Origin of the sequence: Aeromonas sp. R4-3 (assembly GCF_040908275.1) — a bacterium.
Lineage (GTDB): Bacteria > Pseudomonadota > Gammaproteobacteria > Enterobacterales > Aeromonadaceae > Aeromonas > Aeromonas rivipollensis.
In genome coordinates, this window is record NZ_JBFODK010000010.1 from 1 (window position 1) to 56,095 (window position 56,095).

Consider the following 56,095-nt stretch of genomic DNA (forward strand, 5'->3'; position numbering starts at 1 on the left):
GGAACCACCTGATCCCATGCCGAACTCAGAAGTGAAACGCGGTAGCGCCGATGGTAGTGTGGCATTCGCCATGCGAGAGTAGGACACTGCCAGGCTTCAATTAAGCAATCACAGCGATGTGGTTGGTCGCGATACAACGTCAGGTTGTGTTGGACAGAAGATTTAGATAGCGCACACAGTGCGGTCTTTACCGGTTAGTGTGCTGATATGGCTCAGTTGGTAGAGCGCATCCTTGGTAAGGATGAGGTCCCCAGTTCGACTCTGGGTATCAGCACCATGAAAACGAAAGCCTCCCTGAAAAGGGAGGCTTTTTTGTTTTTACCATTCAGTTCATCGAGATCTGTCTGGCATCGAGATAGAAGCGGGCCTGCCCGGAAGCCTCTATCTGAATGGCTGCGACCAGCCGTTCGTTTCGCTTGTACTCCCACTGTTCGCCGAACGCTGTCAATGGGGGCTTGTTGATGCCCTGCGTCTGCAGATATTCGTGAAACAAGCCTGCACTGCCGATCTCGGTCAATCCTGCTTTCATCCCCATCCACTCTCTTTATTCTTGCTGTTCTTCAATGATGTCAGCCCCATATGCATTCTGTGTGAACGCTTTTCTATTCAATTGATCCGAGCTAAGTTGTGGATTGGCAAAGGCAACCAGGGTTTCGAAGGGGAAAGGAACATGTTGATAAAGAATGTGCATCTGAGTGGCAGGGAGGGATTGTGGCAGATCCTGTGTCAGGATGGCCTGATCAGAACCATAGCCCCTATGAGCCAGATCCTCCTCTCTACCCGGGAACTGGATGGGGAGGAGGGGATGGCGATGGCCCCCTTTATCGAGCCTCATATTCACCTCGATACCACCCAGACCGCCGGTGAGCCGAGCTGGAACCTCTCCGGTACCCTGTTCGAGGGGATAGAGCGCTGGGCCGAACGCAAGGCACTGCTGACCCATGAGGATGTGAAGCGCCGGGCCATACAGACGCTGAAGTGGCAGATCGCCAACGGCATCCAGTTCGTTCGTACCCATGTGGATGTCTCCGACCCCAATCTGGTTGCTCTGAGGGCGATGCTGGAGGTGCGGGAGGAGATGAAGGGGTGGGTCGAGCTGCAGATCGTCGCCTTCCCGCAGGAGGGGATCCTCTCCTATCCCAACGGCAAGGCCTTGCTGGAAGAGGCGCTCAGGCTGGGAGCCGACGTGATAGGCGCCATCCCCCATTTCGAGTTCACTCGGGAATATGGGGTCGAAAGTCTGCATTATGTCTTCGATCTTGCCGAGAAATATCAGGTTTTAGTGGATGTGCACTGTGACGAGATCGATGACGAGCAGTCCCGCTTCATCGAGACCCTGGCGACCCTGGCCTACGAGCGAGGTATCGGCCACCGGGTGACCGCCAGCCACACCACCGCCATGCACTCCTACAACGGGGCCTATGCCTCTCGCCTGTTCCGCCTGCTCAAGATGGCGGACATCAACTTCGTGGCCAATCCGCTGGTGAACATTCACCTGCAGGGGCGCTTCGATACCTACCCCAAGCGCCGTGGCATTACCCGGGTCAAGGAGATGCTGGAGGCGAACATCAACGTCTGCTTCGGCCACGACGATGTGTTCGATCCCTGGTATCCCATGGGGACGGCCAACATGTTGCAGGTGCTGCACATGGGGCTGCATGTCTGCCAGATCATGGGCTACGAGCAGATCAACGACGGCTTGAAGCTGATCAGCAGCCACAGCGCCCGCACCCTGAATGTGCAGGATCGCTATGGCATCGAGGTGGGCAAGCCGGCCAATCTGCTGATCCTGCCCGCCGAGAACGGCTTCGATGCGGTGCGTCGTCAGGTGCCGGTGCGCTACTCCATCCGCCATGGCCGCGTGATTGCCGAAACCCGGCCAGCGCAGACCTCCCTGCATCTGGATCAGATAGAGCCGGTGGATTTTCGCCGATGAGGCGGCTCATCCCCGTAGATTAATTGCCCCGCTATCCCCGCTTGCCGGCATTTTGCATAATGTCGGCCTGACACTTATGGAGCCTCCCCATGCAAACCTGGTTATTTGTCGCGGCCGGCGGTGCCATCGGCGCCTGCCTTCGTTTTGGTATCGCCGAGTTGATGGCGCTGCTGCTGGGGCGCCACTTCCCCTATGGCACCCTGGTGGTCAACGTGGTGGGCTCCTTCATCATGGGGGTGGCCTATGCCCTCATTCTGCACGGGCATGTTGCCGAGCACCCGCTCAAGCCACTCCTGATGGTGGGTATATTGGGTGCCCTGACCACCTTCTCTTCTTTTGCCCTGGATACTGTGGTGCTGGCTCAACACGGGGCCTATCTGAAGGCGCTGCTCAACATAGGCCTCAATCTCTTCCTCTGCCTGGCCATGGTCATGCTGGGGATGCAGTTGGTGGCCAGCCGGGTTTAAGGTGTCCGCAGGTCACCGGCTCTGGTAAACTGGCGGCCATTCTTGGCTCTATGGGTGTTTGAGGGATGTCGGAACAGACTAATACTACGCATTTTGGCTATAAAACCGTGGCGGCGACCGAGAAGGAAACTCTGGTGGCTGGCGTCTTTCATTCGGTGGCGGCCAAGTATGATCTGATGAACGATCTGATGTCGTTCGGCATTCATCGCCTGTGGAAGCGCTTCACCATCGATTGCTCCGGTGTGCGCAAGGGTCAGAAGGTACTGGATCTGGCCGGTGGCACCGGTGACTTGACCGCCAAGTTCTCCCGCATCGTCGGCGAGACAGGTCAGGTGGTGCTGGCGGACATCAACGACTCCATGTTGAAAGTGGGCCGCGACAAGCTGCGCAACCTGGGGGTGGCGAACAACGTCTCCTACGTGCAGGCCAATGCCGAGGCTCTGCCCTTCCCGGACAATCACTTCGACGTCATCACCATAGGCTTCGGCCTGCGCAACGTGACCGACAAGGACAAGGCGCTGGCCTCCATGTTCCGGGTGCTCAAGCCGGGTGGTCGCCTGCTGGTGCTGGAGTTCTCCAAACCCGCCAGCGAGGTGATCGCCAAGCTCTACGATCTCTACTCCTTCAAACTGCTGCCGAAAATGGGCGAAATCGTCGCGAACGACGGTGAAAGCTACAAATATCTGGCGGAATCCATTCGCATGCACCCGGATCAGCAGACCCTGGCTGGCATGATGGAGCAGGTCGGCTTCGAGCAGGTGGAGTTCTACAACCTGACTCAGGGTGTGGTCGCCCTGCACCGTGGTTACAAGTTTTAAGGTCGCCTATGCCGATGGATGCCATGGTCACAGCGGTGATCGAAACCAGCCTCAACCAGTTGCTGGCACTCGACAAGCAGAGCCCGGCGCGGCTGCGCAAGCTCGCGGGCAAGGTGCTCAAGCTGGAGCTGCGTGAGCTCAAGCCGCTCTGGTTTGTCTTCTCCGAGCGTCGGCTGGACGTGCTGGCCCGCTATGAGGGGGAACCCGACGCCGTGCTGAGCCTGTCGCTGACGGCGATCGGCCTGTTGAAGGACCCTTCCGCCCTGACTCGCTATATCCGCGAGGATAAGCTGGACTTGAGCGGCGATCCCCAACTGGTACAGGCCTTCAGCGCTTTGCTGGGGGAGCTGGATATCGACTGGGAAGAGGAGCTGTCGCGCTATACCGGCGACGTGCTGGCTCACACCCTGTGTGGCGGCGCCCGTCAGGCCCGTCGCGTGGTGGGCCGCGAGCTGTGCCGCTCCCAGCGCCAGCTGGCCGAGTACCTCACGGAGGAAGCCCGCCTCGCCCCAGGCCCCCTGGAAGTGGCCAGTTTCAACGACGATGTCGAGGTGCTGGCACAGCACATGAAAGCGGTCGAGTTGCGGCTGGCCCGCCTCGAGCAGCAGGTGAGCTGATGACCCCCAAGGAGTTCAAACGCCTCTATCGCATCGTCAGCATCCTGCTGGAGCAGGGCATCGACGAGCTGGTGCCCGCCCGCTATCAGCCCTGGCCCGGACGCCTGGTGCGCCGCAGCCTGTTCTGGCTCAAGAACAAGCAACCTGAGCTGTGCCGTGGTGCCCGCATTCGCCTCGCCTTCGAGGCCCTGGGCCCCATCTTCATCAAGTTCGGCCAGATGCTGTCGACCCGCCGGGATCTGCTGCCGCCAGACATCGCCGAAGAGCTGGCCCTGCTGCAGGACAGGGTGCCCCCCTTCTGCGGGCAGGAGGCCAGGCGCCAGATAGAGGCGAGCCTGGGCTGCCCCATCGAAACCCTGTTCGATGACTTCGACGAGACGCCGCTGGCGTCCGCCTCCATTGCCCAGGTCCATACCGCCCGCTTGAAGGAGAATGGCCGGGAGATCGTCATCAAGGTGATCCGTCCCGACATAGAGCCCGTCATCGAGGCCGATCTGCGCCTGATGCAGGCGCTGGCTCGTCTGGTGGCCCGTTTCGTGCCCCAGAGCGCGCGGCTGCGCCCCGTCGAGGTGGTGGAGGAGTACCGCAAGACCATACTCGACGAGCTCAACCTGATGCGAGAAGCGGCCAACGCCATCCAGCTGCGCCGCAACTTCACCGGCTCAGAGGCGCTCTATGTGCCCGAGGTCTACACGGATCATTGCCGCGAGCAGGTATTGGTGATGGAGCGCATCTACGGCATTCCTGTCTCCGACATAGCCGCGCTGGAGGCCAACGGCACCAACATGAAACTGCTGGCGGAGCGCGGGGTTGAGGTCTTCTTCACCCAAGTGTTCCGTGACAGCTTCTTCCATGCCGACATGCACCCCGGCAACATCTTCGTCTCCTATGAGCACCCGGAGAATCCACTCTGGATTGGCATCGACTGCGGCATAGTCGGCACCCTGAACCGGGAAGACAAACGCTACCTGGCGGAGAACTTCCTCGCCTTCTTCAACCGTGACTATCAACGGGTGGCGCAGCTGCACGTGGAGTCCGGCTGGGTACCGCCCGACACCAAGGTGGACGAGTTCGAGTTCGCCATCCGCACCGTGCTGGAGCCCATCTTCGAGAAGCCGCTATCCGAAATTTCGTTCGGTCACGTGCTGCTCAACCTGTTCAACACCGCCCGTCGCTTCAACATGCAGGTGCAGCCCCAGCTGGTGTTGCTGCAGAAGACACTGCTCTATGTGGAAGGGCTGGGGCGTCAGCTCTATCCCCAGCTGGACCTGTGGCAGACAGCCAAGCCCTACCTGGAAAGCTGGATGCACGAGCAGGTGGGCCCCAAGGCGGTGCTCAATGCGATCCGCGAGAAGGCCCCTTTCTGGGCTGAGAAGCTGCCGGAGCTGCCGGAGCTGGTCTACGAGACCCTGCGCCAGGCGCGGCATCAGCAGCACCACTTCGAGCAGATGTTCGCCGATTTTCGCCTGCACAGCCGTCGTCAGGGACAGGCCCGCTACCTCTTAGGGGTGGGAGCCAGCCTACTGTTGGTGGGTGTATTCTTGCTGACCCAGAAACAACATATTGAGTGGGGACAAATCAGTCTCGCCGGCGCCGGGTTATGCTGGCTGCTGGGCTGGTTGAAGACCCGCATTCATTAATTAAACTGCGCCATCAGGCGCCTATCCTGGAGAGAAAGTCATGGGTGGTATCAGTATTTGGCAATTGTTGATCATCGCAGTCATCGTCGTGCTGCTGTTCGGTACCAAGAAGCTGCGCGGCATAGGTGGCGATCTGGGTGCCGCTGTGAAGGGGTTCAAGAAGGCGCTGTCGGATGATCCGGCCGATGCCAAGCCTGAGCAGAAGGATGCGGAGTTTCCGGCCAAGCAGCTGAACGAGACGGCCAGCAGTGCCGAGACCGCCAAGCAGAAAGACAAAGATCAGGCCTAAGCCATGTTCGACATCGGTTTTTGGGAGCTGGTCGTCATCGGTGTCGTCGCTCTGGTGGTGCTGGGTCCCGAGCGGTTGCCGGTTGCCATCCGTACCGCCAGCCACTGGATCAAGCTGATCCGCAGTACCGCCAACTCGGTCAAGACAGAGCTGGAGCAGGAGCTCAAGTTGCAAGAGCTGCACAATGATCTGAAAAAGGCCGAGCAGTTGCAGATGAACAACCTTAGCCCCGAGCTGCAGGAGTCCATCGAGCAGTTGAAGGCGGCGGCCCAGTCGGTGAACCGTCCCTATCAGCCACAGCATGAGGCACAGAACGAGATCCGCCCGCCCGTCGCCCAGGTTGAACCTGCCACGCCGGTGGAACCTGTGGTGCAGCTGACCCGTGAAGTGCCGCCGGTCAACAGCCAGCGCGAGCCGGTCAGCGAGTCGGCCGGCAAAGGGGAGGTGAAGCCATGAGTCAGGCCGAGCAACCCCTTATCAGCCACCTGGTGGAGCTGAGAACCCGTCTGCTGCGCTCCATCTCTGCCATCCTGCTGGCGTTCGTCGCGCTCATCTATTTCTCCAACGACATCTACGATTTCGTGGCCCGGCCGCTGCTCAGCCAGCTGCCTGAAGGGACCAGCATGATAGCGACGGATGTGGCGACCCCCTTCATCACGCCCATCAAGCTGACCCTGGTGGTCTCCTTCTTCGTGGCCATCCCCTATCTGCTCTATCAGGCCTGGGCCTTCATCGCCCCCGGCCTGTACCAGCACGAGCGGCGTCTCGTCATGCCGTTGGTGGCCTCCAGTGCCGTGCTCTTCTATGCCGGCATGGCGTTCGCCTACTACGTGGTGTTCCCCCTGGTGTTCGGCTTCTTCACCAGCACGGCCCCCGCCGGAGTGACGGTGGCGACCGACATTGCCAGCTATCTGGACTTCGTGCTGACCCTGTTCTTCGCGTTCGGGGTGGCGTTCGAGATACCAGTGGCCACCATACTGCTCTGCTGGACCGGGGTCACCACCCCCAAGAGCCTGAGGGAGAAGCGCCCCTACGTCATCGTCGGGGTCTTCGTGGTCGGCATGCTGCTGACCCCGCCCGATGTCTTCTCCCAGACCCTGCTGGCGATCCCCATGTGGGCCCTGTGGGAGATAGGTCTCTTCTTCGCCCGCTTCTATGTGAAGAAAGAGGACGAGGAAGAGCAGGAACAACCGGAAGAGGGGAGCTGAGGCTCCCTTCCTCTTTTCATGCATCCGTTCGAGGCGTATGGTGATGCCCCATCGAGTAGATGGTTTTCAAATACCTGATATGTATTCCTTTTGTTCGGAACCTCTGATCCCATGATCGACATTGGTCTCAACCTCACCAGTCCCCAGTTTGCCGGCGAACAGCCAGCACTGGTGGCCCGCGCCCGCGCCGCCGGGGTGGAGGCGCTGATCCTGACCGGTACCGATCTGGCTGGCAGCCGCGAGAGTGCCAAGCTTGCCGCCGAGTGGCCCGGTTACTGCTTCTCCACCGCCGGGGTGCATCCCCACGACGCCAAGAGTGTGGATGAGCAGACCCTGCCCGCCTTGCGCGCGCTGGCGGCACTGCCCCAGGTGGTGGCCATCGGCGAGTGCGGTCTCGACTACAACCGCGACTTCTCCCCCCGTCCGGTGCAGGATGCGGTGTTCGACGCCCAGCTGGCGCTGGCCGCCGAGCTCGGGATGCCGGTGTTTCTGCACTGCCGCGATGCCCATGCCCGTTTCATCGAGATCCTCCGTCCCTGGTTGCCCAAGCTGCCGAGGGCCGTGCTGCACTGCTTCACCGGCTCCGACCAGGAGCTGGACCAGTGTCTGGCCCTGGGGTTGCACATAGGGGTGACCGGCTGGCTCTGTGACGAGCGGCGCGGTCAGCTGCTGCGCGAGCAGGTAGCGCGCATCCCCGCCGGTCGCCTAATGATCGAAACCGATGCCCCCTATCTGGTGCCGCGGGATCTGAAACCCAGACCCAAACGCAACGAACCCGCTTTTTTACCGCACATCGCCCAGGTGGTGGCGGCCTGCCGTGGTGAAGCGCCCGAGGCCTTGCTGGCCCATACCCGGGCCACCTCCGCCGCATTTTTCCAACTTCCTCTTTTGGAGTGATTCATGGCCATAACTCTTCCAGGCGCCTTTCCGGGTCGCCGCCTGCGCCGGGTGCGCAAACATGATTTCAGCCGTCGTCTGGTGCGCGAGAACCAGCTGACCGTCAACGATCTCATCTATCCGGTGTTCGTGCTGGAGGGGGAGGGTCAGCGTGAGGCCGTTGCCTCCATGCCGGGGGTGGACAGGCTCTCCATCGATCTGCTGCTGATCGAGGCCGCCGAGCTGGTTGAGCTGGGCGTGCCCGCCATCGCCCTGTTCCCGGTGACGCCGCTGGAGCAGAAGAGCCTGCTGGCGGAAGAGGCCTATAACCCGGACGGCCTGGCCCAGCGTGCCACCCGTGCTCTCAAGGCCCGCTTCCCTGAGCTGGGTGTCATCACAGACGTGGCGCTGGATCCCTTCACCACCCATGGTCAGGACGGCATCATAGATGACGAAGGCTATGTGCAAAACGACATCACCACCGAGATCCTGGTGAAGCAGGCGCTCTCCCACGCCGCCGCCGGGGCCGACATAGTGGCGCCGTCCGACATGATGGATGGCCGCATCGGTGCGATTCGCGCCGCGCTGGAAGAGAACGGCTTCGTCAACGTCCAGATCATGGCCTACTCCGCCAAGTACGCCTCCAGCTACTACGGCCCGTTCCGTGATGCGGTGGGCTCCGCCGCCAACCTCGGCAAGAGCAACAAGGCCACTTACCAGATGGATCCGGCCAACGGCAACGAGGCGCTGCACGAGGTGGCGCTGGACATCGCCGAAGGGGCTGACAGCGTCATGGTCAAGCCGGGCATGCCCTATCTGGATGTGATCCGTCAGGTGAAGGATCAGTTCGGGGTGCCGACCTTCGCCTATCAGGTGAGCGGCGAGTACGCCATGCACATGGCGGCGATCCAGAACGGCTGGCTGAAGGAGCGGGAGTGCGTCCTGGAGTCCCTGCTCTGCTTCAAGCGGGCCGGTGCCGACGGCATCCTCACCTACTTCGCCAAGCGTGTGGCGCAGTGGCTGAAGGAAGACGCCCGGCGCTGATGCGAGCGGCGTCATCCCCTTCACAATGCCGGCCCCAGGGCCGGCATTGTCGTCTCTGGATGCCGGATCGCTGCATTAATGAGCAGCTTTTGGCGAAATCTGGGCAGCGGGCCCGGCTCTGGGTGGCAAAGGCTTGATAAATGGGGTTTCTGCCTACATCTTAGATGGTCCAAGCAAGCTTCTGGACGGCAGGGGCTGCAGAGCATTTAGAGGTACCGCAGATGACTAACCCTTTGCTGACAATGGACTCGCTGCCCCCCTTCAGCCAGATCCAGCCCGATCAGGTGCAGCCTGCCGTGACGCAGGCCATCGCCGATTGCAAACAGAAGATTGAGGATGTGCTGGCGCAGCGGGACCCCCACACCTGGGACAGCCTGATAGCCCCGCTGGAGGAGGTCAATGACCGCCTGTCCCGAGTCTGGTCGCCGGTCAGTCACCTCAACGCCGTACTCAACAGCGAGGCGCTGCGCGCGGCTCACGACGCCTGCCTGCCGCTGCTCTCCGAATTCCAGACCTATGTGGGCCAGCATGAAGGGCTCTATCAGGCCTATCTGGCCCTCTCCGAGAGCGACGACTTCCTCCTGCTGAGCGGCGCCCAGCGCAAGGAGATCCAGAATACCCTGCGCGACTTCCGCCTCTCCGGCATAGGTCTGCCCGCCGAGGCGCAGCAGCGCTATGGGGAAATTCAGGCCCGCCTCTCCGAGCTGGCCTCCCGCTTCAGCAACAACGTGCTGGATGCGACCCAGGGCTGGAGCAAGCTGGTGACCGACGAGGCCGAACTGGCCGGTCTGCCTGCGAGCGCCCAGGCGGCCGCCCGCCAGATGGCTGAACTCAAAGGCAAAGAGGGCTGGCTGTTCACTCTGGATATTCCTTCTTACCTGCCGGTGATGATGTACTCGGATAACCGCGCACTGCGCGCCGAGCTGTATGAGGCCTTCACCACCCGCGCCTCCGACCAGGGCCCGAACGCCGGCAAGTGGGACAACTCCGCCATCATGAGCGAGCTGCTCACCCTGCGCCGCGAGCTGGCCCAGCTGCTGGGCTTTGCCAACTACGCCGAGCTGTCCCTTGCCACCAAGATGGCGGACAAGACTGAACAGGTGGTGAGCTTCCTCACCGATCTGGCGGCCAAATCCCTGCCGCAAGGCAAGGCCGAGCTGGAGGAGATCCGCGCCTTCGCCGCCGAGCAGCACGGTCAGAGCGAGCTGGCCGCCTGGGATCTCGCCTACTACGCCGAGAAACTCAAGCAGCACAAGTTCTCCATCTCCGACGAGCAGCTGCGTCCCTACTTCCCCGCCAGCCGGGTGGTGAAGGGGCTGTTCGAGGTGGTCAAGCGGGTGTTCGGCATGAAAGTACGCGAGCGCCTCGGCATCGACACCTGGCACCCCGACGTGCGCTTCTACGACATCTTCGATGCCGAGGACGAGCTGCGCGGCAGCTTCTACCTCGACCTCTACGCCCGGGAACACAAGCAGGGCGGAGCCTGGATGGATGTCTGCCTCGGCCGTCGCTACCGTCAGGATGGCTCGCTGCAAAAGCCGGTGGCCTACCTGACCTGCAACTTCAACGGCCCGGTGGATGGCAAGCCGGCCCTGTTCACCCACAACGAAGTGGTCACCCTGTTCCACGAGTTCGGCCACGGCATTCACCACATGCTGACCCAGATCGATGTGGCCGGTGTGGCCGGCATCAACGGCGTGGCCTGGGATGCGGTGGAGCTGCCGAGCCAGTTCCTCGAGAACTGGTGCTGGGAGTCCGAGGCACTGGCCTTCATCTCCGGTCATCATGAAACCGGCGAGCCGCTGCCCGCGGATCTGCTGGAGAAGATGCTGACCGCCCGCAACTTCCAGGCGGCGATGCAGATGCTGCGTCAGCTGGAGTTCGCCCTGTTCGATTTCCGCCTGCACCAGGAGTTTGACCCGGCCAAGGCGGATCAGATCCCGACCCTGCTGAGTGAGGTGCGCAGCCAGGTGGCGGTGATGACGCCACCGGCGTTCAATCGCTTCCAGCACAGCTTCTCCCACATCTTCGCGGGCGGCTATGCGGCGGGCTACTACAGCTACAAGTGGGCCGAGGTGCTCTCCGCCGATGCCTTCTCCCGCTTCGAGGAGGAGGGGATCTTCAACCCGGCCACCGGCCAATCCTTCCTGAAGAATATTCTGGAGAAGGGGGGCTCCAAGGAGCCGATGGAGCTGTTCCGTGCCTTCCGCGGTCGTGAGCCCAAGGTGGATGCGCTGCTACGTCATAGCGGGATTGCCGCATGATGTTCCGCACCTGCGGTGGTCGCGAGCCCAAGGTGGATGCCTTGCTCCGACACAGCGGGATTGCCGCATGAGGCCCAGCGCCCTTCACTGGCGTGAGCTTCAAGCAGGTACAGATTTGCGACATAGTGGGATCACAGCGTGATTTTTGAGATAAAAAGGGACCTTTTGGTCCCTTTTTTCAAGGGTTTTTAATATCTTGCGGAGTGCATGTTTGCACTGGCCCCGCCTCTTCAGTAGAGTCGGGTTCTACCTTCCAAGGAGAGAAAGAACCTTGCCATGAGGCGAGCACTCGAGTCTGTCTATCAAATCATCTCAAGCCTGTCTCATTCGAGTGGTCAGGGATATTTTGATACCTTTGTGAGTGAAATCGCCAACGCGGTCGGGGCTGACTTCGTCCTGGTTTCAGGTAAGGATCAGGCCGGGCTCTTCTTCACCGTGCATGCCGCCTATCCCGCCTCTCTCGACATCAATTCCTACAGCTTCCCCCTTGCGGATACCCCGGGGGAGATCGCCATGCAGCAGGGAGAAGCCTGGTTCAGCGATCGTACCCGGGAGCTGTTTCCCCATGCGGCCGTGCTGGAGCGCTGCCAGGTCCGGGGCTATGCCGGCGTCGCACTGAAGAGTGCCGAAGGCGAGACCATAGGGCTGTGCAGCGTCATGTTCAAGCGGGCCACCCCCAGAATGGACAAGATCATGGGGCTGCTGCGGCTGCTGGCGCCGCTCGCCGGCCGTGAACTGGCCCTGATGTATCAGCAGCAGCGTCAGTCGCTCCCCGCCCAGCCGGAATGCCCCGACTTCCTGGACACCATGATGTCCCATGCGCCGGTCGGCATCGGCAAACTCGATCTGAACGGCACCATCCTCTGGGTCAACCCGGCCATCGAGAAGATGCTGGGCTACAGCCAGCAGGAGCTGCTGCGACTCACCGTCGCCGAACTCAACCACCCCGACGACTGGCTGACCAGCATCCCTCTCTACGAGGCGCTCAAGCGGGGAGAGCGCCCCGCCTTCACCCAGGAGAAACGCTACCTGCACCGGGATGGCTCTGTGCTCTGGGGCCGGGTGACTGTGACCCTGATCCGCAACGAGCAGATGCATCCCGACTACCTTATGGTGGTGCTGGAGAACATAGACCCCATGAAGCGCCATGCGGAGCAGCTCAAGCTCTCCCACCGGGTCTATGACAACCTCTCCGAGGCCATACTGGTGTGCGATGCCGACAGCCGCATCATCTCGGTGAACCCGGCGTTCGAGAAGATCACCGGCTACAGCGAGGAGGAGGCCCGTGGTCAGCGCCCCAGCCTGCTCAAGTCCGGGCTGCACGATCAGACCTTCTACGCCGACATGTATCACGCCCTGGAGCGGGTGGGGATCTGGCGTGGCGAGGTGTGGAACAAGCGCAAGAACGGCAAGCTCTATCCCCAGCAGCTGATGATCAGCGCCCTGCGGGAAGGGGGCAGGATCAGCCAGTACATCGCCATCTTCAGCGATCTCTCCCAGACCAAGCTGGCGGAGCAGAAGATCGCCGCCCAGGCCAACTACGACAACCTCACCGGGCTGCCGAACCGCTGGTTGTTCGGCCGCTGCCTCGCCCGCTTCTGCGAGCGGGGGGAGCGCTTCGCGCTCATGGTGCTGGATCTCAACAACTTCAAGGCGGTCAACAACAGCATGGATCACCATGTCGGCGATGCCCTGCTGCGAGAGGTGTCGGATCGGCTGGTGAGCCGGGTGCGCACCGAGGATCTGGTGGCCCGCATCGGCGGCGACGAGTTCGCCTTCCTGGTGCCCGGCATAGTCAACCGCCGCCAGGCCGAGGTGTTCGCCAAGCAGGTGATCGGCGGCTTCGCCCGTCCCTTCATGCTGGCGAACCAGCACCTCTATGTGACCGCGACCCTCGGCATCACCCTCTGCCCCAACGACGGGGCCGACAGCGACGAGCTGCTGCGCAACGCCGAGCAGGCGCTGTTCGTCGCCAAGCGGCAGGGGCGCTCCCTCGGTACCTACAGCGCCTCCATGCGCGAAGAGGTGAGTCAGCGCCACCAGATGCAGCAGGATCTGGCGGAGGCCATCAAGCTGGGGCAGCTGACCATGGCCTATCAGCCCATCTGGGACAATCGCAGCGGCCGGGTCGCCAAGCTGGAGGCCCTGGTGCGCTGGTATCATCCCCACTGGGGTCAGGTCTCGCCGGCGGACTTCATCCCGCTGGCGGAAGAGGCGGGGCTCATCCAGGGGTTGGGGGCTCTGGTGCTCTGGCAGTCGTGCCGGGATCTGGCCCGCCTGCAGCAGTCCGGCTTCCCGGATCTGCAGATGTCCATCAACCGCTCCACCCTGGAGTTTCAGACCATAGATCCCGAGGCGAACGAGTGGCTGCGAGTGATCCGTCACTTCGACCTGGACCCGGCGGACATCATCATAGAGATCACCGAATCCCTGTTGATGGAGAGCAGCGATCAGCACAGGGTGCGGATCGATGCCCTGCGCGAGGCGGGCTGCAAGCTGGCCATCGATGACTTCGGCACCGGCTACTCGGCGCTGAACTACCTGCGTACCTTCCCGGTGGATCTGGTGAAAATTGACCGCTCCTTCGTGCGCCACATCCCCTTCAACGAGCAGGACAGGTTGCTGCTGGACGGCATCATCAACATAGTGCACAACCTCGGCATGCAGGTGGTGATCGAGGGGGTGGAGACCCGGGAACAGCTCAACTTCCTCTGCCAGAAGGGCTGTGCCTTCACCCAGGGCTATCTGCTCAGCCGCCCGCTGCCCTATGACGATCTGGTGGAATACCTGACCCTCAATCGCCAGGGTATGAACCTGGCCAATCTGACCACAGTGAGCTGATCCCCCGCTTCTGCTATCATGCCCGCTTCCGTGCCGCCATGAGTCTTCGTTATGCCCCATATCCAGGTTTTCAGTGAAGTGCCCGCCCGCGATGGCGAGCTGGACGCCCTGCGACTGCGTCTGGCCGAGGTGGAGTTTCCTGCCCCTTTTGCGCTGGTGCTGACTGACACCAGGCTGGAGCTGCGCAAGCTGGACGAACCCAAGCTGGGTGCCGTCTATGTGGACTTCGTGGATGGGGCCGTGGCCCACAGGCGCAAGTTCGGTGGCGGCCGCGGCCAATCCATCGCCAAGGCGGTGGGGTTGAAGTCCGGGGCCATGCCGACAGTGGTGGATGCCACTGCCGGGCTCGGCCGTGACGCCTTCGTGCTCGCGTCCCTTGGTTGCAAGGTGACCTTGATCGAACGCAGCCCCGTGGTGGCTGCCCTGTTGCAGGACGGGCTGGCGCGGGCGGCCCAAGATCCCGAGATTGGCCCCTGGGTCAGCGAGCGCATGCATTTACTGCAAGGGCCTGCGGTGGACAACCTGCTGGCGTTGCCGGAGCGGCCCGAGGTCATCTACCTGGACCCCATGTTCCCCCACAAGCAGAAGTCGGCGCTGGTCAAAAAAGAGATGCGGGTGTTCCAGTCCCTGGTGGGGCCGGATCTCGATGCGGATGCCCTGCTGCCTGCCGCGCTCAAGATGGCGAACAAGCGGGTGGTGGTAAAGCGCCCAGCCTATGCTGGCTGGCTCAATGAACATAAACCCAGCATGGCCATAGAGACCAAGGGTAACCGCTTCGACGTCTATGTGATGGCGGCGCTGGCGGGTTAACTGTCGGTGTGAGTCGCGGATGCAAAAAGGAGGGCCAACATATGTTGGCCCTCCTTTTTGCTTTGGGATCAGCGGGCGGGTGCGAAGCGGATATGCCGCGCCTCCCCCTGCCAGACGAGATCCAGGGTCGCGAGATCGGCGAGGCTGAGGCGCTCGCCGCTCTCCAGCAGCAGATACTCGACGCCGTCACTGGCCGCTATGGTGCGGACCCTGTCATCCCACCGACGACCGTCGTGGCCGACCAGGGTCACCGGCAGTTGCCAGCGGGCGGCTATCTCGAGCCAGTCGTAGAGGTCACAGCTGATGGGTTGGTAATCCGGCATGATCGACTCCCAGACTGGCAGGTGATGAGGTCAGGCTTCCTGTACGCGGGTGGGCCAGCCCATCTTCTGCTGGCGCTCCACCTCGAGCCGCAGCTCGCTGGCGCGCAGGTAGTGTTCGTCCATCCACCCCTTGGGCAGGGTCAGGGTCAGCGACTCCTCCTCGGCCTGCAGGGTGAAGCTGGGCACTGTGCCCTGGGTGCGGCGCATGCAGAGGATGAGCGCGATGCGCAGGATGCGGGCCAGCCGGATCGCCTGACGACCGGTGACGGCGCCCTGCTTCTCCAGGGTGTCCAGCTTGAATTCGTCCCGCTGGTTGAACAGCAGGGCCGACAACAGCTTCTTCTGCGCCGGGGTGAAGCCCGGCATGTCGATGTTGTCGATGATGTAGGCGGCGTGTTGCGGCGCCTTCTTGTACTCGATGCAGAGACCGATCTCGTGCAGCAGGGCCGCATAACGCAGGATGGGGCGGCCGTAACGCTTGGAGAGTCGCCAGGCCGGTTGCAGCTGGTTGAAGGCCTCGACGGCGGTGTCGCGCACCCGCTCGGCGTGCTCTTTATCCAGCTGATAGCGGCTGATCAGGCTGTCGGCGGTTCTGTCCCTGGCATCACAGTCGTGATTGTTGCCGAGCAGGCCGTAGATAAGGCCTTCCCGCAGGGCGCCACCCGCCAGCGTCATGCTCTCTATGTTCAGGGTCTCGAAGATGGCGATCAGGATGGCGAGGCCGGAGGGGAACACGGTCAGCCGCTCGGCGGCCAACCCTTCCAGCTGCAGCCGATCCAGCCTGCCGCAGGCGATGGCCTGACCCATCAGCTCCTGCAGCTTGGGCAGGGTGACCCGCTCGCTCTTCCCTTGCGCCAGCATGATCTCCTGCAGCGCCTGGACAGTGCCGGAGGCGCCGACGCAGGTGCGCCAGCCGAGAGCGCGGTAATCTTCCGCCACCTTCTCCAGTACCGTCTTGGCGGCGGCAATGGCCTGCTGGAAACGGGCCTCGGAGAGCTCGCCGTCACCGAAGTGATTGTTGAGCCAGGTGACGCAGCCCATGTGCAGGCTGTTGAGCAGTTTGGCTTCGCTGTGTTCGCCTATCACCAGCTCTGTGCTGGCGCCGCCTATGTCGATCACCAGGCGGTTGCCTTCCCCGGCGGAGGTCCAGGAGACCCCCTCGTAGATGGTCTTGGCCTCTTCCTCGCCCGAGATGATCTCGATGCTGTGGTTGAGCACCCGTTCCGCTTCGCTCAGGAACTCGTCAACGTTGGTGGCGAGGCGCAAGGTGGCGGTACCCACCACCCGGATGTTGTCGGACGGAATGTCCTGCAACTGCTCGGAGAACAGGCGCAGGCAGTCCCAGCCCCGCTCCATGGCGGCACGGCTGAGACGAAACTCCGGATCGAGACCGGCGGCGAGGCGAACCTTGCGCTTGACCTTGGTGACGGTGCGCAGGGCACCGGCGACCTCGCGCACCACCAGCATGTGAAAGCTGTTGGAGCCGAGGTCGATGGCGGCATAGAGCGGCGAGTTGTGCAACTGGGCCAGTCCCTTAGTTCTTGCGTGGCGGACGGCGGCGGTTGTTGCTGTTGCCACCACCCTGGCGATCCCGCATGTTGCGGTTCACCGGCTGACGGTTGCGGAACACCCGTTTCGGGGCGGTCACATCATCCAGCAGGGAGTCGCGATCGTACTTGCTGACCGGGATGGCGTGATGGATGTACTCCTCGATGGCCGGCAGGTTGAAGGCATAGTCTTCACAGGCCAGGCTGATGGAGTGACCGCTCTTGCCGGCACGACCGGTACGACCGATACGGTGTACATAGTCTTCGGCATCGTCGGGCAAGTCGTAGTTGAAGACGTGGGTCACGTCGGGGATGTGCAGACCACGGGCGGCCACGTCGGTGGCGACCAGGATGTCCAGGGTGCCCTTGGTGAAGTCTTCCAGGATCTTCATCCGCTTCTTCTGCGGCACGTCACCGGTCAGCAGGCCGACGCGGTGGCCGTCATTCTCCAGCCACGCATGCACGTCTTCGCAGACATGCTTGGTGTTGGCGAAGACGATGGCCTTTTCCGGCCACTCCTCTTCCATCAGGGAGAGCAACAGCAGCATCTTGTCTTCGTTGGAGGGGTAGAACAGCTCCTCCTTGATGCGCACGCCCGTCATCTGTTCCGGCTCTATCTGCACGTGTTCCGGGTGGTTCATGTGCTCGTAGGCCAGCTCCTGCACCCGCAGGGAGAGGGTGGCGGAGAACAGCATGCTCAGACGCTCGGTGGCGGGGGGCATGCGGCGGAACAGGAAGCGGATGTCCTTGATGAAGCCGAGATCGAACATGCGATCCGCTTCATCCAGCACCACGACCTGGATGTTGCCCAGATCGATCACCTTGGACTTGAAGTAGTCGATGATGCGGCCTGTGGTTCCGATCAGGATGTCGACACCCTGTTCCAGCACGGCCAGCTGCTTGTCATAGCCTTCGCCACCATAGGCGAGACCGAGCTTGAGCCCGGTGGAGGCAGACATGCCTTCTGCATCGTTGTAGATCTGGACCGCCAGCTCCCGGGTCGGGGCCATGATGATGGCGCGGGGCTGGTTGACGAGGCGCGGCCTGGTCAGGGGATGGGTCAATAAATAGTTGAAGGTCGCGGCCAGGAAGGCAAGGGTCTTGCCGGTCCCCGTCTGGGCCTGACCGGCGAGGTCATGGCCTTCTACCAGCAGGGGCAGAGACAGTGCCTGGATGGGCGTACAATAGTGAAATCCCTTTGATTCCAGACCAGCCAGAACTTCGGGTTCGAGGCCCATTTGGGCGAATTTTTCGGTCGTTAGATGTGTTTTGCTCATGGCGGTAGGTTATCAGGTTAGGCTTGCAATAATAAACAGGATCATTTCAAATAGGGCAACTATTGCCTTTGTTGAACCATCAATAAAGCCTTAATTACTGACTGGAGTTGGAGATGAGTGACAAGATTGTTCAGCTGAGCGATGCCAGCTTCGAGGCCGATGTAATCAAAGCCGACAGCCCCGTTCTGGTCGATTTCTGGGCTGAATGGTGCGGTCCGTGCAAGATGATTGCCCCGATCCTGAACGAAGTCGCCCAAGAATATGCCGGTCGCGTGACAGTGGCGAAATTGAACATCGATCATAACGCCGACACTCCGCCCAAGTATGGCATTCGCGGTATCCCGACCCTCTTGCTGTTCAAGAATGGCGAAGTGGCAGCGACCAAGGTCGGCGCCCTGTCCAAGACTCAGCTGAAAGAGTTCCTGGACGGTAACCTGTAATAATCAAGAAGGAGCGCATTGCAATAATGCGCTCCTTGTGTTTTATCACCTAGACGCTCATCCCGATTGGTGCTAGTTTATCGCTCGTTTGCTAACCTTTTTGCCTGACTCCTTGCTTAACAGCAGCCTGGCAAGTCAAATCCGATCAGCATCAATCCAGCAGACTGTCTCCTCATTTCAATCCTTGCTTACAGACTTTCACCACTATGAATCTGACTGAACTAAAGAACACTCCTGTGTCTGAGCTGGTACAGCTTGGCGAATCCATGGGGTTGGAAAATCTGGCTCGGGCGCACAAGAAAGACATCATCTTCGCGATCCTCAAGGCGCACGCCAAGGGTGGCGAGGATATCTTTGGCGACGGTGTGCTGGAAATCCTGACCGACGGCTTTGGCTTCCTGCGCAGCGCAGACGGCTCCTATCTGGCCGGTCCGGACGATATCTACGTCTCCCCGAGCCAGATCCGCCGTTTCAACCTGCGAACCGGCGATACAGTTTCCGGCAAGATCCGGCCACCGAAAGAGGGCGAACGTTATTTCGCGCTGCTCAAGGTCAACGAGGTCAACTACGACCGCCCGGAAAACGTCCGCAACAAGATCCTGTTCGAGAACCTGACTCCGCTGCACGCCAACGAGCGTCTGCGCATGGAGCGCGGCAACGGCTCGACCGAAGACATCACAGCCCGCGTGCTGGACCTGGCTGCCCCCATAGGTAAAGGCCAGCGTGGCCTGATCGTGGCGCCACCCAAGGCCGGTAAGACCATGCTGCTGCAGAACATCGCCCAGAGCATCGCCTACAACCACCCGGACTGTGAACTGATCGTGCTGCTCATCGACGAGCGTCCGGAAGAAGTGACCGAGATGCAGCGCATGGTGAAGGGTGAAGTGATCGCCTCCACCTTCGACGAACCTGCTTCGCGCCACGTTCAGGTTGCCGACATGGTGATCGAGAAGGCCAAGCGCCTGGTCGAACACAAGAAGGACGTGGTGATCCTGCTGGACTCCATCACCCGTCTGGCCCGTGCCTACAACACCGTCATCCCCTCATCCGGCAAGGTACTGACCGGTGGTGTGGACGCCAACGCCCTGCACAGGCCCAAGCGCTTCTTCGGTGCCGCCCGTAACGTTGAGGAAGGCGGCAGCCTGACCATCATCGCCACCGCACTGGTGGATACCGGCTCCAAGATGGATGAAGTCATCTACGAAGAGTTCAAGGGTACCGGCAACATGGAACTGCACCTCTCGCGCAAGATTGCCGAGAAGCGTGTCTACCCGGCCATCGACATCACCCGCTCCGGCACCCGCAAGGAAGAGCTGCTGACCGCGCCGGACGAGCTGCAGAAAATGTGGATACTGCGCAAGATCATTCACCCCATGGGCGAGATCGACAGCATCGAGTTCCTCATCGACAAGCTGGCAGCCACCAAGACCAATGACGAGTTCTTCGACTCCATGAAGCGTCAGCAGAAATAACTGCATCTTGGAATGACAGAACCGCGGCCCAGGTCGCGGTTTTTGTTTATCTATTTCACGGCTGGCTTAGTAGTATGTGAGCCTCGATGTCACAAGGACAGGGACGTCATGAAGCTGGTATTTCTCATAGGGCTCTGCTGGATGCTGGCCGCCCCGGTGCAGGCCGATTCGCTCCCGCCGCAGCGGGCGCCGCTGGTGGCTGACGAGGGGTTGCAAGGTCACAGTGAATATCTGAACGGCCGGCTGGCCCTCGGCCAGTTTGACGCCATGGATGCCCTGCTGGAGAGTCTGGCGGTGGGGCAGCGGGAGTATTTGCTGCATCAGCTGCTGAGCGGGCTCAAGTCATCGGATGCCCCCAGCCCCGCCCTGCTGGCCTGGGTGCGCAAGCAAGCCGCCAAGGCGCCGCAATGGCTGGTGGAGGGGGAGGTGGACGGTTTCCTGGTCCAGCTGCCCGCTTATGATTTTGCCGCCGAGGCCCGGCTGGTGCTCAACCACTGGCAGCAGCTGGCCTGGCAGGACAACTACCGCCAACTGCTCGAGCAGAACCGCTTCGACTACAAGCAGCTCTACTACAGCCGCAATCCTGAGCTGGCCCGGCAGCAGCAGGCGCTGCTGAGTGTGCTCGATGATCAGCCCACCCCGGTGCTGCGGCGCGAGGCCGACCGGCTCGCCTCCCTCAACCTCTTCCTGCCTGACAACCAGTTGCTGCTGCACCTCATCGAGCGGACCGGCGATACCGCGCTGTACCTGAAGCTGTGGCGCCAGCCTGTGGATCACGACAGCCTGGCGGCCCTGCACTCCATTCCCCGCTTCCATACCGGCCAGGAGGCGAGCGATCTGCTGATCGCCGCCAGCCGCAACGGGCGGCTGATGATCCCCGCCCTGCAGCAGCTCAGCCGGCTCTCGCCGCTGCCGGACGGTGCCCAGCAATATCTGCTGGCGGAGCTCGGCAAGCACCAGTATGGCGGCCTGGTGGCCGGTCTCTTGCTGCAAATGGACGAGCCCAGGCTGCTGGGTCAGCTGGCGGACAGGCTCACCCGGCAGGAGCGACGTCACGCCTCGTCCGTCATGCTGCCCGATACGGGTACACCGGATGCGCGGCCAGGGTTATAATGCGGAACCTCCTGACCCCGCTAGGGTACCTGCATGAAATACAAGGACTTGCGTGATTTCATCGCGCAGCTGGAACAAACCGGACAGCTCAAGCGCATCAGCCGCGAGATAGACCCCTATCTGGAGATGACCGAGATCAGCGACCGCACCCTGCGTGCGGGCGGCCCGGCCCTGCTGTTCGAGAATCCCAAAGGCTACTCCATGCCGGTGCTGACCAACCTGTTCGGCACCCCGGATCGGGTCGCCATGGGCATGGGCCAGCCCAACGTCGGTGCCCTTCGCCAGGTCGGGGTCTGGCTCTCCTACCTGAAAGAGCCCGAGCCGCCCCGTGGTCTCAAGGAGCTGATGGAGAAGCTGCCGATCTTCAAGCAGGTGCTCAACATGCCGACCAAGCGGCTCTCCTCCGCCCCCTGTCAGCAGGTGGTGCTGGAGGGGGACGCGGTGGATCTGGACCAGATCCCCATCCAGCACTGCTGGCCCGGCGATGTGGCGCCCCTGGTGACCTGGGGGCTGACCATTACCCGAGGCCCCTACAAGAAGCGCCAGAACCTCGGCATCTACCGTCAGCAGAAGATCGGCAAGAACAAGCTCATCATGCGCTGGCTGGATCACCGCGGCGGCGCCATCGATTTTCGCGAGTGGCAGGAGGCCCACCCGGGTGAACGTTTCCCGGTGGCGGTGGCGCTCGGCGCCGATCCTGCGACCATACTCGGCGCCGTGACGCCGGTGCCGGACAGCCTCTCCGAGTACGCCTTCGCCGGCCTGCTGCGGGGCAGCCGCACCGAGGTGGTGAAGGCCCTGAGCTGCGATCTCGAGGTGCCCGCCAGCGCCGAAATCGTGCTGGAAGGCTATCTGGAGCCGGGGGAGATGGCACCCGAGGGTCCCTACGGGGATCACACCGGCTACTACAACGAGGTGGACGAGTTCCCGGTGTTCACCATCACCCACATGACAATGCGCCGCGATGCCATCTATCACAGCACTTACACCGGCCGTCCGCCCGATGAGCCGGCTGTGCTCGGGGTGGCGCTGAACGAGGTGTTCGTGCCGCTGCTGCAGAAGCAGTTCCCCGAAATCGTGGACTTCTACCTGCCGCCGGAAGGCTGCTCCTACCGGATGGCGGTGGTGACCATCAAGAAGCGCTATCCCGGCCATGCCAAGCGGGTGATGCTGGGGGTCTGGTCCTTCCTGCGCCAGTTCATGTATACCAAGTTCGTGATCGTCTGCGACGACGACATTAACGCCCGGGACTGGAAGGACGTGATCTGGGCCATCACCACCCGGATGGACCCGGCGCGGGACACCACCTTGATCGAACACACGCCCATCGACTATCTCGACTTCGCCTCGCCGGTCTCGGGGCTCGGCTCCAAGATGGGGCTGGATGCCACCAACAAGTGGCCGGGGGAGAGCAACCGGGAGTGGGGTCAGCCCATAGTCCAGGACGAGGCGGTGAAGCAGAAGATCGACGGGATCTGGGACGAGTTGAAGATCCTCGACTGAGCGACCCGCCCGGGTTGGCGGCCATGTCGACGCAAAAGTGCGGTATTGCCGTGCCGAATTGGGTATGCTCGACTGACTTGACCACAAGCTGGTCGCCAGAAAACAGTGAAACCATGAGCGAAGCGGGCCGGGCAGGCCCCTCACAAGGACAAGAATGCAACGTATCAAGTGCCGCGTAGAGGAACTGCGCGAATATGTCGACACCATCTGGCACGTGGCCCTGACGCCGCAGCAAGCGGTGAGCTTCAAGCCTGGCCAGTATCTGCTGGTGGTGATGAGCGATTCGGACAAGCGCCCCTTCTCCATCGCCAACTCGCCGACCCGCTCCGGTGTGCTGGAGCTGCAGATCGGTGCCACCCCGGAGAACGCCTACGCCGGTCAGGTGCTGGCCCGCATGCGCGAGCAAGGGGAGATCGAGATCGAACTGGCGGCGGGCAAGGCCTTCCTGCGTGACGAATCGCCGCGCCCCCTGATCCTGATGGCAGGCGGCACCGGCTTCTCCTACGCCCGCGCCATCCTGGAGTATCTGATCGATACCGGCAGCAAGCGCCCGGTGTTCCTCTACTGGGGCGTGCGCCAGGCGCACTGGCTCTATGAGCAGGGGCTGATGCAGCAGTGGGAGCGCGACTATGCGCCGCTGACCTTCATCCCCGTGGTGCAGGAGCCACAAGCGGACTGGACCGGCAAGACCGGTCTGGTGCACAAGGCCATCATGGATGACTTCGTCAGCCTGCATGACTACGACATCTATGTGGCCGGTCGCTTCGAGATGGCGGGTGCCGCCCGCGAGGAGTTCAAGGTGCTGGGGGCCGAGCCCGAGCGCATCTTCGGCGACGCCTACGAGTTCATCTGATCACCGTCTAGCCGAGGAGCGCCGATCTGCTCCCTTCTCCCCTCGCGGGAGAAGGGGTGGGGATGAGGGGGTGAGCAACCTGGTTTGCCAGCCCGTATCGGCCCCCCTCGGGCATCAGAAACAACAAACCCCAGCCTGGCTGGGGTTTGTTTTATGTGCCGTCGAGGGGGGTGGTGCTGGCCCGACGTTCGGCGAGATTACTCGCCCTTGGCCCCGAGTTGCTGTTCCAGCTGGGCCAGCTTGGCCTCGAGGGCGGTCAGCTTCTCCCGGGTGCGCAGCAGCACCTTGGTCTGCACATCAAACTCCTCGCGGCTCACCAGATCCAGCTTGTTGAGCTGAGCCTGCAGCACCTGACGAGTCTTCTTCTCCACCTCTTCACCCATGCTGCGAATGCCGGGCGGCAGGGCGTTGTGTATCTGTTTGGCGATCTCTTCCAGTTTTTTCGGGTCGATCATGGGGTTCTCCTTAAGCAATGGCGCCATTCTACCGACAAATCCCCCCCTTTGCCGAGATCGGGGTGGCTTTTTGCGCCACTGGCGCTGAAAGGTTCTGGTCGGGTCTGGTGATAAGGGGAAGGCTGTTACCCTCTGGCGCCGGGGATCAATTCCAATTCCTTGATGTTGTACACAAAAAAATCAGATCAGATGACCGACCAGAGGCTTATTAATTGTTGCGTTGCTGTTAATATGACTCGGTCGGGTTTGGACCCTACCCCGTCAGGCTCATCATGGATAACAACATATAAAGAGATAAGGATATGAAAAAGAAGCTAATTTACGCGGCAGTCGTCAGTGCGCTGCTGAGCGGTTGTGGTGGCAGTGACGAAAACAAAGGCGATACCTCAAGCTATCTCGATTATCTGCTGAGCGGCACCAATGCGGCGCGCCCCAGCGCCCTGGCCGCCCGTGCCAGTGACGGCACCCTGAAGTTCTCGACCGAAACGGCCGATCTCTCCAATCCAGTCTCAGCCCTCTCCACCCTGGATGGCTGGTCCACTACCCAGGCGGTCCAGATAGTGCCAGTGACTGCCTCGGGCATCACAGTCAAGGCGCCGTCCGCCGCCGAATTTGGTGCCTCGGTGGCCCCGCTCTACCTGCTGGAGCTGGAGTTCGACAGCGCCGCCCTGCGCCCGAGTGGTGTGAAGAAGGTGCTGGCCTACGGGGTGGACTTCGTGGTCGCCGAGTCGGCGGGCAAGCTGAACCTGGTGCCGCTCAAGCCGCTCAATCCCTCTTCCTACTACATGATAGTGGCGACCGATTCGCTCAAGGACAGCAGCGGCAACCCCCTGCGGGCGGGCAGCGACTATAGCAACTACAAGAGCACCACCGGCAGCAATGCCCAGGAGCAGACCATCAGCGGCCTGATAGCGCTGCAGGAAGGGTTGTTCAAGGCGGCCACCGGCATCACCAGCGATCACGTGATCTTCTCCGACTGGTTCGGTACCCAGTCCGGTGCCGACGTGCTGGTGGCGGTGAAAGGCGCGGCCGCTTCCGTGCTCAAGAGCCCGACCTTGGACGCTGCCGCCCTGTGGAAGCAGGATGCCCTGGGCAACACCAGCCTGCCCGGCACCTATACCCTGGCCGTGACCGGCAGCAACACCTTCCTGACCCAGCTGGATGCGGAGCAGTTCCTGCCGCAAGAGCAGAAAGATGCCATTGCCGCCGCCGTTGAAGCTAACCCGCAATTGAAAGGTCTTGCCGGTATGACCCAGGTCTTTACCGGTACGGTCAAGCTGCCCTACTTCCTCTCCTCTCCGGCCACTGCCGGCTCCTGGGACAAGGCCAGGACCCAGTCCTGGCATGGTGCCATCCCCAGCCTCTATGCCATCGCCAATGCGCTGAAGGTACAGGATGCCGAGGTGATCGGCGGTCTGGTGGGCGCCGGTGTGGATCCGGCCCTGCTGGGCGAGCTCATCGCCGATCCCAGCCGTCAGGCCGAGCTGCTGGCGGAGGCGAGCAAGCTGATCGGGGTGACCCTCACCTCCGGTGGCAAGGCGCTGGATCCCGAGATGAACATAGGCCGCTTCAACCCGCTGCCCAAGCTGGAAGAGGTGCAGTCCGTGCCGATGCGGATCTTTGCCGCAACCAATGACCTGAAGACCATCACCGACGTGATCATCTATCAGCACGGCGTCACCTCGGTGAAGGAGAATGCCTACGCCCTGGCGCTGAGTCAGATCGGTGCTGGCGCCCAGGCAAAGAAGAACGTGGCCGTGGTGGTGATCGATCATCCGCTGCACGGGGAGCGTGGCTTCGCCCTGACCGGCAGTCCGGACTCTGTCACCACGGATAAGAACCCGACCCCTTACCTGAACCTGAGCTACCTGACGGTGGCGCGGGACAACCTGAAACAGAGCGTGGCGGATCTGCTGGGCCTGCGTCTGGCGGTGGGTCTGGCCAATGCCAAGGGTGCTATCGGTCAGAAGGGCCTCAAGGTGCACTTCCTGGGTCACTCCCTGGGTGCCATCGCGGGGGCCAACCTGCTGGCGGTGGCCAACCAGCACATCGGCAACGCCCAGGCGGATGCCCTGTTCAAATTCACCACCGGCGGCCTGGCCATGCCGGGTGGCGGCATAGCCCCGCTGCTGCTGAACTCACCGACCTTTGGCCCGACCATCCAGATGAGCGTGCTGACCGGTGGCAGTGCCGCCCTGAAGACGGCCTTCACCGCCTATGCGCCGAACTGCAAGACGGCGGCGCCGACCTGCTTCGTCAACGAGTTCCTGCCGAGCCTGGACGCCGCCACCCAGGCGAGCGCGGCCGGTACCCTGCAGAGCTACAGCTTCGCGGCCCAGTCGGTGCTGGATTCGGCTGATCCGATCAACCTGGGTCGCGGCATAGCGGCGGACTTCCCGCTGTTTGCCACCGAAGTCGTCGGCGACGGCGCCCTGAGCCTGTCGGATCGGGTTATCCCGAACAGCATTGCCACCGCCCCCCTGGGTGGCACCGAGCCGCTGTTCAAGGTGCTGGCCCTGCAACCCCTGACCGCCACCGGCGCCGCCAACCACCACGCGGCCCGCTTCGTGGCCGGGGGGCACAGCTCGCTGCTGGCACCGGACGAGAACTTCGATCCGACCAGCGCCGTCACCACAGAAATGCAGACCCAGTTCGGCAGCTTCTTCGCGAGCGACGGTGCTCTGGTCAAGGTGACCGACGCCAGCCTGCTCAAGCAGTAAGCCAGCCAGCCAATAACAACGCCGCCCCTTGGGGCGGCGTTTTCGTTTCTGGTGATGGTGCCAGCGGGGAAGTGCGTCAGGCGGGCCTGTGGTGCCTGTCCAGCCAGCCTTGCAGCAGGCCGACCAGCAGGCCCACCAGATGCGCCATGTTGGCGGTGCTGGTGCCGAGCATGTCGAAGAAGCCGAGCACCAGCCAGATCAGCATGAAGCCCATCAGGGCTGGCGGCATGGTGAGGCCGCAGGCGGGCTGCAGTCTGGCCCGCATCCAGCTGTAGCCGAGCAGGGCATAGACCACGCCGGAGAGGCCGCCAAAGCGCGGGCCGCTCACGAAGAACTCGGCGATATTGGGTAATGCTGCTCCAACGATGAGCAGGATAAACAGCTTGCCGCTGCCGAGCCGCTGCTCGATCTGGCCGCCGAGATACCACCACCACAGCAGGTTGAACACCAGGTGCAGCACCGAGAAGTGGATGAAGGCCGGGGTGACGTAGCGCCAGGCCTGCCAGTCGGTGAACTGGGCCAGGGTCGGGTGGAACGCCAGCTCGTCGAAGATGGGCAGGCCTATGGCGTCGAGGGCATAGATGGCCAGGCAGGCGATGATGACCACCAGGGTCAGGGGGCCCGCCTGGTGGAGGAAGTCGGTGACGGGATCCGTCATCCCCTTGCTGTAGTCGATGCGGGCATCCGCCCGGCCGGACTGCCAGGAGGCCTCCATGTAGCGGGGGTGATTGGGATCGCTCAGGAAGCGCTTCACCTCCAGCTGGGCCTGGGCGAGGCGCTGCTCGTCCGCCAGCCAGACCGAGACGCCGAGCTCGGACTGGGTCAGCTCGCACGAGATGCCCAGGGTGGCGAGGTAATCCACCAGCGCCTGGGCCATGCGGGCGTCACCCAGTACCAGCAGCTGGATCATGCCGGCCGGGGAGGAGTGGCCCGCCCCTGTCATGCGTCGCCAGCCTGGATCGGGAACTCCCTGCGCCAGGCCTCGAAGCCGCCGTCCAGGCTGTAGACGGCGTCATAGCCCTGTTGCAGCAGATACTGGGCCGCCCCCTGGCTGCTGTTGCCGTGATAGCACATCACTATGACGGGGGTGTCGAAGTCCACCTCGTTCATGAAGCGAACCAGGGAACCGTTGGTGAGGTGGAAGGCGCCGACCGCGTGGGCCGTCTCGAAGGATTGGGGATCGCGAATGTCCACGAGACGGGCCTCACCGGCCTCCAGCTTCTGGTGGGCATCCTGGGCGCTGATATGGGCAAACTGGTCCATTGAGATGTCCTGCAAATAGATGATTGAGGGCCAGTTTACCGCAAGCCGTGGCTAGCGCTAAGCCCGCAGTGTGCCTTGCCATGTGCCGCGGGATCGCAATTTCCTTCAATATCGGCCCGGACGGGCCGGATAGGCTGGTGGCTCAATCCTTTGCGTGAGCATCATCCATGGAAATCAGTCTGTTGTTGTCCATGTCCGGGTTTGCCCTGGCCATGTCCATCTCCCCGGGGCCAGTCAACCTGGTCGCCCTCGGCACCGGCGCCCGTTACGGCTTCCCGGCCAGCCTGCGCCACGTGGTGGGAGCGACCCTCGGTTTCATACTGCTGCTCCTGCTGATGGGGCTGGGCCTCGGCGGTGCCCTGTCCCGGTGGCCGGTGGCGGCGGGCGCCATCCACTGGGGCGGCGTGCTCTTTCTCTGTTACATGGCCTGGCAGCTGCTGGTGGACGGGGGGCAACTGGAGCGGGTCGAGGGGGCGCCACCCGCCTTCTGGTACGGGGCCCTGATGCAGTGGCTCAACCCCAAGGCCTGGCTGGCGGCCAGCATGGGGATGGGGGCCTATGGCGTCGCCGGCGGGCTGGGGCAGATAGCCCTGTTTACCTCTCTCTATCTGGTGATCTGCCTCGGCTCCATCGCCTGCTGGGCCTATGCCGGCAGTTGCATGCAGGGGCTGCTGCTGGTGCCTCGCCGACTGCGCTGGTTCAACCGGGCCATGGCGCTCTTGCTGCTGCTCAGCGCCGCCTATCTGGTGCGTTCAGCCTGACGGGCGAGCTGGGTCCTGTACTGGCCCGGGGTGGCGGCGACCCGGCGCTTGAACTGGCGCTGGAAGTGGGCCTGATCCGCAAAGCCGCTGGCCAGGGCGACCTCGGCCAGGGGCTGCCCCTGTTTGAGCAGGGTGCGGGCGTGGCGGATGCGCCTGTCCAGCAGATAGGCGTGGGGGGTCATGCCGTAATGCTGGCTGAAGGCGCGCACGAAGTGGGAGGGGGTGAGCCCGGCCACGGCGCTCAGCTGTGACAGGCTGAGGGGGCTGGCGCTGTCGTCCTGCATCAGCTCGGCGGCCCGTTGCAGGTGCTGGGGCGGGCGATCGTCCCAGCGTGCCGGGGTGAGCCTGGCCAGCAACTGGCGACTGAACAGGTGGCAGGCCACCTCGCGGGCCAGGGGATCCGGCGCCTGCACCAGCTGGTGATGGAGGTGCTGCAAGCCCTGGTAGAGCAGGGGATCCCGGCTCGCCGTCATGTCGAAGGGCCTAAACTCGCTGCCGAGGCCGGCCTCCTCCTGCTGACCGCGCAGCCAGTCGGTATCGAGGTAGAACATCAGATAGGACCAGGGCTGGTCGGCGATGGGGTTGCAGGCGTGCACCTCCTCCGGGTTCATCAGCACCAGGGAACCCGGGCCGACCTCCTGAAGGCTCCGCTGGTTGAGGTAGTGGCTGTGGCCGCCGGTGATGGCGCCGATGGAGAAGTGGGCGTGGCTGTGCTTGTCGTAGCAGACGTGGCGGCCATCCTGCACCGCCCGCGCCTCGAGGAAGGGCAGGGCAGGGTCGTGCCAGAAGCTGTGTCTGTCCGGCCCTGCCTCTGTCCTGCTCATGATCAGCCGCCGAGATAGGCCTGGCGCACTGCCGGGTTGGCGAGCAGGGCCGCCCCCGTGTCTTGCAGTACCACCCGGCCGTTTTCCAGCACATAGCCCCGATCCGCCAGCTTGAGCGCCTGGTTGGCGTTCTGCTCCACCAGGAAGATGGTCATCCCCTTCTGGCGCAGCTGCTCTATGGTGTCGAAGATCTGCTGGATGATGATGGGGGCCAGCCCCAGGGAGGGTTCGTCCAGCAGCAGCAGGCGCGGCTTGCTCATCAGGGCCCGGCCTATGGCCAGCATCTGCTGCTCGCCGCCGGACATGGTGCCCGCCCGCTGCTCCAGCCGCTCGTGCAGCCGGGGGAACATGGTGAACACCTGATCCAGCAGTGCAGGTTGCTCGGCCTTGTCGACGAAGAAGGCTCCCATCAGCAGGTTCTCCTGCACCGTCAGGCGGGCGAAGATGCGGCGCCCCTCAGGCACCACTGCGATGTCCTTGCGCATGATGCGGGCCGTGCTGAGGGAGTCTATCTGCTCCCCCTCGAACCAGATGCTGCCGCTGCTGGGCTTGGGTTCGCCACAGAGCGTCATCAGCAAGGTGGTCTTGCCGGCGCCGTTGGCGCCGATCAGGGTGACGATTTCCCCCTCTTTTATCTCGACGCTGACGTCGTGCAGCGCCTGGATCTTGCCGTAGTGGGTCGATACGTTGCGAAGTTCTAACATCTTGATTTCCTTACGACTCGCCCAGATAGGCCTTGATCACGGCCGGGTTGTTGCGGATCTCGTCCGGTTTGCCATGGGCCAGCGGGGTACCCTGGTTCACCACGAAGATGCGGTTGGAGATCTCCATCACCAGCTTCATATCGTGCTCTATCAACAATACTGACACGCCAAACTCGTCCCTCAGGTTGGAGATGAGGTCGTTGAGCTCGTCGGTCTCGTGCGGGTTGAGGCCGGCGGCCGGCTCATCCAGCATCAGCAGCTCGGGCCGGGTCGCCATGCAGCGGGCGATCTCGAGGCGACGTTGCTGGCCATAGGCCAGGTTGCCGGCGGGACGGTTGGCGAGATCCTTGAGACCCACCTTCTCCAGCCAGAAGGCGGACTGCTCCAGCCCCTCTTTCTCGGCGCGGCGGAAGGCCGGGGTCTTGAACAGCCCGGCGATGAAGCCGGTATTGAGATGCCTGTGCTGGGCCACCAGCAGGTTCTCCACCGCCGTCATCTCCTTGAACAGGCGCACGTGCTGGAAGGTACGCACTATGCCCTTGCGGGCGATGAGGTGGCCGGGCAGCCCCTGGATCTCCTCGCCACGGTAGCGGATGGTACCGCCGGTCGGGCGGTAGAAACCGGTCAGGCAGTTGAAGATGGTGGTCTTGCCCGCCCCATTGGGGCCTATGATGGAGATCACCTCGCCCTTGTCCACATCCAGCTTGACGCCGTTGACCGCCAGCAGGCCGCCGAAGCGCATCGACAGGTCAGAGACGTCGAGCAATTTGTTGTTGGTATTGTTCAGCTTGCTCATTTGCGCAGCTCCATATGGGGTCGGCTCATGGGCAGCAGTCCCTGCGGCCGCCAGATCATCATGAACACCATCAAGAGGCCGAACATCAGCATGCGGTACTCGTTGAACTCACGGGCCAGCTCCGGCAGTACCGTCATCACGATGGCTGCCAGCACCACCCCGATCTGGGAGCCCATGCCCCCCAGTACCACGATCGCGAGGACTATGGCCGACTCGATGAAGACAAAGGACTCCGGGCTGATGAAGCCCTGGCGCGAGGCGAAGAAGCTACCGGCGAAGCCCGCGAAGCAGGCGCCTATGGTGAAGGCGGTCAGCTTGATGATGGTGGGGTTGAGCCCCAGCGACTTGCAGGCGATCTCGTCTTCCCGCAGCGCTTCCCAGGCCCGGCCCAGCGGCATGCGCAGCAGGCGGTTGATGACGAACAGGGTCGCCACCACCAGCACCAGCGCCATCAGGTAGAGGAAGATCACCTTGTGGTTGGCGTTGTAGGCGATGCCGAAGAAGTCGTGGAAGGTGCCAAAGCCCCCATCCTTGACGGTGCGGTTGAACTCCAGGCCGCCCAGGGTCGGCTTGGGAATGCCGGAGATCCCGTTCGGGCCGCCGGTCAGAGTGGTCATGTTGTTGAGCAGGATACGGATGATCTCGCCAAAGCCCAGGGTGACTATGGCCAGATAGTCCCCCCGCAGCCGCAACACAGGGAAGCCGAGCAGGAAGCCGAAGGTGGCCGCCATCAGGCCGGCGATGGGCAGGCACTCCCAGAAGCTCAGGCCGAAGTAGGTGTTGAGCAGGGCGTAGCTGTAGGCACCGACCGCGTAGAAGCCGACGTAACCGAGATCCAGCAGGCCGGCGAGGCCCACCACCACGTTCAGCCCCAGCCCCAGCATGATGTAGATGAGGGCCAGGGTGGCGAGATCGATGGCACCGCGGGACGCCATGAAGGGCCAGCTGACTGCAAACAACAGCACCAGGATGGCGGTGAGGTTGTAGAGCTTTGGCGCCTCCTCCGGGCTCGGCAGCACCAGCTTGGTGAAGCCGACGGAGAAGCCGCTGATGGAGGCCTGGAACAGGCGACTGATCTGGCCGCGCAGCATCTGGAACCAGAAGACGATGGTGGCGCCCCCCAGCAGCCAGGCCAGGGAGACATCGAGCCGGCTCACCACCAACAGGCGGGAGCCATCGGTCTCCAGCTTGAAGCCGAGCAGCCAGAAGGAGAGCACCAGCAGCATCAGGCTGGCGATGCAGGCATGGATAAATTGACGTTTCATCAGACTTTCTCCACTTCCGGACGGCCGAGAATGCCGGTGGGCATGAAGAGCAACACGAAGATGAGCAGGGCGAAGGCCATCACATCCTTGTACTCGGTGCTGAGGTAACCGGCGGTGAGCGCCTCGACCACGCCGAGCAGCAGGCCACCGATCACGGCGCCAGGAATGCTGCCGATGCCGCCCAATACCGCTGCCGTAAACGCCTTGAGACCAGCCATAAAGCCGAGATAGGGGTTGATGACGCCGTAATACATGCCGAGCAGCACGCCCGCGACGGCGGCCAGGGCGGCCCCCAGCACGAAGGTGATGGAGATGACCACATGGGTGTCTATGCCCAGCAGGTTGGCCATCTTGATGTCTTCCGAACAGGCGCGACAGGCGCGGCCCATGCGGGAGCGGTTGATGAACTGGGTCAGCGCCAGCATGGTGATGAAGGTCACCACGAAGATGATGAGCTGCATGTAGGAGAGGCTGGCCTGGAAGCCGTCCTCACCGCCCAAGGTCCAACCCCCGGAGATCAGGGTGGGCATGGCGATATCGCGCGAGCCCTGGGCCATTCGCATCATGTTCTGCAAGAAGATCGACATGCCGATGGCGGAGATGAGGGGGATGAGGCGATTGCCGCCCCGCAGCGGGCGATAGGCGACCCGCTCTATGGTCCAACCATAGCTGCCTGTGATGAGGATACTGATCAGAAAGGCGCCGCCCAGCAGCAGCACTGTGCTGTCGATGCCCATCATCATGAGCCCGGCCATCACCATGAAGGCGACATAGGAGCCGATCATGTAGACCTCGCCGTGGGCGAAGTTGATCATGCCTATGATGCCGTAGACCATGGTGTAGCCGATGGCGATCAACGCATAGGTGCTACCTATGGTTAACCCGTTCAGCAGCTGCTGAACCAGATAAAGAAGGTGTTCGGACATACTGCGTTCCCTGTACTTGCCCGCAAAGAAAGGAGGGGGTGACGCTTGTCACCCCCGACCGGCAGATTATTTGAGTTGAGTGGAGGTACCGTCGGCGTGCCACTGGAAGACACCGAATTCGAAGCCCTTCAGGTCACCGTTCGGTGCCCAGGTCAGGGGACCCATGACGGTGTCGATCGGTGCGGCCTTCATGGCGGCAGCCACGGCAGCGGGATCATCTTCACCCGCCTTGGCGATACCGGCTGCCAGAGCTTGCATGGCCGCGTAGGTGGTCCAGACGAAGGGGCCCGAGGAGTCCTGACCCTTGGCCTTGAAGGCTTCTACTATGGAGGCGTTGGCAGGCAGCAGGTCGTACTTGTTCGGCAGGGTGACCAGCAGGCCTTCGGAGGCCGGGCCGCCGATGGCGGAGATGTCCTTGTTACCCACACCTTCCGGGCCCATGAACTTGGCTTTCAGACCCTTCTCGCCAGCCTGGCGCAGGATCAGGCCCAGCTCCGGGTGGTAGCCGCCGTAGTAGACGAAGTCCACGTTCTCTTTCTGCAGCTTGGCGATCAGGGCGGAGAAGTCCTTGTCCCCGGCGGTGATGCCTTCGAATGCCACTACCTTGACGCCAGCCTTGTCCAGCGCCGCCTTGACGCTGGAGGCGATGCCTTCACCGTACTGCTTCTTGTCGTGGATGACGGCCACGCGCTGGGGTTTGACCTGCTCGATGATGTACTTGGCGGCGGTCGGGCCCTGGTCGCTGTCCAGGCCAATGGTGCGCATGGTCAGCTGGTAGCCACGCTCGGTGATCTTGGGGTTGGTGGAGGCCGGGGTCACCATCAGCACACCTTCATCTTCATAGATGTCGGAGGCGGGCAGGGTGTTGTCTGAGCAGAGGTGGCCGACCACGAACTTGACGCCGTCGTTGATCACCTTGTTGGCGATGGCCACGGCCTGCTTGGGATCGCAGGCGTCGTCATAGATGACGGCTTCGATCTGTTTGCCCTTGATGCCGCCCGCCTTGTTGATCTGCTCGACCGCCATCTTGCCGCCGGTGAACTGCATGTCACCGTACTGGGCGACCGGGCCGGTCAGGGGGCCGGCGATGCCGATCTTGATGGTATCGGCCGCATTGGCCATGGAGACTGATCCAAACAGAGCCAAAGAAACCGCTGCCCTGACTGCCATTTTGCTCAAGTTATTCATTGATTCGTCCCTTAATCAGTGGATTGTTTCATTTTCCGTGTGTCATTCCGAGCCTGTGTCCCGCCAGCCCGGCAATAGATAAGGTTCTATCATTCCTCGCCGTGCAATAACAAGATGTTAAAGATACTAACCGGAACGGGTTGGGTAGGGCTTTTATGAAACAAATGCCCTGCTTATGTTTATATTTTGGAGTTTAATATCGCATATGTCGATTAACATACTGACAACAAATTGTCACGGTGACAATTTTCAGAGTAATAAACTGACGATATTTCATTCTGCGTCCGCTCTCATTTTGACCAAATTCCGTTTGCGCAAAAAGAAATGACCGCCTAGATTAGCCAAGATTGACAATTCGCTGGCAGCTCTCGTTAAAACCAAGCCTTTATTCGGGAAATCTGCTACTGTTCCGCCTTTGTTATTCAGGAGACAGAGATGGCCACTATCAAGGATGTCGCCTCCAGGGCAGGCGTATCCATCTCCACCGTCTCACATGTACTCAATCACACCCGTCGGGTCAGCGAAGATGCAACCCAGAAAGTGCTTGAGGCGGTGGCAGAACTCAACTACGCGCCCAATTCGGTAGCGCGCAGCCTCAAGATCAACTCGACCAAGACCATAGGCATGCTGGTCACCACCAGTGCCAACCCCTTCTTCGCGGAAGTGGTGCAAGGGGTGGAAGCCTACTGCTTCGAACAGGGTTACAGCCTGATCCTGTGCAACACCGAGAACCAGCCCCCCCGTCAGCAGCACTATCTGCGCATGTTGATGGAGAAGCGGGTCGACGGCTTGCTGGTGCTGGGGACCGACATCGACACCCCGCTGCGGGACATGCTGCGGATCCACAAGAACGTGCCCCAGGTGGTACTGGACTGGGGAACCGAGTGCGACTTTGCCAACGTGATCAACGACAACGCCCGCATTGGTGCGCGCCTGGCCGTGCGTCATCTGCTGGAGCAGGGTCACACCGAGATCGTCTGCATCACGGGCCAGATCGACAAGCCGACCACCCAGCAGCGCTTGGACGGGGTGCGTGACGCCCTGGGCGAGCATGGCCTGACCCTGAAGGACGAGCAGATCTTCGAAGGGGACTACGAGAGCCAGAGCGGCTACGATGCCATGCAGCGGATCCTGGCCCTCAAGCCGCGGCCGACGGCGGTGTTTGCCTTCGACGATCCCATGGCCATAGGTGCCATCTGCGCCGCCTGGGAAGCCGGGGTCAAGGTGCCGGACGACATCTCCATGATCGGCTACGACGATGTGGAGATGGCGCGCTTCTCCAGCCCGCCGCTCACCACCATTCGCCACCCCAAGGCCGAGCTGGGCCTGCTGGCGGTGCAGCATCTGGTGAGCCGGATCCGCAACAAGGCCCTGGAAGTCGAGTCCATGACGGTTCAGCCCGAGCTGATCGTTCGTCGCTCGGTCAAGTCCCTGCGCTGATCGCCACTTCGGTTGTCCCCAAACCCCCTCCCTCGCGAGGGGGTTTTTGTTTTTGGGGCCCGGCGTCGCCCCTCAGGGCTTGAGGCCGAGCCGCCTGGCGAGCCGGTGCAGGTTGCCGCCGTCCAGCGCCAGCACCCGGGCGGTGGCGGCCCAGTTGCCGTCCTGGGCCGCCAGGGTCTGCTCTATCAGCTGGAGCTGGAAGGCGTCGGTGGCGGCGCGCAGGCCGAGGCCGGTGGCGACGGACGGGGCCGGGGTGGCCGTGCTGGCGGCAGGCGGCGGCGAGACCGCCGCCCCCAGATTGAAGTGGTGGGCATCCAGGGCCGGGGACTGGCTGCCCTGTTCGGCCCTGGCCAGCACGGCGGCTCTGTGGATGGCGTGCTCGAGTTCGCGCACGTTGCCCGGCCAGTCGTGACCCTCGAGCAGTGCCAGCGCCCCGGGCAGGATGCGCAGCCGCTCCAGCCCCAGGCTGACCCGGCAGCGTTCGCAAAAATAACCGGCCAGCAGGGGAATGTCGCCGGGGCGTTCCCGCAGCGCCGGGGCCAGGATCGGGAAGACGCTCAGGCGGTGGTAGAGATCGCTTCGAAACTGCCCCTCGACCACAGCCTGCTTCAGATCCCGGTTGGTGGCCGCCAGGATGCGCACATTGACCTTGAGGGGGGTGTCGTCACCTATGCGCTGCAGATCCCCGTATTGCAGCACCCGCAGCAGCTTGGCCTGCAGCGCCAGCGACAGCTCGCCAATCTCGTCCAGAAACAGGGTGCCCTTGTCCGCCAGCTCGAACTTGCCAGCCCTGTTGTGGATGGCGCCGGTGAAGGCCCCCTTCACGTGACCGAACAGCTCGCTTTCGGCCACCGACTCCGGCAGGGCGGCGCAGTTGAGATAGACCAGGGGCGCGCCGGCGCGGGGTGAGCCCTGATGCACCGCCTTGGCGATCAGCTCCTTGCCCACCCCCGTCTCCCCCAAAATCAGCACGTTCAGCTCCGAGCTCGCCACCACGTCTATCTCGTGGCGCAGCCGGGCCATGGCGGGGGAGTGGCCTATCATCTCCGGCTGGCCCTCGGCATGGGGGGCTGAGGCGAGGGGCTCGCTGCTTTGGCGGGCGAGGCGTTCCAGCAGCAGGGCGTTGCTGAGGGCGGCGGCGGCCAGGGCCCCCACCAGCCGCAACTCCTCGTCGCTGATGCCGTCGAACTGGGTCGGGTTCATGCCGTCTATGGTCAGGGCACCGATGAGGGTCTGATCTGAGAAGAGTGGCAGGCCTACGCAGGCGTGTACCTTGAAGTCGTCGTGATCCGGGATCAGACCGTCGTAGGGGTCGGGCAGGGAGCTGTCGGCGGGAAAGCGCACCACGTCGCCAGCGCGGGCTATGGCCTCCATGCGCGGGTGATCCTTGAGGGCGAAGCGGCGGCCCAGCACGTCCTGCATCAGGCCGTCGATGGCGAGCGGGATGAACTGGCCCCCCTCATAGCGCAGCAGGGCAGAGGCATCGGAGTGCAGCAGGCTGCGCACGCTCTGGATCAGACGGTGGAACCTGTCCTGGTGGGAGATGCCGAGTTGCAGGTCGAGGGCGATGCGCGCCAGGCTGTCGGTCGAGATCACGATGATTGTCCAAATGACAGTTTATTTGTGATTTTGACTATAGAGAGGGGCTGTCTAAATAACAATGACAGATATTGTAATCTAGTAAAAACAATAAGTTATAAGTTGGCACGTCCGCTGCAATAGGGAATTCAGTCACACATTCACTATTGCCTGCTGAGGAACTGCCTGATGAGCATTCACGTCAAGAACAACATCCACTGGGTCGGCCAACGAGACTGGGAGGTGCGCGACTTCCACGGCACCGAGTACAAGACCCACAAGGGCACCAGCTACAACAGCTACCTCATCCGCGAAGGGAAGAACGTGCTGATCGACACAGTCGATCACAAGTTCAGCCGGGAGTTCGTGCAGAATCTGGCGGCGGAGATCGATCTCGCTTCTATCGATTATGTGGTGATCAACCACGCCGAGGAGGATCACGCCGGCGCCCTGACCGAGCTGATGGCCCGTATCCCCGGCACCCCCATCTACTGCACCCACAACGCCATCGACTCCATCACAGGTCACCATCATCATCCGGAGTGGAACTTCCAGCCGGTGAAAACCGGCGACAGCCTGGACATAGGCAACGGCAAGCAGCTGGTGTTTATCGAGACCCCCATGCTGCACTGGCCCGACAGCATGATGACCTATATGACGGAGGACGCAGTGTTGTTCTCCAACGACGCCTTCGGCCAGCACTACTGCGACGAGCACCTGTTCAACGATGAGGTGGATCAGGTTGAGCTGATGGAGCAGTGCCAGCGCTACTACGCCAACATACTCACCCCCTTCAGCCCGCTGGTGACCGCCAAGATCAAGGAAGTGCTCGGCTTCAACCTGCCGGTGAGCATGGTGGCTACCTCCCACGGCATCGTCTGGCGCGAGGACCCCACCCAGATCATCCTGAAATACCTGGAGTGGGCCGACCACTATCAGGAAGACCGCATCACCCTCTTCTACGACTCCATGTCCAACAACACCCGCATGATGGCCGACGCCATCGCCCAGGGCATCCACGAGGTGGACCCGGGGGTGGCGGTGAAGATCTTCAACGTGGCCCGCCACGACAAGAACGAGATCCTGACCCAGGTGTTCCGCTCCAAGGGAGTGCTGGTGGGCTCTTCCACCATGAACAACGTCATGATGCCCAAGGTGGCGGGCATGCTCGAAGAGATCACCGGCCTGCGCTTCCGTAACAAGCGGGCCTCGGCCTTCGGCAGCTACGGCTGGACCGGCGGTGCGGTGGACAGGATCCAGACCCGGCTGATGGATGCGGGATTCGACATCAGCCTCTCCCTCAAGGCCAAGTGGCGCCCGGATGGCTCGGCGCTGGCCCTGTGCCGCGAGCACGGCCGTCAACTCGCCCGCCAGTGGGCCCTGCATCCGCTGGAAGCGCCCCGTCCAATCATCACAACTAGCGCCGCAGCGGCTCCGGTAGTTGAGGTAGGAGTTGAGGTGGGTGTCCCAGTTTTTTCCACAACTCAGACTGCGGTGACGCCTGCCCCCGTGATCGCCAAGGCGCCGCAAGCCGCACCGGCCGCCGCTGAATGGGACGACGATCAGCCCATGCTCTGCACCGTCTGCCAGTGGGTCTATGACCCGGCCCAGGGGGAGCCGGATCAGCTGGTGGCGCCGGGCACTCCCTGGGCACAGGTACCTGACAGCTTCCTCTGCCCGGGCTGCGGCATCGGCAAGGAGGTATTTGAACCCTGTGGGGCGGAGGCCTGTGTATGAATGCAGCAACCCTGAGTGACGCCGGTGCCAGCCGGGAGATAGTGGTGATCGGCAGCGGCTTTGCCGCCCAGCAGCTGGTCAAGAGTTTGCGCAAGCTGGATGGGGTGCAGCCCATCCGTCTCATCACCGCCGACAGCGGCGACGAGTACAACAAGCCGGACTTGAGCCACGTGGTGAGCCGGGGCTGTGCCGCCGCCGCCATGACCCGGCAGAGCGGCAGCGACTTTGCCGAGCAGCAGCGCATCACGCTGCTGCCCCACTGCCAGGTTCTCGGCATAGATCCCACCCGGCGCACCCTGTTGACCTCGCAGGGCAGCTTCCCCTACGGCCAGCTGGTGCTGGCCACCGGCGCCAGTGCGGCGCGCCCCGAGATACCGGGCAGCGAGCATCTGGTGACCCTCAACAGCCAGCAGGAGTACGCCGCCGCCGAGGGGCTGATCCAGCAGGCCAGACGCATCATGATATTGGGGGCCGGGCTGATTGGCTGCGAGCTGGCGATGGACATGGCGAGCGCAGGAAAAGAGGTGACGCTGGTGGATCTGGCCGACAGCCCGCTCAGCGCTCTGCTGCCTGCCACCCTGACCCAGCCGCTGCAACAGGCGCTGCGCAGTCAGGGGGTCAGTCTGCAGTTCGGGACGGGTATTGCCAGAATGGACGCCCAGCCCGGCGATGGCTGGCGAGTGACCCTGACCGACGGCCGCACCTGCGAGCAGGATCTGGTGATCGCCGCGATCGGCCTGCGGCCGAATCTGGCCCTGGCCCGGGGGGCCGGGCTGGAGGTGGAGCGTGGCATCCTGGTCGACGACAGCTTGCAGACCAGCGATCCCCATATCTTCGCGCTGGGGGATTGCGTGCAGTGGCGGGGCCAGCTGCTCCCCTTCCTGCAACCCATAGTGCTGGGGGCCAATGCGCTGGCGCGCACCCTGCTCGGCACCCCGACCCCGCTTATCCTGCCCCCCATGCTGATAAAGGTGAAGACGCCGCGCTATCCCTTGCAGCTGGCGGGCCGCACCCAGGGCGAGGATCTCGCCTGGCAGTGCCGCTGGAACAGCCAGGGCCTGGTGGCCGAGGCGCGCGGGGAAGATGGCGAGCTGTGCGGCTTCGTGGTGGGTGGGGATCAGATGAGCGCCGCCTTCCCGCTGCTGCGTCAGCTGCCCCGCTGATCCGCCAACTATTCAAGGCCGGGCAGACCGGCCATTCGAGGAGAACTGATATGGCCATGCAACTGATTCCGTCTCACTGGGTGGTGCGTCGCTCCACCCCCTTCTTCACCCGCGAGAATGTGCCCCAGGCCCTGCTCAGCCACCACAACACGGCGGCCGGGGTGTTCGGCCAGCTCTGCGTGATGGAGGGCACCGTCACCTATCACGGCTTTGCCGACGAACAGGCCGAACAGCCGGAGCTGAGCCTGGTGATCCGGGCCGGGGAGTTTGCCACCAGCCCGCCCCAGTACTGGCACAGGGTCGAGCTGTCGGAGGATGCTCGCTTCAATATCCACTTCTGGGCCGAGCAGGGTTCGTCGGATCAGCCCCTGTTCAACAGCCGAAAATAATAAGGTTCAACAGTCGCAAAGGGTGAGCGCCGGTGGGATCCATCCTGATGAATGGCCCCTCTGCCCATGCAGATCAAAATAATCAATTCAGATGTTCGTTATCCTGCCCCCTTATCCGAATGAGTGCTATGAGGGAGATGCATGAGCCTGATTGAAGCCATGACCATGGTGGCTGGCCTGGTCTATCTGGTGCTGCTGGCGTGGCAGGCGCGATCGAGCTGGCAGTGGCGTCTTGCCCTCGGCCTGCTGCTCATGCTCTGGTTGCTGGTGGCGGACAGCCTGCTCTGGATCGGGTTGGGGCTGGTGGTCGTCCCCCTCGCCCTGTGGCACAGATACCGGCCGCTGCCGGTACTCGGCGGGATCAACAGCCAGCCGCTGCGGGCCTGGACCCGCCACCTGCTGCTGCTCTGCTGGGGGCTGGTGGCGCTGCAGTATGGGCTCCATCTCTGGCAGTTGGGGCAGGGGGAGACCCCCTGGCTGGTGCGCCCCGACGTGGTCGACGGCTTCCTGCCCATCGCCGGCGGGCTCGGGCTACGGGCCTGGCTCGGCCAGGGCATCGCGGATCCGCACCATCCGGCGGCGACGGTGACAGTGCTGGTGCTCAGCCTGTCGGCCCTGTTGCTGGGGCGGGCGTTCTGCGCCTGGTTCTGCCCGCTCGGGCTGGTGGGGGAGTGGCTGTATCGTCTGCGCAGCCGCCTGCTGCCGGGGGAGTGGACGCCCCCCCTCTGGCTCGATGGGCTGCTGCGGGCCCAGAAGTTTCTGGTGCTCGGCTTCCTGCTGTTTATCGTGCTGATCGCGGTGCCCGGCGCCGCTCTGCCCGGCTATCTCGCCAGCCCCTACCATCAGGCGGCGGACATGAAGATGGGGGCCTTCTTCTTCAACCTGAACCTGCTCTCCGGGGCTTGCCTGGGCTGGGTGCTGCTGCTGACCGCCGCCTTCCGGCAGGGGTTCTGCCGCTATCTCTGCCCCTATGGCGCCTGGCTGGCCCTGCTCGGCCTGCTGACCCCGCTGCGCATCCGCCGGGATCCGGCCCGCTGCCTGCGCAGTGCGGGCCATGACTGTGACAGGTGCTCCCGCGCCTGTCCCTCCCGCATTCAGGTGCACCGACTCATCGCGGTGCGCAGCCTGGAGTGCAGCGGCTGCCTGAGCTGTGTGGCCGCCTGCCCCAAACGTGCCGATGCGCTGCACCTCGGCACGCCCCATCGCCGGCTCAGCCCCCAGCGGCTGCTGGGGTTGCTCTATCTGCTGTTGCTGATGCTGCCGCTGCTGGCCCACGGCCTGCTGGATCTCTGGGTCAGCCAGACCAGCCTGGCGGATCGATACTGGCTGCTGCAACGGCTGCCCTGGTTGAACCACTAAGCCGCCGCTGACGGGGACCCTGACCAGGGCTGTATAAATATTCCCCGCCAAACTGTTAGCGCCATCCCAAATCGTGGAAGTGGCAATTGATCATGGGCGGGGGCTCTCCATAATGGATCGGGTTATTCAACGTTGTTAATTCCAACCAGATGAGCAACAACATGGCTACCATGATCGCTTCGCCCAAGTGGTTTACCCTGGATCATAAAATCGCTTTCTTCTTCCCGCTGTAATATCCCCGCGGTGTCTGTGCATTCATCGAGATGTGACCGGCCCGTCTGCATACCTGATCTGAAATAGTCTGCACCTGTTCTCGTCTTGTTTATTGGCGAGGCGATGTCGTGCACCCGATCTCATTATTTGCGCGCTGCCAATGTTCTATTTTGGGCGGCTGATGAGACTCATCCTGAATATTTAAATATGGGTGTTTATATTATGGAAAACTTCAAGCATCTTCCCGAACCGTTCCGCATTCGTGTCATCGAGCCGGTCAAGCGTACCACCCGTGCCTACCGGGACGAGGCGATCGTCAGGGCAGGCATGAACCCCTTCCTGCTGGACAGCGAGGATGTCTTCATCGATCTGCTGACCGACAGCGGCACCGGCGCCATCACCCAGGACATGCAGGCCGCCATGCTGCGCGGCGACGAGGCCTACAGCGGCAGCCGCAGCTACTACGCCCTGCAGAAGGCGGTGCAGGAGATCTTCGGCTACTCCCTCACCATCCCCACCCACCAGGGGCGCGGCGCCGAGCAGATCTACATCCCGGTGCTGATCAAGAAGCGGGAGCAGGAGAAGGGGCTGGATCGCAAGAAGATGGTGGCGCTCTCCAACTACTTCTTCGACACCACCCAGGGGCATACCCAGATCAACTGCTGCGTGGCCAAGAACGTCTACACCAAGGAGGCGTTTGATACCTCGGTCACCGCCGACTTCAAGGGCAACTTCGATCTGGTCAAGCTGGAGGAGGCCATCCTGGAGGCGGGCCCGGCCAACGTGCCCTATATCGTCAGCACCATCACCTGCAACTCCGCCGGTGGCCAGCCGGTCTCCATCGCCAACCTGAAGGCGGTCTATGCCATCGCCCAACAATATGAGATTCCGGTCATCATGGACTCGGCCCGCTTCGCGGAGAACGCCTACTTCATCCAGCAGCGCGAGCCCGGCTACGCCGATTGGAGCATAGAGGCCATCACCATGGAGTCCTACAAGTACGCCGACGGTCTCGCCATGTCCGCGAAGAAGGATGCCATGGTGCAGATGGGCGGCCTGCTCTGCTTCAAGGACGACGGCATGCTGGACGTCTACACCGAGTGCCGCACCCTCTGCGTGGTGCAGGAGGGCTTCCCGACCTACGGCGGTCTGGAAGGGGGCGCCATGGAGCGACTCGCGGTCGGCCTGCGCGATGGCATGCGCCAGGACTGGCTGGCCTACCGCATCGGTCAGGTGCAGTACCTGGTGAATGGCCTCGAGGCGATCGGCGTGGTGTGCCAGCAGGCGGGAGGCCACGCGGCCTTCGTGGACGCCGGCAAGCTGCTGCCCCATATCCCGGCGGATCAGTTCCCGGCCCATGCGCTGGCGTGCGAGTTGTACAAGGTGGCGGGCATCCGGGCGGTGGAGATAGGCTCCCTGCTGCTGGGGCGGGATCCCGCCACCGGCAAGCAGCATCCCTGCCCGGCCGAGCTGCTGCGCCTCACCATACCGCGCGCCACCTATACCCAGACCCACATGGACTTTGTCATCGAGGCCTTCGGCGAGGTGAAGAAGAACGCCAGGAACGTGAAGGGGCTCGACTTTATCTATGAGCCAGCCGTGCTGCGCCACTTCACCGCCAGATTGAAGGAGGTCGAGCCTCAGGGTCAGGCGGTCAGCAAGAAGAGTGAAAAATTAATAGAAGCATAACGAGTCAGGGGCACTTAATCAGGTGCCTCTTTTTTTTTCACAGCTCTGTGAAATTTCGGGAGTGACAACACATGACATCGAAACCATCCGTGACGGGAGGGGCCTGCATTATTGCCAGCGTCTGTGTCGGCGCCGGCATGCTGGGGTTGCCGAGTGCGGGGGCGGGCGCCTGGACCAGCTGGTCCTCGTTGGCCATTATTCTCACCATGATCATCATGACGGTCTCCGGCTGGATGTTGCTGGAAGCCTTCAAACCCTATGAATTGACCGCCTCCTTCAATTCGGTGACCAAGGATCTGCTCGGTCACAAGATAAATATCTTCAACAACCTGACCGTCTATTTCGTCGGCGGCATTCTGCTGTATGCCTATATCACCTCCTCGGGTCTGATCCTGAGCGGCCTGCTCGGCATCAATAGTCAGCTGGCCTCGGTGCTGTTCGTGCTGGTGTTCTCCTGCTTCGTCTGGCATTCGACCCGGGCGGTGGATCGGGTTTCGGTCGTCTTGATCGCCTTTATGGTGCTGAGCTTCGTGTTCGGGGTGTCGGGCCTTGCCGCCAACATAGACGCGACCATGCTGTTCCACTCCCTCACCGAGGAGCTGGGTCAGGCGCCCTATGCCCTGGCCATGCTGCCGGTGGCGCTCACCTCCTTCGGCTACCACCACTCGGTGGCGTCGATGCGGGCCTATTACGGCGAGGAGCAGAAGGCCAAGCAGGCGATCCTGGGGGGCACCCTGATCGCGCTGGCGCTCTACCTGCTGTGGCTGCTGAGCATCTTCGGCAACCTGCCTCGCAATGCCTTCGGCCCCATCATCGCCAAGGGGGGCGACGTCGATGTGCTGCTCGGGGCGCTGGCCTCGGTGATCGAATCCAGGCGGGTATCCAACGCCATCAACCTCTTCTCCATGGCGGCCATCCTCTCCTCCTTCATCGGGGTGGGCCTGGGGGTGTTCGACTATCTGGCGGATCTGTTCAAGTTCGACAACAGCCGCCAGGGCCGTGCCAAGTCCTGGGGCGTCACCTTCCTGCCGCCTCTGGTGTTCTCCTTGCTGTTCCCCTTCGGCTTCGTGGTGGCCATCGGCTATGCCGGGGCGGCGGCGACCGTCTGGGCCTGCATCATCCCCGCCCTGCTGGCGAAAAAATCCCGGGAGCTGGCGCCACAAGGGGGCGGCTTCAAGGCCCCCGGTGGCCAGCCCATGGTGGTGGCCGTCATCCTGTTCGGGGTGCTGACGGCCATCTTCCACCTGATGGCCATGGCGGGCATGCTGCCCATCTATACCGGTTGACCTCAACCCTCCGGCAAGCCGACAGGGGGCGCCTGCGGGCGCCCCCTGTGGTGTCTGGCGCCTGAACCACCCCGAACAGGGGAGCAATGGCCGTATATCGCCCCCATTTCCCATCAATTCGCCCCCGGATTTGATACCCGAAGGCATGAAGGGTAAAGTCCCCCGGCGCCAGCATTGGCGAACGCAGGAGAAGCACGGCGGCGCGCCGTGACCAGTCAACAATCCGTTTGGGGGAGTAATGGAACAGAAACCATCGTTGGTGGGCGGGGCATGCATCATTGCCGGCGTCTGTGTGGGAGCCGGTATGTTGGGACTGCCGAGTGCGGGCGCGGGTGCCTGGAGCCTCTGGTCCATGCTCGCGGTGGCGCTGACCATGGTGGTGATGACGGTCTCTGGCTGGATGCTGCTCGAATCCTACAAGGGCTATCCGCTGCGCGTCTCCTTCGATACCGTGACCCGGGATCTGCTGGGGAACAAGGTCAATGCCCTCAACAACCTCAGCGTCTATTTCGTCGGCGGCATACTGCTCTACGCCTATATCACCTCGGCCGGTCTCATCATAGATGGCATGACGGGAATGGGCAGCCACTGGGCTTCCGTGCTGTTCACCCTGGTCTTCTCCGTGCTGGTGTGGCACTCCACCCAGGCGGTGGACCGCATCTCTGTGCTGCTGGTGATCCTGATGGGGCTGAGCTTTGCCTTCGGCATCTCTGGCCTGTCGATGAACATCCGCCTCGATCTCTTGCTCGATCGGGTCGGCAGTGAGACCCACTACGCCCCCTATGCCCTGGTGATGCTGCCGGTGGCGCTCACCTCCTTCGGCTATCACCACTCGGTGTCGTCCATGCGGGCCTACTACGGCGAGGAGCGCCGCGCCAGCCGCGCCATCCTGGGAGGGACCGTCATCGCCCTCACCTTCTACCTCATCTGGCTGGTGAGCGTGTTCGGCAACCTGCCCCGCAGCGAGTTTGGCCCGGTGATCGAGCAAGGGGGCAACGTGGATGCCCTGCTCAAGGCCCTGGGCTCGGTGATCGAATCCAAGGCGGTGGCCAATGCCCTCAACGCCTTCTCCATGGCGGCCATTCTCTCCTCCTTTATCGGGGTGGGCCTGGGGGTGTTCGACTATCTGGCGGATCTGTTCAAGTTCGACAACAGCCGGGGCGGCCGCGCCAAGTCCTGGGGCGTCACCTTCCTGCCGCCTCTGGTGCTCTCCTTGCTCTTCCCGTTCGGCTTCCTGGTGGCCATCGGCTATGCGGGCGCCGTGGCCACCCTGTGGACCTGCATCATACCGCCGCTGCTGGCCTGGAAGGTGCGCAAGGCCGCGCCTGCTGGCAGCGCGGGCTTCCGCGCTCCCGGCGGTATCCTGATGATAGGGCTGGTGATCCTGTTCGGGGTGCTGACCGCCGCCTTCCATCTGCTCAACATGGCGGGGCTGCTGCCTGTCTATACCGGCTGATCGGCTCTGATGCAGAAAAAGCGGCGCCTTCGGGCGCCGTTTTGCTTGGGTCGTCACGGGTAGAAGGGGTGGACACTTCGTCCGCCATCGAAGCGTTGCCCCGGCCATGGCATTACTCTGCGGACTCGAGTCACCAAGGAGAAGCAGGGATGTACGATATTCACGTGATGCTGCCCGATAACCCGGGCACACTGGGGCAGTTCGGGATCTTGATGGGGCGGGCCGGTGTCAGCCTGGAAGGGGGCGGCATGTTCACCCTGGGGGGCGCAGGCCATGCCCACTTTCTGGTGGGGGATGGCGCCGCTGCGGCCCGGGCCGCCGAGCAAGGGGGGCTGGAAGTGGTGGCCGTGCGCGAGGTGCTGGTGCGCCGCCTCAAGCAGGAGCTGCCGGGGCAGCTGGGGGCCATCTGCAGCGCTCTGGGGGAGGCCTCGGTCAACATCATCACCCTGTACAGCGACCATGCCAACCAGCTGATCCTGGTGACCGACGACATCGACAAGGCCCGCAGGGTCACGGCAGAGTGGCAATGACAGGGGCAAGCAGAGAGTAGCGAGATGAGCAAGCAGGATAGCCTGGAACAAGGTCTGGCGCAGGTGGCGGCCGCCATCGCCGATGGCAGCCGCGCCCGCATGTTGTGCGCCCTGATGGATGGGCGTGCCTGGACGGCAACCGAGCTGAGCCTGATGGCCGAGGTGTCGGCGTCAACCGCCAGCAGCCACCTGGCCCGGCTCCAGCAACAGGGGCTGACGGCCTGTGTCCGGCAGGGCAAGCATCGCTACTACCGCATCGCGAGCCATGAGGTGGCGCTGGTGGTGGAGCAACTGATGGGGCTGGTGGACATGGGCACGGGGGCGCTCAGGAGCAAGACCCCGGAGCGGCTGCGCTTTGCTCGTAGCTGTTATGACCATCTGGCGGGCGAGCTGGGGGTGAGGCTCCATGACGGCCTGATGAGCCAGGGCTGGCTGGAGGCTGAGGGCCATGGGCTGACCCCGCAGGGGGAGCAGCATCTCGGTCAGCTTGGCATCGACTGCGTGGCGACTGGCAAGCGCCCCTTCGCCTGCCACTGTCTCGACTGGAGCGAGCGACGCATGCATCTTGGCGGCCAGCTAGGTGCCCGCCTGCTCAGCCATATGCTGGACAAGGGGTGGTTGGTACGCGGGCTGGAGAGCCGTGAACTGACCCTGACCCCCAAGGGGCAGCGGCAGTTGAAACGGCAGCTCGGCATCGTGCTTTGAGGAGTCACAGCCTTGCCGGGGGGGCTGTGAGTCGGGAGCTTGGCCACAGGTTGATTGATTGCGGCCTTTCCATTGCGGCCTAAGGATTGAAAGCCCCAAACATGGTCATCATATGGGGCTTTTTACATTGGGCAGATATTGTTTCAGGCGGTCATAGGGGGTTATTCAACCGGGGTCAGACGGAAGCCTTTGCCTTGCATGCACAGGTTGATCAGCTCTGCCTGCTCTTCATCCTCGATCTTGTTGAGTTTGACCTGATATTGGCACTCGGATAAGGCATCTGTTCTCTGGGCTTCTGAGGCACCCGCTTTCGTATATTCGCTGCTGGGAGTGGAGGAGCAAGCACTCAGTACCAGAATGGCGCCAAGAAGGATAAGGTGACGTTTCATGAAAGTGCCCTTTGCAGTGATGCATATTGAAAATGCTGCCAATATGTTTTTCTATCACTTGACCCGACAGCTATTCCGGTCAATCCAATGACAGATATTTAGCCATTATATAGACCCCTGACTTTCAGATATTAACCGGGGCTGAATGAAGGCGCAGAAAGCATGATTGCCTTGCCGTCCAATTCATCTCTTCCAAGACATAACCCATCGAAAGACACCGGCAGATCGGCATCCTCCCCTCCCTGAGTTGGTCTCTCATTAGGAGGTCTCTCATTGGGACACCCACCTGATGGGAAATGGCGGATAACCTGAAAGCCCCATTCGTGTGCAGGCTGATTCCGGGGATGGAAGGCATGAAACTGCGGTGGTAGTGCGAGCTGTGAGCTTGAGCGAGCGTCAGTGGCTGCCTGTGGGCAATCAGTGCCCGTGCAGCGTCAACGAGGGCTGCTGTCATCGATCTATTGGTGGTGAACTCGCGAGGCTTTCAGGTATCAAGGACTGGGCTGATAACATCGCGTCTGGCCACAATGGGCGGCGTAGCGCTGACAGCAAAGCTTGTCACCAATGGCTCTGATACCGTGGCGCTGAAACAGGGTGACTTGCCCAAACCATTGCCCCTCTGCTATGCCCAGGCGCTGGAACACAGGTGCGAGATGGTGCGGGATATGGCCATGTTTATCCAGGCGAATAGCTCGCCCTGTCCAATCCACCAGCGCCAGATAATCGGCAAAATAGCAGGGGAGCGCCTCTGGCTTACCTTCTCTCGCAAAAGGCAACAACAAGGGAGCCGGTGTGGCTAGATCAGCTGTTTGCTCGATGCGTTGCTGGATGCTGGTGAAGTCGCTCTCCTCCGGAGTGGTCGCGATGCCAGCCCGAATGGGATTGAGGTCGACATAGGTCATGCAGGCCAGCAGCGCCGATTCGGTGAGCAGGGCCTGGCTTTTGAAGCGCCCCTCCCAGAAGCGCCCCTTGCAGCCATCTTCCTGATTGGCCTGGCGGGCCAGCGACTCGTTCAGCAAGCGTACCAGCCAGCTGATGGAATGGAGGCGCTCCCGCCACTGGGCGATCAGCTGGTGCACAAGGTCCAGCTCGGGTGCTATCAGTTCCTCTCCCTGATACCAGCGCCGTACCAACAAGGGCCACTGAAACAGGCGGGACCAGCGTTCAGCCACCTCCCGTTCACTCCACTCATGGGCAATGTTGGCCTGCACCTTGAGTACCAGATGATAGTGATTGCTCATCACGGCATAGGCGCAGATGCCGATGGCAAAGACCTGTGACAGCTGGCCCAGCTTGTCGGCAACCCATTGGCGCCTGTGCTCGTAGCTTTGGCCTGAGTGATCATCCTGGCCGCAAAGAAAGGCGCGCCGGACGCAGCGGCTGACCACGTGATAGTAAGGCGTATCGGCGAGGCTGATTTGGCGTGAACGGGCGATGGTCATGGCGGCTATCTCCTCGGGTCTCACGGTTTAAGGAAAGTGGAGGGGGCGTGAGTTGTCAAAGCTGGGGCTAGGTGGGTGTCCCAGCCCTTCATTGTGTCCCAGCCCTTCATTGGCGTCTGTGCTCGTAGCTTTGGCCTGAGTGAGCATCCTGGCCGCAGAGAAAGGCGCGCCGGACGCAGCGGCTGACCACGTGGTAGTAAGGCGTATCGGCGAGGCTGATCTGGCGTGAACGGGCGATGGTCATGGCGGCTCTCTCCTCGGGTCTCACGGTTTAAGAAAGGTGGAGGAGGCGTGAGTTGTCAAAGCTGGGATTAGGTGGGTGTCCCAGCCCTTCCGTCCCAGCCCTTCCATAGTTAATTTACAACTAAGTCATTTATTTTTATCTCTTTTTGCATTCTTCAGGAAAGAGTCGTTTCCAGTTATTTTATTTACTGCTTCCTGTATGCAAGCATCAGAATATAAATGTCTGTTAGATATAGCCTGATAATGATGAAACTCATTGTTGTTCTTTTTCCATCCGGCCTTCTCTACCAGAGATAAGAAACAATGGCTATTGAGGGCAGGTCTACCATTTTTATCTCGAGCAGGTAAGCAAGAGATAAGTTTCTCTTCTGAGTAATTGTCTTGCAGTATTCTGTTGATTTCTTTTACTGCAGTTCCCTGTGGGTATGGGTGCGTTTTTTCTGGGTCTACAGCTTTTTCTACAATCAGTGCATTTCGTAGGCTTTCTAAATCCTCTTTGCTGCCATTCGCATTTGCTAGAATTTTAAGTCCTGAACTATCTTTCTTTGCATAGACAAGGGATACATTTATTGGTATCGCAAAGTCAATATCATCATTTTCTTCTATTTCATCCTGTAATGTTTTTACTAGAGATAGAATTTCGTCACAGGAATCGCCATATTGCTCTCTAAGAATAGATATTGGTGGGATGTTAAAATCGCCAACAAGAGATAACATGCCTGCATGTTGATAAGAGAGAAATGGGACTTCAGAAAATGATTCGAATTGCGATGAATAGTTAATAACACCAGCCTGAAAAATCCTTGATGCCAAACCTTGTATCTCAGGCATTAGAAGGTGAACGGCGTTGTCACGCCAATCAGAGATTCTTTCAATGTTCTTTCTTATTCTGCTCTCTGAGCTTGGGAATATCTTGTCTAATGATTGGCGCAGAGAAATAGTTTATTTTATACCTTTTTTGCTTACAGTTGCATAGATGGTTTTTTCACCAAATTTTTCTATTACCATAGATTTAAGAAGTTGTTCCCACGCAGTTGAAAAAAGCATCACAAAACCATCCAATTTATTTTCAAGTGATGGTCTGTTATATAATTCAAGAGCTAGCATCATGTTATCTCTGGATTTCTTTAATAGCGCTCTTGCGAGACTGTTTTTACAGTTATGTCCTAACTCTCTATAGTTTTTGCTTTGAGATTGCTTTTTTCTGAATTCAGTGAAGTTTATATTTAGAGTGTTTTGTGCCTCAAATATATCTGTCTCTACCTGAACTATGAAGCTACTTATCCACCCTTTTCCTAAATATGATTTGAATGTTGATGGTTTCCACCCTGTGGCAGCGATTACATCTTCTTTCGAAAAATAGGAGTTTGTCTTCTGCTTTTCTTTCAAAAACTCATAGAATTTTTCTTGGGCTTTTATCTTTGACATATCAGTACTCACTTTTTCAGTGTTTGTATCAAAGGAACACTAGACATGTACTAGGTCAATAAAATAATCCCATATGTATGACATACCTCAAAATAAAAACGGCGCCTTTCGGCGCCGTTTTTTGATTTAGCCAACAAACCTCAATTACTGCAGCAGCGAGATATCCGCGACTTGCAGGAACAGGTTGCGCAGGTTGTTCAGCAGCGCCAGACGGTTGGCCTTGAGGGCCTCGTCGTCTGCCATCACCATCACCTCGTTGAAGAAGGTGTCGACCGGCTCGCGCAGGGCGGCCAGACGGGTGAGGGCGGCCTGGTAGTCACCGGCAGCGAACAGCGGCGCCAGTTCGGCTTGCAGGGCAGCAACCTGAGTGGCCAGCGCCTTCTCGGCAGCGTCTTGCAGCAGTTCCGGTTTGACGGCAGTCGGCAGTTCGCCTTCGACCTTGGCCAGAATGTTGCTCACGCGCTTGTTGGCGGCAGCCAGTGCCAGTGCGGCATCCAGGCTGCGGAAGTGGCTGACGGCCTTGACGCGACGATCGAAGTCGAGCGGACGGGTCGGGCGGCGGGCCAGCACGGCCAGCACCACGTCGGCACCAATGCCTTCGTCCTGATAGGCGGCGCGGAAGCGGCCCAGCATAAAGTCGACCACGTCGGTGACGACGGTCTTGTTGGTCAGCTTGTCGCCGTAGACGCGTACTGCTTCTTCCACCAGTTCAACCAGATCCAGGTCCAGCTGCTTCTCGGTCATGATGCGCAGGGCACCGATGGCGGCGCGACGCAGGGCGAACGGATCCTTGTCACCTTTGGGCAGCATGCCGATGCCGAAGATACCGGCCAGGGTGTCGAGCTTGTCGGCCAGCGCCACGGCGCAGGCTTCCAGAGCGGACGGCAGGGCATCACCGGCGAAGCGCGGCATGTACTGCTCGTTCAGGGCCACGGCCACCACTTCGTCTTCGCCGTCGTGACGGGCGTAGTGCATCCCCATGACGCCCTGGGTGCTGGCGAACTCGCCGACCATGTTGGTCATGAGATCACACTTGGAGAGCAGGCCGGCACGCTTGGCCTGAGCCACGTTGGCACCGATGCGCTCGGCGATGAAGCCGGCGACGGTCTCGATGCGCTCGACCTTGGCCCGGACTGTGCCGAGCTGCTGCTGGAACAGCACGGTTTCGAGGCGCGGCAGGCGGGAGGCCAGGCTCTGCTTGAGGTCGGTCTTGAAGAAGAACTCTGCGTCAGACAGACGGGGGCGAACCACCTTCTCGTTGCCGCTGATGATCTGGCTCGGGTCTTTGGACTCGATGTTGGTGACGAAGATGAACTTCGGCAGCAGCTTGCCGCTCTTGTCGTAGACCGGGAAGTACTTCTGGTCACCCTTCATGGTGTGAACCAGCGCCTCGGCGGGAACGGCCAGGAACTTCTCTTCGAAGTTGGCGGTCAGCACCACAGGCCATTCGACCAGTGCGGTGACCTCTTCCAGCAGGGCGTCGTCCAGATCGGCGACGCCACCGAAGGCGGCAGCGGCCGCTTCGACGTCAGCCTTGATCTTGGCCTTGCGGGCCATAAAGTCGGCCACCACCATACCGCGCTCCAGCAGGATCTGCGGGTACTGGTCGGCATTGTCGATGGTGAACTCGCTCTCGCCCATAAAGCGGTGACCGCGGATGGTGCGGGCGGAGTCGATACCCAGAATGTGAGCGGGCACCAGATCCCCATCCAGCAGCAGGGTCACGGTGAACACCGGACGCACGAACTGGATGGTCTTGTCGCCCCAGCGCATCATCTTGGGGATGGGCAGCTTGGCCAGAGATGAAGCTACAAGCTCACCCAGCAGCTCGCGCGCCGGACGGCCTTCAACCTTGGCGGTGTGTACCAGCCACTCGCCCTTGTCGGTGACCAGACGCTCGGCCTGTTCAACGGTGATGCCGTTGCCACGGGCCCAGCCTTCGGCGGCCTTGGTCGGCTTGCCATCGGCATCGAACGCCTGGGAGACGGCCGGGCCGCGCTTCTCGACGCTCTTGCTCGGCTGCTCGCCAGCCAGCTCACTCACTTTCAGCGCCAGACGACGCGGTGAGGCGAACCACTCGACGTCGCCGAAGGCCAGATCGGCCTTGGTCAGCTCGGCTTTGAAGTTGTCGGCAAAGGCTTCGGCCAGGGTGCGCAGCGCCTTGGGTGGCAGCTCGGCGGTACCGATCTCTACCAGAAATGTATGTTGTGCCATGTCCGTTCCTTAACCTTGCTTGTTCTCAGTGCGCTGACACATGGGGAAGCCCAGCGCCTCGCGGGAGGCGTAGTAAGCCTCGGCCACGGCCTTGGTCAGGGTGCGAATGCGCAGTATGTAGCGCTGACGCTCGGTGACCGAGATGGCCTTGCGGGCATCCAGCAGGTTGAAGGAGTGCGCGGCCTTGAGGATGCGCTCGTAGGCGGGCAGCGGCAGCGGTTTTTCCAGTGCCAGCAGGTGCTGGGCTTCCTTCTCGTACTGCTCGAAGCAGTGGAACAGGAAGTCCACGTCGGCGTGTTCGAAGTTGTAGGTGGACTGCTCCACCTCGTTCTGGTGGAACACGTCGCCGTAGGTGGTCTTGCCCAGGGGGCCATCGGACCAGACCAGGTCATAGACGCTGTCCACGCCCTGGATATACATGGCCAGACGCTCGAGACCATAGGTGATCTCGCCGGTGACCGGCTTGCACTCGAGGCCGCCAACCTGCTGGAAGTAGGTGAACTGAGTCACTTCCATGCCGTTGAGCCAGACTTCCCAACCCAGACCCCAGGCACCCAGAGTCGGGTTTTCCCAGTTGTCTTCCACGAAGCGGATGTCGTGGATCTCGGGATCCATGCCCAGCTCCTTCAGGGAGCCGAGGTAGAGTTCCTGGATGTTGTCGGGGGACGGCTTGATGATCACCTGGAACTGGTAATAGTGCTGCAGGCGGTTCGGGTTCTCACCGTAGCGGCCATCGGTGGGACGGCGGGACGGTTGCACGTAAGCGCAGGCGATGGGCTCCGGGCCCAGGGCGCGCAGGCAGGTCATGGGGTGGGAGGTACCGGCACCCACTTCCATATCCAGCGGCTGAATGATGGTACAGCCCTGGCGGGACCAATAGTCCTGCAGCTGCAGGATCAGGCCCTGAAAGGTTTTGACATCGAATTTTTGCATAGTGTTTTTCGCGCGAAGTGAAATCAGAGCAAGATTTGCTGAATGTGAACCGAAGGAGTATACCGTCTGGCATGGTCGGATAATAGGCGAAATTGTAGGGGATTCATGGGGCGGGGCTGCGCCGGGCCTGGTTGGCCCGGGATGAAAGCCCCGTCATGTTGCCGACGAAATCCCCTTGTCGGACAGAGAGTCGGACAGAGAAAAATAACAGGAGACGAGGAATGGAACTGCGCTGCGCCTGGGTGACCAGGGACCCGGAATATATCGAATACCATGACAGACAGTGGGGGCGGCCGGTCTATGACTCCCGCGAGCTGTTTGCCAAGATCTGCCTCGATGGCCAGCAGGCGGGGCTCTCCTGGATCACCATTCTCAAGCGCACCGACAGCTATTACCGCGCCTATGCCGACTTCGATCCCACCCTCATCGTCCGGTTCGACGAGCAGGATGTGGAGCGGCTGATGCAGGACAAAGGCATCATCCGCAACCGCCTCAAGGTGCAGTCGATCATCAAAAACGCTCGCGCCTATCTGGCGCTGGAGGCGCAGGGGATCGACTTCGCGGACTATCTGTGGGGCTTCGTCGGCGGCGCTCCCATCGTCAATCAGCGGCAGGGCAACGGCGATATCCCGGCCACCTCACCGGAGTCGGATGCCATGGCCAAGGCCCTCAAGAAGCTGGGCTTCACCTTCGTCGGCAGCACCATCTGCTACGCCTTCATGCAGGCGGTGGGCATGGTGAACGATCATCTGGTGACCTGCCCCTGTCACGCCGAGTGCCAGCAGTCAGGGACGCCGGAATAAGCGGCCGGAGCAGAGGAAGAAGGGAGGCATGCTGCCTCCCTTCTTCGTTGTGGCGCCGTCATCAATCGGGTTGAAGGGTGTGGCTCAGCGCCTCGCACAGCTCGTCGCTGCTCATCAGCCGCACGAAGGGGCCGGCCAGGGTGGCGTTGTGGTGGGCGATGATCTGGGTTGCAGCAAGCTGCGGGGTATCCATGCAGGTGTGGGCATCGCTCACCAGCACCACGGCGTAGCCGAGATCCGCCGCCGCCCGGCAGGTGCTGTCTATGCAGTACTGGGTCTTCATGCCGGTGACTATCAGGGTCTGCACCCCGCCCTCCTTCAGCCAGCCATCGAGGCCGGTGCCATGAAAGGCGCTGGGTCTGTGCTTGTCGAACACCCGGTCGGCCTCGTCGACGACCAGTTCAGGTGCCAGTTGCCAGAACGGACTGCCGGCGGCTATGGGGCTACCGGCCGGGCCCGTGTGGCGCACCGCCAGCACGGGGACACCGGCGGCGCGGGCCGCCTGACTCAGGCGATTGATGTTGGCCAGGGTCTCGGCACCGGCATGGGGTGCCTCCGGGCCGTGAAGAAGGCCGACCTGGAGGTCGATGACGAGCAGGGCGGGGTGGGGCAGGGATGACATGGGCATGGCTCCGAGAGGAATGTCCCCCACTCTGGGGTCACCGGCCGTCGAGCGGCAACCCCGCATCTGGGGGGAGGCAGGCGCTGCCCCACCTTGCCCGCCCTGCCGCCGCGATGACGCCGCCCTATCCTCCTTGCCCTTATGCCGGCGTCGGGAGTGATGAGCGATCACCTCGTCGGCCGCTGCTGCCAGGCCAGGTGTCAGCGGGGAAGGGGCCCATTTCCGCTGTTCGGTAC

At 61.9% G+C, this 56,095-nt stretch carries 51 protein-coding genes, 1 tRNA gene, 1 rRNA gene and 2 pseudogenes; 34 read left to right on the forward strand and 21 right to left on the reverse strand.

What is annotated here, in order from left to right; genetic code table 11:
• Window positions 1-95, forward strand: a 5S ribosomal RNA gene (rrf, locus tag AB5Y91_RS01950); the annotation flags it as partial.
• Between the two features lie 106 nt (window positions 96-201).
• Window positions 202-277: transfer RNA gene (locus tag AB5Y91_RS01955), tRNA-Thr, on the forward strand.
• 48 nt (window positions 278-325) lie between these two features.
• On the opposite strand, the gene AB5Y91_RS01960 is transcribed toward AB5Y91_RS01955, so the two are convergent.
• Window positions 326-529, reverse strand: a complete 204-nt coding sequence (locus tag AB5Y91_RS01960) for a hypothetical protein (RefSeq protein WP_368168946.1) — start codon at window positions 527-529, stop codon at window positions 326-328.
• Window positions 530-670: 141 nt separating this feature from the next.
• Between AB5Y91_RS01960 and AB5Y91_RS01965 the strand changes: the two genes are divergently transcribed.
• The 13 genes from AB5Y91_RS01965 (at window position 671) to AB5Y91_RS02025 (ending at window position 14,810) form a co-directional block, all read left to right on the forward strand.
• Entirely contained in the window at window positions 671-1,936 is a 1,266-nt protein-coding gene (locus tag AB5Y91_RS01965) for a cytosine deaminase (RefSeq protein ID WP_368168947.1), read from the forward strand.
• A gap of 89 nt (window positions 1,937-2,025) precedes the next feature.
• Window positions 2,026-2,403, forward strand: coding sequence for a fluoride efflux transporter CrcB (gene crcB, locus AB5Y91_RS01970; RefSeq protein WP_106885397.1), 378 nt, complete (start codon window positions 2,026-2,028; stop codon window positions 2,401-2,403).
• Window positions 2,404-2,468: 65 nt separating this feature from the next.
• Window positions 2,469-3,221 (forward strand): bifunctional demethylmenaquinone methyltransferase/2-methoxy-6-polyprenyl-1,4-benzoquinol methylase UbiE, encoded by a 753-nt coding sequence (gene ubiE / locus AB5Y91_RS01975; RefSeq protein WP_106885398.1) that lies wholly within the window; start codon window positions 2,469-2,471, stop codon window positions 3,219-3,221.
• Window positions 3,222-3,229: 8 nt separating this feature from the next.
• On the forward strand, window positions 3,230-3,838 hold the full coding sequence (locus tag AB5Y91_RS01980; RefSeq protein WP_234569635.1) for an SCP2 domain-containing protein: 609 nt from the start codon (window positions 3,230-3,232) through the stop codon (window positions 3,836-3,838).
• Window positions 3,838-5,478 (forward strand): ubiquinone biosynthesis regulatory protein kinase UbiB, encoded by a 1,641-nt coding sequence (ubiB, locus tag AB5Y91_RS01985; protein ID WP_139438510.1) that lies wholly within the window; start codon window positions 3,838-3,840, stop codon window positions 5,476-5,478. Before AB5Y91_RS01980 ends, ubiB begins: the two co-directional genes overlap by 1 nt.
• Window positions 5,479-5,518: 40 nt before the next feature.
• Window positions 5,519-5,767 (forward strand): Sec-independent protein translocase subunit TatA, encoded by a 249-nt coding sequence (gene tatA, locus AB5Y91_RS01990; RefSeq protein WP_025328841.1) that lies wholly within the window; start codon window positions 5,519-5,521, stop codon window positions 5,765-5,767.
• A 3-nt stretch (window positions 5,768-5,770) separates the two neighbouring features.
• The gene (tatB, locus tag AB5Y91_RS01995) at window positions 5,771-6,223 is read left to right on the forward strand and encodes a Sec-independent protein translocase protein TatB (protein ID WP_262114025.1); all 453 of its coding nucleotides are present in this window, start codon (window positions 5,771-5,773) and stop codon (window positions 6,221-6,223) included.
• Window positions 6,220-6,975: a twin-arginine translocase subunit TatC gene (tatC, locus tag AB5Y91_RS02000; RefSeq protein WP_106885401.1), complete on the forward strand. Its 756-nt coding sequence runs from the start codon at window positions 6,220-6,222 to the stop codon at window positions 6,973-6,975. Before tatB ends, tatC begins: the two co-directional genes overlap by 4 nt.
• 111 nt (window positions 6,976-7,086) lie before the next feature.
• Window positions 7,087-7,872: a TatD family hydrolase gene (locus AB5Y91_RS02005; protein ID WP_368168948.1), complete on the forward strand. Its 786-nt coding sequence runs from the start codon at window positions 7,087-7,089 to the stop codon at window positions 7,870-7,872.
• A gap of 3 nt (window positions 7,873-7,875) precedes the next feature.
• A complete protein-coding gene (hemB, locus tag AB5Y91_RS02010; RefSeq protein ID WP_368168949.1) occupies window positions 7,876-8,895 on the forward strand; it encodes a porphobilinogen synthase in 1,020 nt (339 codons plus the stop codon).
• Between the two features lie 221 nt (window positions 8,896-9,116).
• Window positions 9,117-11,159 (forward strand): oligopeptidase A, encoded by a 2,043-nt coding sequence (prlC, locus tag AB5Y91_RS02015; RefSeq protein WP_368168950.1) that lies wholly within the window; start codon window positions 9,117-9,119, stop codon window positions 11,157-11,159.
• Between the two features lie 276 nt (window positions 11,160-11,435).
• Window positions 11,436-14,000 (forward strand): bifunctional diguanylate cyclase/phosphodiesterase, encoded by a 2,565-nt coding sequence (locus AB5Y91_RS02020; RefSeq protein WP_234690091.1) that lies wholly within the window; start codon window positions 11,436-11,438, stop codon window positions 13,998-14,000.
• Window positions 14,001-14,060: 60 nt separating this feature from the next.
• The gene (locus AB5Y91_RS02025; protein ID WP_368168977.1) at window positions 14,061-14,810 is read left to right on the forward strand and encodes a class I SAM-dependent methyltransferase; all 750 of its coding nucleotides are present in this window, start codon (window positions 14,061-14,063) and stop codon (window positions 14,808-14,810) included.
• A 68-nt stretch (window positions 14,811-14,878) separates the two neighbouring features.
• Here the strand turns inward: AB5Y91_RS02025 and AB5Y91_RS02030 are convergent, their stop codons facing one another.
• Genes AB5Y91_RS02030 through rhlB form a run of 3 tightly spaced genes read right to left on the reverse strand, consistent with a single transcriptional unit; the run spans window position 14,879 to window position 17,957 of the window.
• Complete coding sequence (locus AB5Y91_RS02030) at window positions 14,879-15,133, reverse strand: Rho-binding antiterminator (protein WP_368168951.1); 255 nt, start codon at window positions 15,131-15,133, stop codon at window positions 14,879-14,881.
• A 30-nt stretch (window positions 15,134-15,163) separates the two neighbouring features.
• The gene (gene gppA / locus AB5Y91_RS02035) at window positions 15,164-16,654 is read right to left on the reverse strand and encodes a guanosine-5'-triphosphate,3'-diphosphate diphosphatase (RefSeq protein ID WP_111913021.1); all 1,491 of its coding nucleotides are present in this window, start codon (window positions 16,652-16,654) and stop codon (window positions 15,164-15,166) included.
• Window positions 16,655-16,667: 13 nt separating this feature from the next.
• Window positions 16,668-17,957 (reverse strand): ATP-dependent RNA helicase RhlB, encoded by a 1,290-nt coding sequence (gene rhlB, locus AB5Y91_RS02040; RefSeq protein WP_106885407.1) that lies wholly within the window; start codon window positions 17,955-17,957, stop codon window positions 16,668-16,670.
• Window positions 17,958-18,070: 113 nt separating this feature from the next.
• Here rhlB and trxA point away from each other — a divergent pair, with 113 nt between their 5' ends.
• From trxA to fre, 5 genes are all read left to right on the forward strand, one after another.
• Window positions 18,071-18,397 carry a thioredoxin TrxA gene (gene trxA, locus AB5Y91_RS02045; RefSeq protein ID WP_025328829.1) on the forward strand — a complete coding sequence of 109 codons (327 nt, stop codon included), beginning with the start codon at window positions 18,071-18,073 and terminating at the stop codon, window positions 18,395-18,397.
• A gap of 206 nt (window positions 18,398-18,603) precedes the next feature.
• A complete protein-coding gene (gene rho / locus AB5Y91_RS02050) occupies window positions 18,604-19,869 on the forward strand; it encodes a transcription termination factor Rho (protein WP_041206691.1) in 1,266 nt (421 codons plus the stop codon).
• A 108-nt stretch (window positions 19,870-19,977) separates the two neighbouring features.
• A complete protein-coding gene (locus AB5Y91_RS02055; protein ID WP_368168952.1) occupies window positions 19,978-20,982 on the forward strand; it encodes a hypothetical protein in 1,005 nt (334 codons plus the stop codon).
• 33 nt (window positions 20,983-21,015) lie between these two features.
• Window positions 21,016-22,485, forward strand: coding sequence for a 4-hydroxy-3-polyprenylbenzoate decarboxylase (gene ubiD, locus AB5Y91_RS02060; protein ID WP_025328827.1), 1,470 nt, complete (start codon window positions 21,016-21,018; stop codon window positions 22,483-22,485).
• 154 nt (window positions 22,486-22,639) lie between these two features.
• A complete protein-coding gene (gene fre / locus AB5Y91_RS02065) occupies window positions 22,640-23,338 on the forward strand; it encodes an NAD(P)H-flavin reductase (protein WP_025328826.1) in 699 nt (232 codons plus the stop codon).
• A 197-nt stretch (window positions 23,339-23,535) separates the two neighbouring features.
• Here the strand turns inward: fre and AB5Y91_RS02070 are convergent, their stop codons facing one another.
• A complete protein-coding gene (locus AB5Y91_RS02070) occupies window positions 23,536-23,793 on the reverse strand; it encodes an accessory factor UbiK family protein (protein ID WP_025328825.1) in 258 nt (85 codons plus the stop codon).
• A gap of 302 nt (window positions 23,794-24,095) precedes the next feature.
• Between AB5Y91_RS02070 and AB5Y91_RS02075 the strand changes: the two genes are divergently transcribed.
• Complete coding sequence (locus AB5Y91_RS02075) at window positions 24,096-26,513, forward strand: VolA/Pla-1 family phospholipase (protein ID WP_368168953.1); 2,418 nt, start codon at window positions 24,096-24,098, stop codon at window positions 26,511-26,513.
• A 76-nt stretch (window positions 26,514-26,589) separates the two neighbouring features.
• Here the strand turns inward: AB5Y91_RS02075 and glpG are convergent, their stop codons facing one another.
• Together glpG and glpE are read right to left on the reverse strand one after the other, a co-directional pair.
• Window positions 26,590-27,423 carry a rhomboid family intramembrane serine protease GlpG gene (gene glpG, locus AB5Y91_RS02080; RefSeq protein ID WP_368168978.1) on the reverse strand — a complete coding sequence of 278 codons (834 nt, stop codon included), beginning with the start codon at window positions 27,421-27,423 and terminating at the stop codon, window positions 26,590-26,592.
• Window positions 27,424-27,452: 29 nt separating this feature from the next.
• On the reverse strand, window positions 27,453-27,776 hold the full coding sequence (gene glpE / locus AB5Y91_RS02085) for a thiosulfate sulfurtransferase GlpE (protein ID WP_025328822.1): 324 nt from the start codon (window positions 27,774-27,776) through the stop codon (window positions 27,453-27,455).
• A gap of 167 nt (window positions 27,777-27,943) precedes the next feature.
• Between glpE and AB5Y91_RS02090 the strand changes: the two genes are divergently transcribed.
• Entirely contained in the window at window positions 27,944-28,537 is a 594-nt protein-coding gene (locus AB5Y91_RS02090) for a LysE family translocator (RefSeq protein WP_368168954.1), read from the forward strand.
• Here AB5Y91_RS02090 and AB5Y91_RS02095 read toward each other — a convergent pair.
• The 6 genes from AB5Y91_RS02095 to AB5Y91_RS02120 form a co-directional block, all read right to left on the reverse strand.
• On the reverse strand, window positions 28,516-29,361 hold the full coding sequence (locus tag AB5Y91_RS02095; protein WP_368168955.1) for a helix-turn-helix domain-containing protein: 846 nt from the start codon (window positions 29,359-29,361) through the stop codon (window positions 28,516-28,518). The two genes, AB5Y91_RS02090 and AB5Y91_RS02095, sit on opposite strands and share 22 nt — an antisense overlap.
• Before the next feature lie 2 nt (window positions 29,362-29,363).
• The gene (locus AB5Y91_RS02100) at window positions 29,364-30,065 is read right to left on the reverse strand and encodes an ABC transporter ATP-binding protein (RefSeq protein WP_106885413.1); all 702 of its coding nucleotides are present in this window, start codon (window positions 30,063-30,065) and stop codon (window positions 29,364-29,366) included.
• A gap of 10 nt (window positions 30,066-30,075) precedes the next feature.
• Complete coding sequence (gene livG, locus AB5Y91_RS02105; RefSeq protein ID WP_111913035.1) at window positions 30,076-30,861, reverse strand: high-affinity branched-chain amino acid ABC transporter ATP-binding protein LivG; 786 nt, start codon at window positions 30,859-30,861, stop codon at window positions 30,076-30,078.
• Window positions 30,858-32,126 (reverse strand): high-affinity branched-chain amino acid ABC transporter permease LivM, encoded by a 1,269-nt coding sequence (locus AB5Y91_RS02110; protein ID WP_162627384.1) that lies wholly within the window; start codon window positions 32,124-32,126, stop codon window positions 30,858-30,860. Before AB5Y91_RS02110 ends, livG begins: the two co-directional genes overlap by 4 nt.
• On the reverse strand, window positions 32,126-33,052 hold the full coding sequence (gene livH / locus AB5Y91_RS02115) for a high-affinity branched-chain amino acid ABC transporter permease LivH (protein WP_289987523.1): 927 nt from the start codon (window positions 33,050-33,052) through the stop codon (window positions 32,126-32,128). Before livH ends, AB5Y91_RS02110 begins: the two co-directional genes overlap by 1 nt.
• A 66-nt stretch (window positions 33,053-33,118) precedes the next feature.
• Window positions 33,119-34,240 (reverse strand): branched-chain amino acid ABC transporter substrate-binding protein, encoded by a 1,122-nt coding sequence (locus AB5Y91_RS02120; RefSeq protein ID WP_162520030.1) that lies wholly within the window; start codon window positions 34,238-34,240, stop codon window positions 33,119-33,121.
• A 435-nt stretch (window positions 34,241-34,675) separates the two neighbouring features.
• Between AB5Y91_RS02120 and AB5Y91_RS02125 the strand changes: the two genes are divergently transcribed.
• Complete coding sequence (locus AB5Y91_RS02125) at window positions 34,676-35,680, forward strand: substrate-binding domain-containing protein (RefSeq protein ID WP_106885418.1); 1,005 nt, start codon at window positions 34,676-34,678, stop codon at window positions 35,678-35,680.
• A gap of 72 nt (window positions 35,681-35,752) precedes the next feature.
• Here AB5Y91_RS02125 and norR read toward each other — a convergent pair whose 3' ends face one another.
• Window positions 35,753-37,276, reverse strand: coding sequence for a nitric oxide reductase transcriptional regulator NorR (gene norR, locus AB5Y91_RS02130; protein WP_368168956.1), 1,524 nt, complete (start codon window positions 37,274-37,276; stop codon window positions 35,753-35,755).
• Window positions 37,277-37,447: 171 nt separating this feature from the next.
• Between norR and norV the strand changes: the two genes are divergently transcribed.
• From norV to AB5Y91_RS02180, 10 genes are all read left to right on the forward strand, one after another.
• On the forward strand, window positions 37,448-38,995 hold the full coding sequence (norV, locus tag AB5Y91_RS02135; protein WP_368168957.1) for an anaerobic nitric oxide reductase flavorubredoxin: 1,548 nt from the start codon (window positions 37,448-37,450) through the stop codon (window positions 38,993-38,995).
• Window positions 38,992-40,158 (forward strand): NADH:flavorubredoxin reductase NorW, encoded by a 1,167-nt coding sequence (gene norW / locus AB5Y91_RS02140; RefSeq protein WP_368168958.1) that lies wholly within the window; start codon window positions 38,992-38,994, stop codon window positions 40,156-40,158. Before norV ends, norW begins: the two co-directional genes overlap by 4 nt.
• Window positions 40,159-40,208: 50 nt before the next feature.
• Complete coding sequence (locus tag AB5Y91_RS02145) at window positions 40,209-40,547, forward strand: DUF1971 domain-containing protein (protein WP_368168959.1); 339 nt, start codon at window positions 40,209-40,211, stop codon at window positions 40,545-40,547.
• Window positions 40,548-40,688: 141 nt separating this feature from the next.
• The gene (locus AB5Y91_RS02150; RefSeq protein WP_368168960.1) at window positions 40,689-41,906 is read left to right on the forward strand and encodes a 4Fe-4S binding protein; all 1,218 of its coding nucleotides are present in this window, start codon (window positions 40,689-40,691) and stop codon (window positions 41,904-41,906) included.
• Between the two features lie 170 nt (window positions 41,907-42,076).
• A complete protein-coding gene (gene tnaC / locus AB5Y91_RS02155; RefSeq protein ID WP_368168979.1) occupies window positions 42,077-42,139 on the forward strand; it encodes a tryptophanase leader peptide in 63 nt (20 codons plus the stop codon).
• A gap of 202 nt (window positions 42,140-42,341) precedes the next feature.
• A complete protein-coding gene (gene tnaA / locus AB5Y91_RS02160; RefSeq protein WP_368168961.1) occupies window positions 42,342-43,808 on the forward strand; it encodes a tryptophanase in 1,467 nt (488 codons plus the stop codon).
• A 71-nt stretch (window positions 43,809-43,879) separates the two neighbouring features.
• Window positions 43,880-45,094 carry an aromatic amino acid transporter gene (locus AB5Y91_RS02165; protein WP_368168962.1) on the forward strand — a complete coding sequence of 405 codons (1,215 nt, stop codon included), beginning with the start codon at window positions 43,880-43,882 and terminating at the stop codon, window positions 45,092-45,094.
• Window positions 45,095-45,332: 238 nt separating this feature from the next.
• Complete coding sequence (locus tag AB5Y91_RS02170; RefSeq protein ID WP_368168963.1) at window positions 45,333-46,550, forward strand: aromatic amino acid transporter; 1,218 nt, start codon at window positions 45,333-45,335, stop codon at window positions 46,548-46,550.
• A 149-nt stretch (window positions 46,551-46,699) separates the two neighbouring features.
• Window positions 46,700-47,080: an amino acid-binding protein gene (locus tag AB5Y91_RS02175; protein ID WP_368168964.1), complete on the forward strand. Its 381-nt coding sequence runs from the start codon at window positions 46,700-46,702 to the stop codon at window positions 47,078-47,080.
• 24 nt (window positions 47,081-47,104) lie between these two features.
• Window positions 47,105-47,785, forward strand: coding sequence for an ArsR/SmtB family transcription factor (locus AB5Y91_RS02180; RefSeq protein ID WP_368168965.1), 681 nt, complete (start codon window positions 47,105-47,107; stop codon window positions 47,783-47,785).
• A 161-nt stretch (window positions 47,786-47,946) separates the two neighbouring features.
• Here AB5Y91_RS02180 and AB5Y91_RS02185 read toward each other — a convergent pair whose 3' ends face one another.
• The 6 genes and pseudogenes from AB5Y91_RS02185 to glyQ form a co-directional block, all read right to left on the reverse strand.
• A complete protein-coding gene (locus AB5Y91_RS02185; protein ID WP_159392280.1) occupies window positions 47,947-48,174 on the reverse strand; it encodes a lipoprotein in 228 nt (75 codons plus the stop codon).
• Between the two features lie 491 nt (window positions 48,175-48,665).
• Window positions 48,666-49,616, reverse strand: a complete 951-nt coding sequence (locus AB5Y91_RS02190) for a transposase (RefSeq protein WP_368168966.1) — start codon at window positions 49,614-49,616, stop codon at window positions 48,666-48,668.
• 109 nt (window positions 49,617-49,725) lie between these two features.
• Window positions 49,726-49,860 (reverse strand): annotated as a pseudogene (locus AB5Y91_RS02195) (alpha-amylase family glycosyl hydrolase); the annotation flags it as partial.
• 125 nt (window positions 49,861-49,985) lie between these two features.
• Window positions 49,986-51,287 (reverse strand): annotated as a pseudogene (locus AB5Y91_RS02200) (DUF3644 domain-containing protein).
• A gap of 144 nt (window positions 51,288-51,431) precedes the next feature.
• Window positions 51,432-53,501 carry a glycine--tRNA ligase subunit beta gene (gene glyS / locus AB5Y91_RS02205; protein WP_368168967.1) on the reverse strand — a complete coding sequence of 690 codons (2,070 nt, stop codon included), beginning with the start codon at window positions 53,499-53,501 and terminating at the stop codon, window positions 51,432-51,434.
• A gap of 9 nt (window positions 53,502-53,510) precedes the next feature.
• Window positions 53,511-54,434 carry a glycine--tRNA ligase subunit alpha gene (glyQ, locus tag AB5Y91_RS02210; protein WP_025328800.1) on the reverse strand — a complete coding sequence of 308 codons (924 nt, stop codon included), beginning with the start codon at window positions 54,432-54,434 and terminating at the stop codon, window positions 53,511-53,513.
• Between the two features lie 221 nt (window positions 54,435-54,655).
• Here glyQ and AB5Y91_RS02215 point away from each other — a divergent pair, with 221 nt between their 5' ends.
• The gene (locus AB5Y91_RS02215) at window positions 54,656-55,237 is read left to right on the forward strand and encodes a DNA-3-methyladenine glycosylase I (protein ID WP_368168968.1); all 582 of its coding nucleotides are present in this window, start codon (window positions 54,656-54,658) and stop codon (window positions 55,235-55,237) included.
• Window positions 55,238-55,298: 61 nt separating this feature from the next.
• Here AB5Y91_RS02215 and AB5Y91_RS02220 read toward each other — a convergent pair whose 3' ends face one another.
• Window positions 55,299-55,859, reverse strand: a complete 561-nt coding sequence (locus AB5Y91_RS02220) for a cysteine hydrolase family protein (RefSeq protein ID WP_368168969.1) — start codon at window positions 55,857-55,859, stop codon at window positions 55,299-55,301.
• Window positions 55,860-56,095: the final 236 nt, after the last annotated feature.

Excerpts from the sequence above, each read along its gene's own strand:
- norV (WP_368168957.1), top strand. The coding sequence starts at position 37,448 with ATGAGCATTCACGTCAAGAACAACATCCACTGGGTCGGCCAACGAGAC.
- crcB (WP_106885397.1), top strand. The coding sequence starts at position 2,026 with ATGCAAACCTGGTTATTTGTCGCGGCCGGCGGTGCCATCGGCGCCTGC.
- AB5Y91_RS02075 (WP_368168953.1), top strand. The coding sequence starts at position 24,096 with ATGAAAAAGAAGCTAATTTACGCGGCAGTCGTCAGTGCGCTGCTGAGC.
- AB5Y91_RS02185 (WP_159392280.1), bottom strand. The coding sequence starts at position 48,174 with ATGAAACGTCACCTTATCCTTCTTGGCGCCATTCTGGTACTGAGTGCT.
- tatA (WP_025328841.1), top strand. The coding sequence starts at position 5,519 with ATGGGTGGTATCAGTATTTGGCAATTGTTGATCATCGCAGTCATCGTC.
- tnaA (WP_368168961.1), top strand. The coding sequence starts at position 42,342 with ATGGAAAACTTCAAGCATCTTCCCGAACCGTTCCGCATTCGTGTCATC.
- AB5Y91_RS02165 (WP_368168962.1), top strand. The coding sequence starts at position 43,880 with ATGACATCGAAACCATCCGTGACGGGAGGGGCCTGCATTATTGCCAGC.
- AB5Y91_RS02150 (WP_368168960.1), top strand. The coding sequence starts at position 40,689 with ATGAGCCTGATTGAAGCCATGACCATGGTGGCTGGCCTGGTCTATCTG.
- AB5Y91_RS02070 (WP_025328825.1), bottom strand. The coding sequence starts at position 23,793 with ATGATCGACCCGAAAAAACTGGAAGAGATCGCCAAACAGATACACAAC.
- glpE (WP_025328822.1), bottom strand. The coding sequence starts at position 27,776 with ATGGACCAGTTTGCCCATATCAGCGCCCAGGATGCCCACCAGAAGCTG.
- AB5Y91_RS02100 (WP_106885413.1), bottom strand. The coding sequence starts at position 30,065 with ATGTTAGAACTTCGCAACGTATCGACCCACTACGGCAAGATCCAGGCG.
- livG (WP_111913035.1), bottom strand. The coding sequence starts at position 30,861 with ATGAGCAAGCTGAACAATACCAACAACAAATTGCTCGACGTCTCTGAC.
- trxA (WP_025328829.1), top strand. The coding sequence starts at position 18,071 with ATGAGTGACAAGATTGTTCAGCTGAGCGATGCCAGCTTCGAGGCCGAT.
- ubiB (WP_139438510.1), top strand. The coding sequence starts at position 3,838 with ATGACCCCCAAGGAGTTCAAACGCCTCTATCGCATCGTCAGCATCCTG.
- AB5Y91_RS02090 (WP_368168954.1), top strand. The coding sequence starts at position 27,944 with ATGGAAATCAGTCTGTTGTTGTCCATGTCCGGGTTTGCCCTGGCCATG.
- tatC (WP_106885401.1), top strand. The coding sequence starts at position 6,220 with ATGAGTCAGGCCGAGCAACCCCTTATCAGCCACCTGGTGGAGCTGAGA.
- glyS (WP_368168967.1), bottom strand. The coding sequence starts at position 53,501 with ATGGCACAACATACATTTCTGGTAGAGATCGGTACCGCCGAGCTGCCA.
- AB5Y91_RS02125 (WP_106885418.1), top strand. The coding sequence starts at position 34,676 with ATGGCCACTATCAAGGATGTCGCCTCCAGGGCAGGCGTATCCATCTCC.
- ubiE (WP_106885398.1), top strand. The coding sequence starts at position 2,469 with ATGTCGGAACAGACTAATACTACGCATTTTGGCTATAAAACCGTGGCG.
- AB5Y91_RS02030 (WP_368168951.1), bottom strand. The coding sequence starts at position 15,133 with ATGCCGGATTACCAACCCATCAGCTGTGACCTCTACGACTGGCTCGAG.
- AB5Y91_RS02020 (WP_234690091.1), top strand. The coding sequence starts at position 11,436 with ATGAGGCGAGCACTCGAGTCTGTCTATCAAATCATCTCAAGCCTGTCT.
- AB5Y91_RS02190 (WP_368168966.1), bottom strand. The coding sequence starts at position 49,616 with ATGACCATCGCCCGTTCACGCCAAATCAGCCTCGCCGATACGCCTTAC.
- AB5Y91_RS02170 (WP_368168963.1), top strand. The coding sequence starts at position 45,333 with ATGGAACAGAAACCATCGTTGGTGGGCGGGGCATGCATCATTGCCGGC.
- AB5Y91_RS02055 (WP_368168952.1), top strand. The coding sequence starts at position 19,978 with ATGAAGCTGGTATTTCTCATAGGGCTCTGCTGGATGCTGGCCGCCCCG.
- glyQ (WP_025328800.1), bottom strand. The coding sequence starts at position 54,434 with ATGCAAAAATTCGATGTCAAAACCTTTCAGGGCCTGATCCTGCAGCTG.
- AB5Y91_RS02145 (WP_368168959.1), top strand. The coding sequence starts at position 40,209 with ATGGCCATGCAACTGATTCCGTCTCACTGGGTGGTGCGTCGCTCCACC.
- AB5Y91_RS02120 (WP_162520030.1), bottom strand. The coding sequence starts at position 34,240 with ATGAATAACTTGAGCAAAATGGCAGTCAGGGCAGCGGTTTCTTTGGCT.
- AB5Y91_RS02180 (WP_368168965.1), top strand. The coding sequence starts at position 47,105 with ATGAGCAAGCAGGATAGCCTGGAACAAGGTCTGGCGCAGGTGGCGGCC.
- AB5Y91_RS01980 (WP_234569635.1), top strand. The coding sequence starts at position 3,230 with ATGCCGATGGATGCCATGGTCACAGCGGTGATCGAAACCAGCCTCAAC.
- AB5Y91_RS02110 (WP_162627384.1), bottom strand. The coding sequence starts at position 32,126 with ATGAAACGTCAATTTATCCATGCCTGCATCGCCAGCCTGATGCTGCTG.
- rhlB (WP_106885407.1), bottom strand. The coding sequence starts at position 17,957 with ATGAGCAAAACACATCTAACGACCGAAAAATTCGCCCAAATGGGCCTC.
- ubiD (WP_025328827.1), top strand. The coding sequence starts at position 21,016 with ATGAAATACAAGGACTTGCGTGATTTCATCGCGCAGCTGGAACAAACC.
- hemB (WP_368168949.1), top strand. The coding sequence starts at position 7,876 with ATGGCCATAACTCTTCCAGGCGCCTTTCCGGGTCGCCGCCTGCGCCGG.
- AB5Y91_RS02175 (WP_368168964.1), top strand. The coding sequence starts at position 46,700 with ATGTACGATATTCACGTGATGCTGCCCGATAACCCGGGCACACTGGGG.
- glpG (WP_368168978.1), bottom strand. The coding sequence starts at position 27,423 with ATGATCCAGCTGCTGGTACTGGGTGACGCCCGCATGGCCCAGGCGCTG.
- rho (WP_041206691.1), top strand. The coding sequence starts at position 18,604 with ATGAATCTGACTGAACTAAAGAACACTCCTGTGTCTGAGCTGGTACAG.
- AB5Y91_RS02005 (WP_368168948.1), top strand. The coding sequence starts at position 7,087 with ATGATCGACATTGGTCTCAACCTCACCAGTCCCCAGTTTGCCGGCGAA.
- AB5Y91_RS01965 (WP_368168947.1), top strand. The coding sequence starts at position 671 with ATGTTGATAAAGAATGTGCATCTGAGTGGCAGGGAGGGATTGTGGCAG.
- AB5Y91_RS01960 (WP_368168946.1), bottom strand. The coding sequence starts at position 529 with ATGAAAGCAGGATTGACCGAGATCGGCAGTGCAGGCTTGTTTCACGAA.
- prlC (WP_368168950.1), top strand. The coding sequence starts at position 9,117 with ATGACTAACCCTTTGCTGACAATGGACTCGCTGCCCCCCTTCAGCCAG.
- AB5Y91_RS02220 (WP_368168969.1), bottom strand. The coding sequence starts at position 55,859 with ATGTCATCCCTGCCCCACCCCGCCCTGCTCGTCATCGACCTCCAGGTC.
- AB5Y91_RS02215 (WP_368168968.1), top strand. The coding sequence starts at position 54,656 with ATGGAACTGCGCTGCGCCTGGGTGACCAGGGACCCGGAATATATCGAA.
- tatB (WP_262114025.1), top strand. The coding sequence starts at position 5,771 with ATGTTCGACATCGGTTTTTGGGAGCTGGTCGTCATCGGTGTCGTCGCT.
- fre (WP_025328826.1), top strand. The coding sequence starts at position 22,640 with ATGCAACGTATCAAGTGCCGCGTAGAGGAACTGCGCGAATATGTCGAC.
- livH (WP_289987523.1), bottom strand. The coding sequence starts at position 33,052 with ATGTCCGAACACCTTCTTTATCTGGTTCAGCAGCTGCTGAACGGGTTA.
- norW (WP_368168958.1), top strand. The coding sequence starts at position 38,992 with ATGAATGCAGCAACCCTGAGTGACGCCGGTGCCAGCCGGGAGATAGTG.
- AB5Y91_RS02095 (WP_368168955.1), bottom strand. The coding sequence starts at position 29,361 with ATGAGCAGGACAGAGGCAGGGCCGGACAGACACAGCTTCTGGCACGAC.